Raw genomic sequence first — 57,671 nt, forward strand, 5'->3', positions numbered from 1 at the left:
TAATGAATGAAGAGCTTCCATGGCTTGATCAATTCAATGTACCGATCATCGCAAATGTAGCAGGCTCTCAAGAAGAAGATTATATTGCAGTAGCGAAAGAAATATCCAAAGCTCCGAATGTTCATGCACTAGAATTAAATATTTCCTGCCCGAATGTTAAAACAGGGGGAATTACCTTTGGAACGATTCCAGAAGTGGCAAAGGACTTAACGAAAAAAGTTAAGGAAGTGTCTAGTGTCCCTGTTTACGTCAAACTTTCACCTAATGTGACAAATATAGTTGAAATGGCAAAAGCAGTGGAAGATGGCGGAGCCGATGGTTTAACAATGATCAACACGCTCGTTGGAATGAGAATCGATTTGAAAACGGGGAATCCAATTTTAGCGAATAAAACAGGCGGACTTTCGGGGCCAGCAATTAAACCTGTTGCGATTCGCATGATTCATGAGGTGAGTCAGCATGTGTCCTTACCGATTATCGGGATGGGCGGTGTTCAATCAGCGGAGGATGTCATTGAATATTATTATGCTGGGGCAAGTGCAGTTGCTGTTGGAACAGCAAACTTTGTTGACCCATTCGTCTGTCCGACGATTATTGAGGAACTGCCTGAACTAGTGAAAAGCCTAGGCTTTGATCATATTTCTGAATGTACGGGAAGGAGCTGGAACAAGCATGGAAAAATCGCTCATCATCGCGCTTGATTTTGCAGGAAAACAGGAAGTGTTTCAGTTTTTAAAGCAATTTAATGATGAAAAGCTTTTTATAAAAGTTGGTATGGAGCTTTTCTATCAGGAAGGTCCTAGTATCATTTATGACCTAAAAGAAAAAGGGCATGATATTTTCCTAGATTTAAAGCTTCATGACATCCCGAATACGGTAAAAGGAGCTATGAAGGGGCTCGCACGTCTTGGCTGTGATCTTGTAAATGTACATGCGGCAGGCGGAAAAGAAATGATGGAAGCTGCGCTGGAAGGATTAGAGGCTGGAACAGTAGCAGGACAGGGGCGACCTTTCTGCATTGCAGTTACACAGTTAACGAGTACCTCTGAAGAGCAAATGCAAGAGGAACAGCTGATTCATGTCCCGTTAGAGGAGTCAGTCCTACATTATGCCGCCTTGGCGAAGACTGCTGGTCTTGATGGGGTCGTTTGCTCCCCGTTTGAATCAAAGCAAATTCACCATTTAATGGGCGAATCCTTTTTAACGGTTACACCTGGAATTCGTTTAAAAACAGATCATGTTCAGGATCAGAAACGAGTGGCTACACCTGAATTTGCAAAATCGGAAGGTGTTTCTGCCATTGTGGTCGGCCGCCCGATTACAAAATCAGAAAACCCACTGGAAAAATACATTGAAATTAAAAGATCTTGGGAGGGTGTTCACCAATGAAACAACAAATCGCCGAACGTCTATTAGAAATCAAAGCAGTTGCCTTACAGCCGAACAATCCATTTACATGGTCGTCTGGCATGAAATCGCCAATTTACTGCGATAATCGGTTAACACTTTCTTACCCAGCCGTTCGTAAGGAAATTGCTAACGGTTTAAAGGAAACGATTCTGTCACAGTTTCCTGATGCGGAATTAATCGCAGGGACAGCAACAGCTGGAATCCCTCATGCCGCATGGGTTAGTGATCTAATGGACCTGCCGATGTGTTATGTACGTTCAAAGCCAAAGGGACACGGTCAAGGCAATCAGATTGAAGGAAAAACAGAAACTGGTCAAAAAGTAGTAGTTGTTGAAGATTTAATCTCAACAGGAGGAAGTGTCATAACTGCAGTTGAAGCACTGCGTCAAGCAGGATGCGAAGTCCTAGGCGTTGTTGCAATCTTTACATACCAATTAGAAAAAGGAAAACAATTGCTAGAAGATGCGAATATTTTAGCTTACACATTAACAGATTTTGAAACCCTTTCAGAAACTGCAAAGGAAAAAGGATATGTACAAGAAGAGGATATGAAGAAACTAGCGGAATGGCGGAAGAATCCGGTAGAGTGGGACAGAGGGACAGGTACGGTGTCCCGGGCCAAATAAGCTTATGCATAAGTTCGTGGTCAAAGGTTCTGCACCCTTGTACCACGAATTTATACTTAGTAGATTTTTACCAGCAGTATTATTTACGAAAATAAAATGTCATTTATAAATAGTTGTGCTTAAGATATAATATGATTGATAGGGAGGTGAGGGATGAATGAACAGTGAAAAAACAGAAAATATGCTTGCTCAATTAATTAAAATGGTAGGAACAATTCACTCTGACTTACAAGAAATGAAACAGGAGTTACAAGGGGTAAAACAAGAACAACAAGGAATGAAGCAAGAACAACAAGAAATGAAACAGGAGCTACAAGGGGTGAAACAAGAGCTACAAGGGGTGAAACAAGAACAACAAGGAATGAAGCAAGAACAACAAGAAATGAAACAAGAGCTACAAGGAATGAAGCAAGAACAGCAAGAAATGAAACAAGACCAGCAAGGATTGAGACAAGAAGTGCAAAATATGAATCAACGCCTGCAAACAATAGAGATAAAAAGTGAAGAACGCCATCAAGAAATAATGAAGCGCTTTAAAGCACTAGAAAATGACCAGGACTTTATTTGGGAGAAAACGGCAAGAAATGAAAGAGAAATTGGTAATATCAAAAAACAATTGAGTTAAATAGCAATCAAATACTCCGATGAACCTTCATTATTGCCTCATAGTTAATTCTTCAAAGGCTTTTATATTGATATTTTTACAGTTCCAAAATCATTTACCCTCGTCAAAATTTGTATATTTTGAAGAGGGTAATAATCTATATTAGTATTACTGAGACGTTAGTTATATTAAAAAGACAAGCGGAAAGCTTGCCTTTTTAATTGAAAACTGAAATTTAGCTCTGCCTAAGAGCAAGAACGGTCTCCTCATCAGGCGTCACGTACACAGTCTGCTGATTTTCATAAATGACAAAACCAGGCTTTGCACCGCTTGGTTTTTTTACGTGTCTCACAAGCGTGTAGTCAACAGGTACAGAGCTCGAGTTGCGTGCTTTACTGAAATATGCTGCTAGATTTGCTGCTTCTAATATCGTGGCTTCCGCAGGTTCCTTGCTGCGAATGACAACATGTGAGCCGGGAATATCCTTTGTATGAAGCCAGATCTCGTCTCTTGCGGCAAACTTATTTGTTAAGTAGTCATTTTGTTTATTGTTTTTCCCAACAAAGATTTCTGTCCCGTCTGATGCGATGTAGCGGTCAAGCACAGGCTTTGTGTTTTGGGCTTTTTTGTTTTTTCTTTTTTGTCTGTCTCTTAAGTAGCCGCCTTCAATCAGTTCCTCGCGTATTTCTTCAATATCCTTTGGTGAAGCCGTTTCAACCTGCTGGTGCAAGGATTCGAAGTAAGCAAGTTCTGCCTTCGCTAAGTCGATTTGTTCTCTTACGATGTTGACCGCATTTTTTGCTTTTTGATATTTCGTAAAATATTTCTGAGCATTGTCAGATGGATTTTTCTGCGGGTCTAACGGGATGGTAACAGTTGCACCATTTTCATCGTAATAATTGATGACCTCAATGGTTTTCATCCCTCTGCTAATCGCATAAATATTGGCCGTAATGAGTTCGCCGAACAACTGATGCTTGTCGGCTTTTTCAGCATCCAGTAATGTGACTTGGAGCTTTTCTATTTTCTTCTTGTTCTTTTCTTTTTCATTCATAATAAATCGTTCTAAATCATTCGAATGCTGCTTCACGCGATCCCGTTCAGCTTTGCCAAAATAATAGCGATCAAGCATTTCGCTAAGTGATTCGAACTTTTTGGACTCATCTTGCAAATGCTCCAATGGTAAAAGATAAAAGCTTTCCTTTTGCCCGCTATTTGTAATTGCAGGCTGTATTTGATGATCCTTTAATAACTGCATATACTGCAAGAACGTTTTCGGAACGGATGTCCGATTAGCCAATCCGGAATGGAAAAGGATTTCTTTTGCAAATAATGGTGAAATACCAGCAAATGCAGCAACAAGCTGCTTATCCAGCTTTCCGCTGTTAAAATCAATTTGCCTCAAAACATCCTCTTCACTTGCTTCAAACGGGTTCATTTTATCCTGCTGTGGAGGCAACACATATTCCTGTCCAGGTAAAATTGCTCGATGGCTATTAACAGCGAAGGAAACATGCTTAATACTATCCAAAATCATATTCCTTGTTTTATCAACTAATGTAATATTGCTGTGTCGGCCCATTATTTCAACAATTAGCTGCTTGTACGAAGTGTCGCCAATTTCGTTCCTGCCTTTTACTTCGAAAATAATGATTCGATCCAAGCCAACTTGGCGAATTTCCTCAAGAAAATATCCTTCAAGATGCTTTCGTAATAACATACAAAACATTGGCGGCTCTGATGGGTTATCATGTACTTCATTTGTAAGCTGTACTCTTGCATAGCTAGGGTGAGCTGACAGGAGCAGCTTATGATTTTTTCCGTTTGCTCTAATGACTATAATCATTTCATTTTTATAAGGCTGTTGAATTTTGCTGATTCTTCCACCCTTTAGTTGCTCGGTGAGTTCTTCCGTTATAGCTCTTGTAAATAATCCGTCAAACGACATTTAGAACATCCTCTTCTATATAAGCTATTGTTTATCTATACATAATAGCATTTTTTCGGACAAGGCTGAATATGCTTTCTTTAGATGATAAGTATGGCTTGGAGGAGGAAGTGATTCTGAATGAAATTCCATGAAATGAATGAAACCGAGGTTGAGCAGGCACTAAATACAAATGCAAAAACGGGCTTAACTGAAGCCGACGTAAAAAAACGGAGAAATCAATATGGCAAGAATGAATTAGAAGAAGGGGAGAAGCAGTCAGCCTTACTATTATTTTTCAGTCAATTTAAGGATTTTATGGTCCTTGTTTTATTAGCAGCAACACTAATTTCAGGATTGCTTGGTGAATATATTGATGCAGTTGCGATTATTGCAATTGTTCTAATCAATGGATTGCTAGGTTTTTTTCAGGAAAGAAAGGCTGAGAGATCACTGCAAGCATTGAAAGAGCTTTCTGCTCCACAAGTAAATGTATATAGAGATGGAGAATGGATGAAAATTGCATCTAAAGATGTAGTTGTCGGTGACATACTCAAATTTGCAAGTGGGGATCGAGTTGGAGCAGATGTTAGAATTATCCAATCATACAGTCTTGAATTGGAGGAATCAGCCTTAACTGGAGAATCATTGCCTGTCTCAAAAATTACTGGTGCAATCAAAAAGGCAAATATAGGCATTGGCGATATGGAAAATATGGCTTTTATGAGCACATTAGTTACTCGTGGAAGTGGCATGGGCATTGTTGTTGCTACAGGGATGAAAACGGCGATGGGACAAATTGCCGATTTATTGCAAAATGCGGAAACGATGATTACGCCGTTGCAGCGGAGACTGGAACAGCTTGGAAAAATCCTTATTACTGTTGCATTAATCCTTACTGCCCTTGTAGTTTTTGCTGGAGTTGTCCAAGGACATGATCTGTATACGATGTTCTTAGCAGGTGTTTCCTTAGCGGTAGCCGCCATTCCTGAAGGCTTGCCAGCAATCGTCACAGTTGCCTTATCATTAGGTGTCCAGCGGATGATTAAGAACAAAGCGATTGTCCGTAAACTGCCTGCTGTGGAAACATTAGGCTGTGCATCTGTTATTTGTTCAGATAAAACGGGTACGATGACACAAAACAAAATGACGGTTACCCATCTATGGAGCGGAGGGAAACAGTGGAATGTAGATGGTGTTGGATATGAACCTCAAGGGTGTTTTTATCGAAATGACAATCAAGTAGAACCGAAGGAAGATAAAGCACTTCAACAGATGCTTATGTTCGGAATGCTGTGTAATCATGCAGAAATTAAACAAAAAGAAAATGAATTTGTGATTGACGGGGATCCTACAGAGGGAGCTTTACTAGTAGCTGGAATGAAAGCAGGTTTTAGCAGGGATGCATTATTAAGTCAGTTCAAAATTATTAAAGAATTTCCATTTGATTCTGCTAGAAAAATGATGAGTATCATTGTGAAAGATCAAAATGGGAAACAGTTTATTATTACAAAAGGTGCACCAGATGTACTTGCAGGTATATGTGAAACAGCACTCTGGGATGGAAAACGAAAATTTTTCAATCGAGAAGTGGCAGGTCAAATCCAAAAAGCAATTGAAGACCTAGCTTCCCAAGCATTAAGAACAATTGCTATTGGTCTTAAGGAAATCCCCTCAAATACGATTATCATGGATGAAAAAGAGGCAGAAAAGGGGCTAACCTTTATCGGGCTTCAAGGCATGATTGATCCACCTCGTCCAGAAGTAAAGGATGCGGTCAAAGAGTGTAAAGAAGCAGGAATTAAAACGGTAATGATTACTGGCGATCACGTGATCACGGCAAAGGCCATTGCTAAACAACTTGGCATTTTGACAAATCATTCGAAGGTGCTTGATGGAAAGGCACTCTCTAATATGGATGTAGATGAGCTTGAAGAGGTTGTTGATGAAGTAGCTGTGTTTGCCCGTGTTTCACCCGAGCATAAATTGAAAATTGTAAAAGCTTTACAAAATAAAGGGCATATTGTTGCAATGACAGGTGATGGCGTTAATGATGCGCCAGCAATAAAAGCAGCAGATATCGGTGTGGCAATGGGAATTACAGGCACGGATGTAGCGAAAGAAGCTTCTGCACTCGTATTGCTAGATGATAATTTTGCAACAATCAAAGCCGCAATTAAAGAAGGCAGAAATATTTATGAAAATATTCGTAAATTCATCAGGTATTTATTAGCCTCAAATGTTGGGGAAATTCTTGTCATGTTATTTGCGATGTTACTAGCTCTCCCACTGCCCTTAGTTCCCATTCAAATTCTGTGGGTAAATCTTGTGACAGACGGACTTCCAGCAATGGCATTAGGCTTAGATAAGCCAGAGGGTGATGTGATGAAACGGAAGCCAAGGAACCCCAGAGAAGGTGTATTTGCTAGAGGGCTTGGCTGGAAAGTTGTTTCAAGAGGCTTTTTAATTGGAATTGTCACCTTAATCGCATTTATCTTTGCTTACAATGCACACCCAGATAATTTGCCTTACGCTCAAACAATCGCTTTTGCAACACTTGTTGTTGCTCAGCTAATCCATGTATTTGATTGCCGAAGTGAAAAGTCGATCTTGGCAAGAAATCCTTTTGGGAATAAATATTTAGTATGGGCAGTCATTTCATCGTTGCTGTTATTGTTTGTCGTGATATATTATCCGCCATTACAGCCGATCTTCCACACTCTTCCAATTGAATTGAATGACTGGTTCATGATTGCTGGTCTTTCAGCTGTTCCAACTTTTTTACTTGCAGGATCATTTTTACTAACAAAAAGAAAGTAGTTTATGTTATAATCATTATTGTAAGTAGTAGAGTGCGCTCTGCTACTTTTTCTGTGTTTAGGATGGGACCTATCTTTTATTTGGTTTCTTTTCTAATAGATTGTTGTTTTTAAATCAATTGTTAGAATGAATGGTTTACCAACTAGGTCAGTTGATTGGAGCGGAAGGTGCGAGATCCTCGAAAATGCATTCGCATTTCCTTCGTGCGGTGTGAAATCTAAGAAGCCAATTCAATGTCCTGCGGGATGCGTGGGACAGCTGAGACCCCGCAAGAGCGTAAGCGATGAGGAGGCTCAAGCGGACTACCCCGCGGAAAGGGAGCGACCTGGAGCGGAAATCAACCTTTACCAACTATGTGTTAAATAGCAACAATATTTGCGAAAACAGCCTTTATTTTTCTTGCTAGTTCAGATTTTGCATACAATTTTCTTCTTTTATGATAAAATACGAACTAATTATTCATAGCAATTACATAATTTATAACATTCCTTTAATGATAGGATGTGTTACATATGATAGTTAGCATGACTGGTTTTGGTAGAAGTAAAAAGAGTATCGATCAACTTACTGTTTCGGTTGAAATGAAAGCAGTCAATCATCGATTTTCTGAGTATCAAATAAAAATGCCGAGGCAGCTGCTCTATTTAGAAGATAGAATGAAGAAGAAGCTTGGTGAGTATATTTATAGAGGTCGAGTAGAGGTTTTTGTGACGGTAGAAGGAGACAGGGCATTCAATCGTGAAGTTCATGTAGATTGGTCCTTATTAGATGATTACTATCAAAATATCACAAAAATAAAAGCAAAATATAAGATCGATCAGAGTATGACTATCCAAGATGTGCTGCGAGATGAATTCATTTCAATTGAAGAGAAAGAGACGGAGAATGAGGAAATTGAAATGGTCCTTCTTTCTGCCATTGAAGAGGCATGTCTAAAGTTACAGCAAATGCGGAAATTGGAAGGTGCTGAACTTGAAAAGGATTTAATCGATCATCTTAATCATCTATCAGTTAGGGTAGGCAAATTAAAGGAATTTGCCCCTCAAGTTGTTCAACAATACAAAGAACGATTAAAGAAACGGATGAACTTGTATTTAGATGGTCAGCTAGATGAAACAAGAATATTGACTGAAGTGGCTATCTTTGCAGATAAGGCAGATATTAACGAGGAGCTAACAAGACTCTTAAGTCATATCAATCAATTTGCAAACACTCTACAGGAAAATGAACGTGTAGGCAGAAAATTAGATTTCCTAATCCAAGAGATGAATAGAGAAGTGAATACGATTGGTGCAAAGGCAAATGACAGCTCCATTGCCGCAGAGGTAGTAGAAATGAAGAGCAGCCTTGAGAAAATGAAGGAACAAGTGCAAAATATAGAGTAGTACTTGTTTAGAATAAGTCACACGGGGTCAAAATATATAACTGATGCTTGGAGGACATTTATGTCGATAAAATTAATAAACATCGGTTTTGGCAATATTGTTTCAGCCAACCGCATTATCTCAATCGTTAGTCCGGAATCAGCACCAATTAAGAGAATTATCCAGGATGCCCGTGATCGTGGGTCATTAATTGACGCAACATATGGCAGAAGAACAAGAGCGGTTATTGTGATGGATAGTGATCATGTCATTCTTTCTGCAGTTCAGCCGGAAACGGTCGGTCACCGTATAAATGATCGTGATGAAATTATCGATGAAGGGTAGGAATATTTTAATGCAAGAAAAAGGCTTATTAATTGTTTTATCTGGCCCTTCTGGTGTTGGAAAAGGTACAGTTAGAAAAGAGATTTTTTCACAGCAGGACACGTCATTTGAATATTCGATTTCGATGACGACGAGATCCCCAAGAGAAGGGGAAGTGGATGGGGTCGACTATTTTTTTAAGACACATGATGAATTTGAGAAGTTAATCGAGCAAGATAAACTGCTTGAATATGCTAAATTTGTTGGCAATTATTATGGCACTCCAGTTGATTATGTGAAAGAAACGCTTGATCAAGGGAAAGATGTATTTCTTGAGATTGAAGTTCAAGGGGCACGTCAAGTTCGAGAAAAATTCCCTGATGGATTATTTATATTCCTCGTTCCACCAAGTTTGTCCGAGTTGAAAAATCGGATTGTAACAAGAGGAACTGAAACAGAGGATGTCATCAATAACCGGATGTCTGTTGCAAAAGATGAAATAGAAATGATGAATTTATATGATTATGTAGTTGAAAATGATCAAATTCAACGTGCTTGTGAAAGAATTAAAGCGATTGTTGTTGCAGAACATTGTCGCAGAGAACGTGTAGAACCACGCTATATTAAAATGTTGGAGGTTGAATAAAATATGTTATATCCTTCTATTGACTCATTAATGACAAAAATTGATTCAAAATATTCCCTTGTATCCGTTGCAGCTAAACGTGCAAGAATGATGCAGGAAAATGCAAAGCCGCAGCTTGATAAATACGTTTCCCATAAAAATGTAGGAAAAGCACTTGAAGAAATCCATGCCGATCAATTGCATTATCAATTGGGTGTTCAGCAAAAGAAAGAAGCTTACGAATAATTGACTGAATAACAACCGATTAGGTTGTTATTTTTGTTTGTTCTTGATAGGAAAAGGATGAAAAAATATCATTCTTCTTGCATAATAAAGGATAGGAAAAGGTAAAGATGATGGGGGTTATATCATGCTATACGGTAAAAAAATTCTATTATGTGTAACAGGTGGGATTGCAGTATATAAAGCAGCGGCCCTAACAAGTAAGCTTACTCAGGCAGGAGCCAATGTGAAGGTCATCCTAAGTGAGTCTGCTTGTGAGTTTGTTACCCCTTTAACATTCCAAGCATTGTCAAGAAATGATGTATACACAGATACGTTTGATGAAAAGGATTCAAAGGTGATCGCACATATAGATTTAGCAGATTGGGCTGATTTAATTATCGTTGCACCAGCAACTGCAAATGTGATTGGAAAGTTAGCAAATGGAATTGCTGATAATATGATTACAACGACCCTATTAGCAGCCACGGCACCTGTATGGATTGCACCTGCAATGAATGTACATATGTATAGTCATCCTGCTGTTCAGAAAAATATTGATACATTGCATCAATTTGGCTATCAATTTATTGAACCAGGGGAAGGGTATCTTGCTTGTGGATACGTCGGTAAAGGAAGATTAGAGGAACCAGAGAAAATAATTGATCATATTCGTCATTTTTTTAAGTCTGGGCATCCTCAGTTTACGGGTAAAAAAATTGTGATTACAGCTGGGCCAACTAGAGAAAAAATAGACCCTGTCAGATATATTACCAATCATTCGTCAGGAAAAATGGGTTATGCGATCGCTGAGGAAGCAGTCAATACAGGTGCAGAGGTTATTCTTATATCTGGACCTGTTTCAATAGATGTTCCTTCCGGCGTTACACTCATTCAAGTAGAAAGCGCTGAAGAAATGTATCAAGCAGTCATGGATGAATATGAAAGTGCTGATATTGTCATTAAAACTGCTGCTGTTGCAGATTATCGCCCGAAAATAAGCTTTGATCATAAAGTGAAAAAACAGCCAGGCGAACAAAGTCTAGAGCTTGAGCGAACAAAGGATATTCTTCTTGAACTAGGTAAATTAAAGAATAGACAAATTCTTATCGGATTTGCTGCTGAAACGGATCATCTAGTGGAATATGCACAGAAAAAGCTTGAGAAGAAAAATGCAGATATGATTGTAGCGAATAATGTGAAAGCAGACGGCGCCGGCTTCGGGACAGATACAAATATCGTAACCCTCTTTAAAAAGGATGGAGCGTTCATTGAACTGCCACTCATGTCGAAGAAGGCAGTAGCAGTTAAAATTTTAGAAGAAGCTTCAAATTTATTAAGGAATGAAAATAGATGACTGTTGCAAGTGTAATTGTTGATGTACCTGCGAAACAAACAGATCGGCCATTTGATTACTCGATACCTGAACATTTAAATGGGGTTATTGTTCCAGGGATGCGCGTAATTGTTCCATTTGGCCCGAGAAAAATTCAAGGTTTTGTTATTGAAATAAAATCTAATTCTGATTTTGGTAAATTAAAAGAAATCATCGAACCGATGGACTTAACACCAATTATTAATGATGAGCTACTTGCCTTAGGTGATTGGCTAACTGAAGAATCGCTATGCTATAAAATTTCTGCCTATCAAGTGATGCTCCCAGCTGCTTTAAAAGCAAAATACGAAAAAAAAATCAGAATAACTGGTGATATTCAAGCACTTTCTGAAGAACTTATACATGTGTTTGGAAAAAAAGACATCATTACTTGGGAAGAAGCAGTAGAACAAGGGGTATTATCCCTTTTGCAAAAAGAGGCAGCTAAAAATACAGTTGAAATTATTTATGAGGTTAAAGAACGTGTGAAAAAGAAAAAGCTTAAGCATGTTTTTTCTTCCTTAACGAAAGAGGAACTTATAGTAGCAAAAGAACAGCTTCCAGTGCAGGCTGCAAAACAAAGAGATGTGATTGACTTTATCCTTCACACCGATTCCCCAATTGAATTACGGAAGCTATTAAGCGAGCTTCATATTTCCTCTTCTACAGTGAAGGGACTGATTCAAAAAGGGCTTTTGGCAGAAAAAGAATTGGAAGTTTATCGTGATCCATTTGAGGATCGACAGTTTGCCCGGACAGAGCCCCTTCCACTTACAGAAAATCAGCTACAAGCAATCACACCTATCCTTGCTTCTGTTGAAGAGAACAGGCATCAAACGTTTCTGTTATATGGTGTGACAGGGAGTGGCAAGACAGAAGTCTATCTTCAATCGATTCAGAGAGTGCTTCAATCGAAGAAGGAGGCAATCGTTCTTGTTCCAGAAATATCATTGACACCACAAATGGTCAAACGTTTTAAAGGGAGATTTGGTAATCAAGTAGCCGTTCTCCATAGCGGACTCTCAGCAGGAGAAAAATATGATGAATGGCGCAAGATTCAAAGAAAAGAAGTGAAGGTCGTTGTCGGTGCACGCTCAGCGATCTTTGCTCCATTTGAAAATCTAGGAATTATTATTATTGATGAAGAGCATGAGACAAGCTATAAGCAAGAAGAGAATCCCCGCTATCATGCACGGGATGTTGCAATTGAACGAGCGATGAACCATCAATGTCCGGTTATACTCGGTAGTGCCACTCCTTCACTTGAATCATTTGCTCGTGCACAAAAGGGTGTATATGCGCTCCTTTCGTTGCCGTCTCGAATGAATAATCAAGCCCTTCCTAGTGTTGATATTATTGATATGAGGGAAGAATTGCGTGATGGCAATCGATCGATGTTTTCTCGTTTACTATTGGAAAAAGTGAAGGATCGACTAGAGAAAAGGGAACAAATCGTCTTGTTTTTAAATAAAAGGGGGCATTCTTCCTTTGTGATGTGTAGAGACTGTGGATATGTCGTCAATTGTCCAAATTGCGATATTTCCTTAACCTATCATCGAGCCAATCAGCAAATGAAATGCCATTATTGTGGCCATGAAGAGCAAGTGCCAAGGCAATGTCCTGAATGTTCGAGTGAGCATATCCGTTATTTTGGTACGGGGACTCAAAAAGTAGAAGAAGAGCTTGTGAAAGTTTTACCTGAAGCTAGAATCATTCGAATGGATGTGGATACGACAAGTAGAAAAGGTTCACATGAAAAGCTGCTTGATCAATTTCAAGAGGGACATGCAGATATTCTTCTCGGAACACAAATGATTGCGAAAGGACTTGATTTTCCAAATATCACATTAGTTGGAGTGTTATCGGCAGATACGATGCTTCATCTTCCAGATTTTCGTTCATCAGAGAAAACATTTCAGCTCTTAACACAGGTGAGTGGACGAGCTGGGAGGCATGAAAAGGAAGGTGAAGTTGTTATTCAAACATATACTCCTGAGCATTATAGTATCGAACTCGCTGCTGAACAGGATTATGATCGTTTCTATGAACAAGAAATGATGCTGCGGAAAATTCACAAGTACCCTCCATTTTATTACATCGCTCTCGTAACAGTTAGTCATGAGGAGTTAATGAAAGTGGTATCAGTTACAGAGAAAGTAACAACTTATATTCGATCCAAATTATCAAATGAAGCGATTTGCTTAGGGCCAGTTGCTTCGCCAATTCCTCGGATCAATAATAGATATCGCTACCAATGTTTGATAAAATACAAACGGGAGCCTGGGCTTAATCAAGCACTGAAGAAAATGCTTGATCAATACCAGCAGGAAATACATACTAATGGACTGCAAATTTCAGTCGATGTCAATCCATTTATATTAATGTAATGGAGAAACTGCTCTAATAATTTTCCACGTATGTTATGAAGATAAAGTAAATGGTTGAAAATAGTGAAACAACAGGAGGAAATAGCTTGACAGTTAGAAAAATAGTCACATATCCAGCAGAAATATTAGAAAAACAATGTAAGCCTGTTACACAATTTGATAAAAAACTAGTAAAAATATTGAATGATATGTATGATACGATGCTTGAATTTGATGGTGTTGGTCTTGCTGCCCCCCAAATTGGCTTAGATATGCAGGCGGCGATTGTTGATATTGATGATGAAAATGGAACAATTGAAATGATTAATCCAGAAATCGTCGAAACAAATGGGGAACAATTAGGTCCAGAAGGCTGTCTAAGCTTTCCAGATCTATATGGAGAAGTAGAGAGGCCCTATTATGTGAAAATAAAAGCACAGGATCGAAAAGGCAAGTTTTTTACTTTTGAAGCGAAGGATTTCTTAGCACGAGCGATATTACATGAAATCGATCATTTACATGGCGTTTTATTTACTTCAAAAGTGAAAAGATATTTAGAAGCAGAAGAGTTAGAAGGGTTGGAAGAAGAATGACGAAGATAATCTTTATGGGAACACCAGATTTTTCTGTTCCTGTACTGCAGCAAATTTTAAATGATGGATATGACGTAGTTGGAGTCGTCACTCAACCAGATCGCCCAGTAGGAAGGAAAAGGAAATTAACGCCTCCTCCAGTGAAAGTAGAAGCTGAAAAACATGGAATTCCCGTTTATCAGCCAGAGAAAATTCGTCAACCAGAGGAATTGGAGCAAATTTTAGCTATAAAGCCAGATTTAATTATTACCGCAGCATTTGGTCAAATATTGCCAAAAGAATTGCTTGATGCACCAAAATATGGTTGTATCAATGTCCATGCTTCACTTCTCCCAGAGCTTCGAGGTGGGGCACCGATCCATTATTCGATTATTCAGGGGAAAGAAAAAACGGGTATAACAATCATGTATATGGCTGAGAAGCTTGATGCGGGTGACATATTAACCCAAGTAGAAGTACCAATTACTGAAATAGATACGGTTGGTTCCTTGCATGATAAACTGAGTGCCGCAGGATCAAAGCTGTTATCTGAAACATTGCCGAAATTATTAAATGGAGAATTGAAGCCCATTCCTCAAAAGGATGAAGAAGCAACATTTGCTTCTAATATTAAACGTGAGCAAGAAAAGATTGATTGGTCAAAAGCAGGAGAAGACATCTATAACCATATTCGTGGGCTAAACCCATGGCCAGTTGCTTACACAACACTAGAAGGATCAGTTGTTAAAGTTTGGTGGGCAGAGAAAACGGCGAGAGAAACAAATCTGCTTCCAGGGACAATTATTGGGCTGGATGACAATGCGCTAATTGTTGCTACTGGAAATAAGACAGCAATTAAAATTCTTGAGCTTCAGCCATCTGGCAAGAAAAAAATGTCTTCTGAGCAATTTTTACGTGGAGCTGGCTCCCATATTTCGGTTGGTCATCGTCTAGGAGAAACAGAATGAAAAAAGATGGGAAGAAAAATGTTCGTGAGACTGCCCTCGATTTATTAGAAGCAGTCGAAAAAAATCAGTCTTATAGCAATCTTTTACTGAATCATGCCATTCAAAAAAATGCGATTCCTCCGAAAGATATTGGTTTATTGACAGAATTAACTTATGGAACATTACAAAGAAGAATGAGTCTAGACTTCTATTTACAGCCTTTCTTACAAGGCAATAAAAAAATAGAAGGCTGGGTAAAACAATTATTGCGTGTCACACTATATCAAATGGTCTATTTAGATAAAATACCTGATCGTGCGGCGATTTTTGAAGCAGTAGAAATTGCGAAGAAAAGGGGCCATAAAGGCATTTCTGGAATGGTGAACGGAGTGCTAAGAAATATTCAAAGACAAGGACTCCCATCCTTAGAGACGCTAGCTGATTCAATTGAAAGATTGGCTATTGAAACAAGTCATCCAATTTGGCTTGTGAAAAGATGGGTGGAGCAGCTTGGGTTTGAGCAAACAAAGCAAATGTGTGAACTTAATTTAACGGCGCCATTACAAACAGCGAGGGTTAATCTTACGAAAATAACTAAAGATGCATGTTTGGCAAAGCTTATAGAGGAAGGTTATCAAGTGGAAGCGAGTGAGGTCATTCCAGAAGCAATTAAATGCTACCGTGGGAATCTCGCGAATTCGACTGCATTTAAAGAAGGCTTCTTAACCATTCAGGATGAAAGTTCCATGTTAGCTGCTATTGCATTAAATGTAGGAAAAAATGAACGCATTTTAGATGCATGTGCGGCTCCTGGGGGAAAATCCACACATATTGGTGAGAAGCTGCAAAATACAGGACAAGTCATCTCTCTAGATCTGCATGAGCATAAAGTGAAATTAATTAATGAAAATGCCAATCGACTGGAGCTAACGAATATTAAAGCAAATGTACTTGATAGCAGAAATGTCCAAGCCCATTTTGAAAAGGAATCGTTTGATCGAATTTTATTAGATGCGCCTTGTTCCGGACTTGGAGTAATGAGACGTAAGCCAGATATGAAATATGTCAAAAAGGAAGAAGACGTACTTCGACTTTCAGAAATCCAGAAAAACTTATTAAAAGCAGTTTCCCCTTTGTTGAAAAAAGGTGGTATTCTAGTTTATAGTACTTGTACGGTTGATAGAGAAGAGAATCATGAGGTAGTAGAAACATTTTTAAAGGATCAAGTGGATTTTGAAGGGGATCCCACACTAAAGGATCGAATGCCTGAATTGATCCGTCCATTAGTAAATGGATTTCAACTTCAAATTTTGCCACAAGATATTGGTTCAGACGGCTTTTATATAGCCTGTTTAAGAAAGAAGGTGTAAAAATGGAAAAAACAACAGAGAAAAAGACAACAATAGATCAAAAACCTTCCATTTATTCTTTACAACTACATGAGCTAAAGGATTGGCTCAAAGAGAATAATGAAAAGGCATTTCGTGCGGAACAAATTTTTGATTGGCTATACACGAAAAGAGTCACCTCATTTGAGGATATGACGAATTTATCAAAAAGTTTAAGAGATATGCTGGAAGCAGCATTTGCCATGACGACATTAAATACGATTATCCAGCAGCAATCATCTGACGGAACAATCAAATTTCTGTTTGAACTTCATGATGGCTACTCCATTGAAACCGTATTAATGAGACATGATTATGGGAATTCCGTATGTGTCACAACACAGGTTGGATGCAGAATTGGCTGTACATTCTGTGCCTCTACTTTAGGTGGATTAAAGCGTAATTTAGAAGCAGGAGAGATTGTTGCGCAGGTTGTAAAGGTACAACAAGCCCTTGATGAAACAAACGAGCGAGTAAGCTCAGTGGTTATAATGGGGATTGGTGAACCGTTTGATAATTTTGATCATATGCTTTCGTTCTTGAAAATAATCAATCATGATCAAGGATTAAATATTGGTGCACGTCATATTACGGTCTCAACTAGTGGAATCATACCGAAAATCTATAAATTTGCTGATGAGAATATGCAAATTAACTTTGCTCTTTCACTGCACGCACCTAACACAGAATTACGAAGCCGACTGATGCCGATCAATCGGGCATACAAATTGCCAGATTTGATGGAAGCGATCCGCTACTATATAAATAAAACAGGTAGACGAGTAAGCTTTGAGTACGGATTATTCGGTGGAGTGAATGATCAGGTTGAACATGCAGAAGAATTGGCAAGACTTATAAAAGGAATCAAATGTCATGTTAATTTAATCCCAGTAAACTATGTTCCAGAAAGAGATTATGTAAGAACACCAAAAGAGCAAATATATACATTTGAAAAGACTTTAAAAAATCACGGTATTAATGTAACAATTCGCAGAGAGCACGGTCATGATATTGATGCAGCATGTGGACAACTTCGTGCAAAGGAGCGAAAAGAGGAGACGAGGTGACAGGATGAAAGCTGTTTATATGACAGACCGAGGCAGAATTCGTCAACATAATGAAGATAATGGTGGTGTTTTCAAAAACACTAGCGGCCAACGACTTGCCATCGTTGCTGATGGCATGGGCGGCCACCGCGCAGGGGATGTAGCAAGTGAAATGGCTTTAGCCAATTTGAAAAAGCGGTGGGAAGAAGCAACCTTAATTCAAACAGCTGATGAAGCAGAAGAATGGTTGAAAACTGCGATTGAAAATGGCAATACTCTTCTATATGAGCATTCGAAAAATGTGTCTGAATGTAAAGGCATGGGGACAACGGTTGTAGCGGCTATATGTACAGATCGTTTTGTTAGTGTAGCAAATATTGGCGATAGTCGATGTTATATTTTCAATGAGAATGGTTTTCAGCAATTAACAGACGATCATTCCCTTGTAAATGAACTAGTTCGTACGGGACAAATTTCTAAGGAGGATGCTGAGCATCATCCAATGAAAAATGTTGTACTTCGCTCATTAGGAACAGAAGAAACAGTAAATATAGATATAAAAACGATTATTTTTGAAGAAGAAGATTTACTGCTTTTATGCTCTGATGGATTATCAAATAAAGTAACAGAGGCGGAAATGATTGAAGTTCTTCAAAGTGAGCAAAGCATGAATGAAAAAGCAGCGACATTAATTGATTTAGCCAATAATCATGGCGGAGAAGATAATATTACGTTAATTATCGTTGAATTCTTAGATAGTGGCGAATCTGGTGATGGCTTATGATGATTGGAAAAAGAATCAGCGGCAGATATAAAATTCTTGAAACCATTGGCGGGGGTGGAATGGCCAATGTTTATTTAGCGCATGATATGATTCTCGATCGTGATGTAGCCTTAAAAATGCTTCGGCTTGATTTTGCTAATGATGAAGAATTTATCCGCCGTTTTCATCGTGAGGCACAGTCGGCTACAAGTCTTGCACACCCTAATATTGTTAGTATTTACGATGTAGGTGAAGAGGATTCCATCTATTATATTGTAATGGAATATGTAGATGGTCAAACATTAAAGCAATACATACAGCAAAATAATCCCATTCGAATAGATGAAATCCTTGAAATTATGAAGCAGTTAACATCTGCCATTTCTCATGCGCATCAAAATCATATTATCCATCGGGATATTAAGCCTCATAATATATTAATTGATCGGCTTGGCAATGTGAAGATTACTGATTTTGGCATTGCGATGGCACTAAGTGCAACAAGTATTACACAAACAAATTCAGTATTAGGATCTGTTCATTATTTATCACCAGAGCAAGCAAGAGGTGGAATGGCAAACCGGAAGTCGGATATTTACTCGTTAGGGATTGTAATGTTTGAATTGTTAACAGGTAGACTCCCTTTTTCTGGAGATTCCGCAGTGACGATTGCATTAAAACATTTGCAATCAGAAACCCCTTCTTTAAGAAGATGGAATCCTGCTATCCCACAAAGTGTAGAAAATATTGTTTTAAAAGCAACCGCAAAGGATCCATTTCATCGCTATGATAGCGTAGAGGAAATGGAGGATGATATTCGAACCGCATTGGATCCAGAAAGACTTCATGAGCAAAAATTTAGCATTCCTATTGATGATGATGCGACCATTGCCATTCCAATTATTACGAATGAGCATTCTTATTCAAATATGGATGAAACAGTTATTCATAAAGAGGTAAAAAGTGGGCAATCAAAAAAAGAGCCAAAGCCTAAGAAAAAAGAAAAAAAGAAAAAATGGCCGATTGTATTAGTCTCTATCTTTTTTAGCTTAATTATTCTCGGTTTATTTGTTGTTTTTATTCTTCCTGGCTTATTATCTCCAGATGATATTACTGTACCTGATGTAAGTGGAGAAAGCATTGAAGATGCAATAAAGGAGCTTGAAGATGCTGGATTTAAAATTAGAGAAACCATTCAAGTGAATGATGAAGAAATACAAGAAGGTCTCGTGATTAAAACAGATCCAAAGGTTGGAAAGATTGTTAAAGAAGGACATGAAATTGATCTTTATGAAAGCTTGGGAAAAGAGAAGTTTGAGCTTGAAAATTACATCGGTCAATCCTTTGATGAAGTAGAAAGATTATTAGGAAAGCATCATTTTACAATCAAGAAAAATGAAGTGAATAATGATAGTGAGGCTGAAGGAACAATTCTTGAGCAAAACTTTAAACAAGGGGATCAAGTTATCCCTGAAGAAACAGAATTGATCTTTACTGTTAGTATTGGACCCAAGCCAATTACGTTAAAAGATTTAAGTGGGTATAATACGAAAGGGCTGCAAGAATATGAGGATTCTACAGGGATAGTTATTGAGGTTGCGAAGGAGGATCATTCCGAAACTGTGGCCGAAGGACTTGTCATCTCGCAAGAGCCAGCAGCTGGAAAACAGCTTACCAAAGGAAGTAAAGTGAAAGTCGTTATTTCAAAAGGGAAAAAGGAAATCCCGCCAAAGGTTGTTTTCATTGAAGTATCAGTTCCATATGAGCCTGAGATTGAAGGGCAGCCACAGGAGGTTCAAATCTATATTAATGATATGAATCGCTCAATAACAGAACCTTATATTACTGAATATATTACAGAAAATAGAAAGTTCAGGATTGAACTCGAGATTCCTTTTGGTCAGAATGCGGTATACCAAGTACGAAGAGATAGTACGGTCATCGAACAACAGGAAGTGCCATATCCACAGTAATAAGCATTATTTAGGCTGGGGATTTATGTAACATGATTTCAACTATTCAGTAAGGAGTGTTGCTATGCCTGAGGGCAAAATCATTAAGGCGTTAAGTGGATTTTATTATGTATATAGCGATGATGAAATCATTCAATGCCGTGGTCGAGGGGTATTTAGGAAAAATAAAGTGACCCCGCTAGTTGGTGATGAAGTTGTTTTTCAAGCGGAAAATGACAAAGAAGGATATATTTTAGAAGTGAAAGATCGTAAAAATGAACTTGTTCGTCCGCCTATTGCCAATGTAGATCAGGCCATCCTTGTTTTTTCAGCGGTGGAACCTGATTTCAGTACAGCTCTCCTTGATCGATTCCTTGTTTTAGTGGAATATAATCGGATTAAGCCGATCATCTGTATTACGAAAATGGATTTAACGAGTGAAGATCAGCATAAGCAAATTCAAATGTATGCGGAAGATTATAAAAGATCTGGGTATACTGTGCTGTTAACATCGTCTGAGACAGAAGAAGGAATAAAGGAATTATATCCATATTTAGATGGGGAAATTTCTGTCTTTGCTGGTCAGTCTGGTGTTGGAAAATCCTCTCTTCTTAATGCTCTTAATCCAGATTTAGATTTAAGAACAGATGATATTTCATCCCATCTTGGCAGAGGAAAGCATACGACAAGGCATGTTGAATTAATAAGAATGGGGAATGGTTTAGTCGCAGATACCCCTGGATTTAGTTCACTTGAGTTTATGGAAATTGAAATGTCAGATTTGAATTTCTGCTTTCCAGATATTCAATTGAAAAGTGAGGAATGTAAATTTAGAGGTTGTCTACATATTGCTGAACCTAAATGTGCAGTAAAGGCTGCTATTGAAACAGGAGAACTACCTGCTTATCGTTATGAGCATTACAAACAATTTTTGCAAGAAATTAAAGACAGAAAGCCGAGGTACTAAGCTATGGTTAAGATTGCCCCATCCATATTATCTGCTGACTTTTCAAAATTAGGGGAAGAAATTCTTGATGTTGAAAAAGGTGGAGCCGATTATATTCATGTCGATGTAATGGACGGACATTTTGTACCGAATATTACAATTGGGCCTTTAATTGTTGAAGCGATTCGTCCAGTAACAAAGCTTCCACTTGATGTCCATTTAATGATTGAAAATCCAGATCTTTATATCGAAGCTTTTGCTAAAGCAGGAGCGGATTATATTACCGTACATGTTGAAGCATGCCGTCATCTCCATCGAACGATTCATTTTATTAAATCACTTGGAGTGAAAGCAGGAGTGGTGTTAAATCCAGCTACGCCTGTGCAAACGATTGAAGAGATCATTGAGGATGTAGACATGGTTCTGCTTATGACTGTTAATCCTGGCTTCGGTGGTCAGAAATTCATCCCATCCGTCCTTCAAAAAATTACTGCTGTAAAGCGATTGGCAGATAGCAAAGGCTTGAATATTGAAATCGAAGTAGACGGCGGTGTAAATGAAGAGACGGCAAAGCTATGTATCGATGCTGGTGCAGATGTGTTAGTAGCTGGATCTGCTGTTTATAATCAAAAGGACCGTGCCAAGGCGATTGCAGCCATTAAAGGCAATGCCATACACAATTAATGGGGAAGTCAGCTGTTAAGGCTGACTTCTTTTTTCACATGACCTTTCATTATCAAGGTTCAGGGTTGAACAACTAGGTTGGTTGGAGTGGAAAGTGTATGCACCTTGACATGCATTCAAAGGTGTCAAATTAAGGATCTTATTAAACGTTCTACATAAGGATCGAAGTGCTAAATAGAATCAATCTTGACTGAATAGTATAATAATTGTTCGTGAAAGGCACTTTTCTAAAAAGATTGATGTTTTTAAATCAAATGTTTTACCAAATATGTGTAAAATAGTAACAATGTTGCGAAAACAGCTTACTCAAAACTTGTAATAAGGTGGATATAATGAATATAAATATTTTAGCTGGAGGGCCATCAGAATTTATTCCAAGCCTTGAGGCGTATCAAAATGATAAGGATGTTTGGATCGGAGTTGATAAAGGTGTATATACACTGCTTTCTAACAACATCCAACCAACAATGGCTTTTGGAGATTTTGACTCCGTAACAAAAAAAGAAATGCAGCTGATTGAAGAGAAGGTTGAGGAATTAAAACGGTTTCATCCAGAAAAAGATGAGACAGATTTGGAGCTTGCACTAGATTGGGCATTGAAGCAACTACCTGAAACCATTCGGATCTTTGGTGCAACGGGTGGCAGAATTGATCATTTTCTTGCTAATATTCAACTTCTAATTAAACCAATGCAAAATGATCAATTTGTCCATGTGGAAATTATTGATCAAAAAAATCTCGTATATTTGCGTAGTCCAGGTTCATATACGGTTCAAAAAAAATCACATTATAAATATATTTCTTTTTTACCGATTTCAATGGAAGTTAGCGGCATTACATTGGAAGGTTTTAAATATCCCTTAACAAACCGAAACCTTCCTATTGGATCGACACTTTGTATTAGTAATGAACTTATTATCGATAATGGTCATTTTTCATTTTTAAAAGGCATATTATTGGTTGTAAGAAGTAATGATTAGATAGAAAATTGATTAGTACTTATCTATTTTTATTGAATATGATGGTAGTGGTTTGATGGATGTGTAAGAGATCGTGAGGAGGGACACGGGATATGAGATTTTATACGATAAAATTGCCAAAGTTCTTAGGCGGAATTGTCCGTGCGATGTTAGGAACCTTCAAAAAAAATTGAGACAATAGAGAAAGCAGGGCACCTACACTAGGTGCTCTATTTTTTTTGATCAGTCAATATGAACTGGATAAACGGCATCGGGTGAAAAGAGAAATTAAGGCTTAATTTGTTCTAAATTGGTATAAAAAGTATGTTTCAGTTATTTGAGCAATAGAAAAGGACATCCAAAAGGATGTCCTATCTAAATTAAACGCGTTCTACTTTACCAGATTTAAGCGCTCTTGCAGAAACCCAAACACGTTTAGGCTTACCGTCTACAAGGATACGTACTTTTTGAAGGTTAGCACCCCATGTACGTTTGTTAGCATTCATCGCATGAGAACGAGCGTTACCTGTAGTTGTTTTTTTACCAGTTACAACACATTTACGTGGCATATTCATTTCCCTCCTTAACACATAAGCTGAAGCTATTTTTCAACATTCATTTGCTTGTATGATGAATATTTGAATTTAATGTTTAAAACAGAAATACTGTTTTCAAGACATTAAAAGATACTTTAATAATTTATCATACAACGATTTTTATTGCAATAGTTCTGTTGAAAGCTTTCAAGAAAAATTCCTTGACATACTCTTCTATACGATAAGCTATAATAATGATAAAAAGTGCGACTTTCAAAATGAAACAATTTATAGTAAAATGTGAAAAGGTATGCGATAAAGTTTAAGAGCAATTTCCAAAGGGGGAAAGAAAAAATGTCAATCGAACTTAAAACGAAATTCGGCCAAATTGATATCTCAAATGACGTGATTGCAACACTGGCAGGTGGAGCAGCTATAGATTGCTATGGTATAGTAGGTATGGCTTCAAAGCATCAAATTAAAGATGGCTTGACCGAAATTTTGCGTAAAGAAAATTTTACCCGTGGTGTAATTGTTCGCCAGGAAAACGATGAAGTACATATTGATATGTATATAATTGTTAGCTATGGGACGAAAATCTCCGAAATTGCTCATAATGTGCAATCTAAAGTAAAATACACGCTTAATCAAACAGTAGGGCTTGCCGTTGAGTCGGTGAATATTTACGTCCAAGGAGTTCGTGTAACGAATCCGTAGTGAGGAGGAAAGATTTGTGTCTATAAAAGTTTTAGACGGAAAACGTTTTTCAGAAATGATTATTAAAGGTGCGAATCATCTATCTGTTAATGCAAAGTTAGTAGATGCACTGAACGTTTTCCCTGTTCCAGATGGTGACACAGGAACAAATATGAATTTATCAATGACTTCTGGTGCAAAAGAAGTGAAAAATAATGTTCAGTTACATATTGGAAAAGTGGGTACCGCACTTTCGAAGGGTCTATTAATGGGGGCACGCGGAAACTCAGGGGTTATTTTATCCCAGTTATTCCGTGGATTTTCAAAGGCAATTGAGCAAAAGGCCGAAATCAATAGTGTTGAATTCGCTGCTGCGCTTCAAAGTGGGGTAGAAACCGCATATAAAGCAGTAATGAAGCCTGTTGAGGGTACGATTTTGACTGTTGCTAAAGATGCAGCAAAAAAAGGTGTAGCTGTAGCGAAAAATGAATCGGACATCATCGTAGTTATGGAAGAAGTAGTTAAAGAAGCGAAGGCCTCTTTAGATCGTACACCTGATTTACTGCCAGTTCTTAAAGAAGTTGGCGTTGTTGATAGTGGCGGCCAAGGACTTGTATTTGTGTATGAAGGTTTCCTTGCAGAACTAAAAGGGGAACAATTATCCGAAGAACCTGTAACATTGCCAAAAATGGATGAACTAGTTAGTGCAGAGCATCATAAGAATGTGCATAACTTTATGAATACAGAAGATATAGTCTATGGTTATTGCACAGAGTTTATGGTGAAATTTGAAGATGAAAAGCTTTCTAATGATCCTTTTACTGAAGAAAAATTCAGACAGGATTTAAGTAAATATGGGGATTCTTTATTAGTGATTGCAGATGAAGAATTAGTGAAAGTACATATTCACTCTGAGCAGCCAGGCGATTGCTTATCATATGGACAGCGCTACGGCAGTCTGATTAATATGAAGATTGAAAACATGCGTCAGCAGCATTCAAATTTAGTTGACGATGTTCAAACTCCATTTGTACTGGTGAATGATAAGAAATCTAAAGAGAAGAAAGAATATGGAATTGTAACTGTTTCAATGGGAAGCGGCATTGCTGATTTATTCCGCAGCATCGGTGCGCATGCGGTGATTGAAGGCGGTCAGACAATGAACCCTAGTACAGAGGATATTGTGAAGGCTGTGCAAGAGGTAAATGCGAAGAAGGTCATCATCCTTCCTAATAATAAAAATATTATTATGGCTGCACAACAGGCAGCAGAAGTTTCTGACCAAGAAGTAATAGTTATTCCTTCAAAGACAGTTCCACAAGGGATGTCTGCTTTGCTTGCATTTAATCCAAGTGTAAGTATGGAACAAAATGAAGTAGGAATGAAAACCGCACTTCAGCATGTAAAAACAGGACAAGTAACATTTGCAGTCAGAGATACTAGTATCGATGGCCTTGAAATTGAAAAAGATGATTTCATGGGGATCAGTGAAGGCAAGATTGTTCTGAAAAATAAAGATAAAGTACAGCTAGCTAAAGATTTATTAGCTTCGATGATCGATTCTGATTCAGAAATCCTTACGATATTAAAAGGTGAGGATTCAACAGATGCTGATATTCAATCATTAGTTAGCTTTGTAGAGGAAGCATACGAAGATGTAGAGATTGAAGTACATGATGGCAAACAGCCTCTTTACGCTTTCATCTTTGCGATTGAATAAGTGGTATTTTAAGAAGGGGGCTCCCCTTCTTTTTTGTACGATAAGAGAGATTTGCTTACTAGAAATGGCTTGTATTCTAAATAATGTTATCCAACTTTATCTTAATTAGCATCAATGTTTGCGAAAACAGCCAAAGAATTAAATCGTTATGCAGGGAGGGAGAGCGGGTCGCTTACCGTGCACCGCTTAAATATTGTGAAAGAAACGCTTAGACAGTCCATAACTGCTATTAAAGGGATTGGCGGAGAAACGGCAGAAGCGCTTGCCGAATTGAATATCCAAACAGTCAAAGATTTACTAGAGTATTTCCCTTATCGATATGAAGATTACCGGGTGCGTGATTTAGAAGAAATCAAGCATGAGGAGCGCGTGACAGTTGAAGGGAAGGTTCATAGTGAGCCTTCTCTTATTTATTATGGCAGGAAACGATCTAGATTAACGTTAAGGCTGTTAGTTGAAAAATACCTTGTGCAAGTTGTTTTGTTTAATCAGCCCTATTTGAAAAATAAACTGTCCATTAATGAAGTTGTAACAGTGACAGGAAAATGGGATCAGCACAGGCAAACAATTACTGCTAGTGAAGTGCATACGGGAGCCATTACAAAAACGAAGGATTTTGAACCTGTATATGCAATAAAGGGAAAATTGACAGTTAAAGGCTTGCGTCGCTTCATTCAGTTAGCCTTTAATCAGTTTGGGGAAGAAATAGAAGAATCACTTCCGGAGCAGTATTTAATCAATTATAAGCTTTTAAATAAAAAGACGGCCCTTCGAATTATGCATTTCCCAATGAATGCACAGGAACTCAAACAAGCGAGACGGCGATTTGTGTATGAAGAATTTTTCCTTTTTCAATTAAAGATGCAAGCCCTCCGAAAAATTGAGAGAGAGCATTCGAAAGGGATAGCACAAAATTATCAACTCGGAGAAGTTAAGGAGTTCCTCAGCTCACTTCCATATGCACTAACAAATGCGCAAAAACGTGTGGTGAATGAAATTCTATCAGACATGAAATCTCCATTCCGAATGAATCGGCTTTTGCAAGGGGATGTTGGTTCAGGGAAAACCGCTGTCGCAGCGATCGCTCTTTATGCAAGCACGACAGCTGGATATCAAGGTGCATTAATGGTTCCTACAGAGATTTTAGCAGAGCAGCATATGGATTCATTAAAAAATATGCTCGTTCCTTTTGACATTCGCTGTGAATTGTTAACAAGTTCAGTGAAGGGCAAACGAAGGAAAGAAATTCTCCAATTATTAAAGTCCGGGGAAATTCATCTATTAATTGGAACCCATGCATTAATCCAAGAGGAAGTGGAATTCCAAAATTTAGGTCTTGTGATCACAGATGAACAACATCGTTTCGGAGTGGAGCAACGCAGAGTCCTGAGAGAAAAGGGTGAAAATCCTGATGTGCTCTTCATGACAGCTACTCCGATTCCAAGAACATTATCCATCACGGTTTTTGGAGAAATGGATGTATCAATTATTGATGAAATGCCAGCGGGAAGAAAAGCAATTGAAACGTATTGGGCAAAACCAGATATGCTTGATCGAGTTCTTGGTTTTGTTGAAAAGGAATTAAGGGCTGGCCACCAAGCATATGTCATTTGTCCATTAATCGAGGAATCAGAGAAATTGGATGTGCAAAATGTGATTGATGTGCATAGCACACTCACCCATTATTTTAATGGCCGTTATGAAGTTGGTCTTATGCATGGACAATTAACGCCTACTGAAAAAGAGGAAGTCATGAAAACCTTTAGTTTAAATAAAAAGCAAGTGCTTGTTTCAACGACAGTTGTTGAAGTAGGTGTCAATGTGCCAAATGCGACAATAATGGTCATTTATGATGCGGAAAGATTTGGACTTGCTCAGCTGCATCAGCTTAGAGGAAGAGTAGGAAGAGGTAGTGAGCAATCCTACTGCATTCTGCTTGCAGAGCCTAAGTCTGAAGTTGGAAAAGAACGAATGAAAATTATGACCGAAACAAATGATGGCTTTGTTTTAAGTGAAAAGGATCTTGAATTAAGAGGACCTGGGGATTTCTTCGGAAAGAAACAAAGTGGACTGCCAGAATTTAAAGTGGCAGATATGGTTCATGATTATCGGGCATTAGAAACAGCAAGGGATGATGCGGCAAAATTAATACAGACAGAAGAATTTTGGCATGTACCTGAGTATGGGTATTTACGAAATTATTTAAAAGAATCAGGTGTTTTAGAAGGAGAAAAGCTTGATTAAAGCTTTTCTTAACTATATACTACTATTAGTACCTAGTCTTAATATCTCGGACGGTGTGATAAATGAAAAGAACGAAAAAGGAACGACAAGCATTACTAAGCACTACCATTCAGGAAAACCCATTTGTAACAGATGAAGAGCTGGCTGATCGGTTTTCTGTCAGTGTGCAAACGATCCGATTAGATCGTCTGGAATTATCGATTCCAGAATTACGTGAACGGATTAAGAACGTTGCGGAAAAGAACTTTGATGATGAAGTGAGAGCATTGCCGATTGAAGAAATTATCGGTGAAATTATTGATATTGAACTAGACAAATCAGCTATTTCGATTTTAGATATTAAAGCTGATCATGTCTTTCGCAGAAATCAAATTGCACGTGGCCATCATTTATTTGCTCAAGCGAACTCACTTGCAGTTGCATTAATGAACGATGAGCTTGCTTTAACAGCTAAGGCGAATATTCAATTTACACGATCAGTTAAGCAAAATGAACGAGTAATTGCAAAAGCTAGAGTGACAACGATGGATACGACAAAAGGCCGAACAAATGTTGAAGTATCTAGCTTTGTAAATAATGAGCTTGTATTCAAAGGTGAATTTGAAATGTTCCGTTCTAAAAATGAACGTAGATCCTAAAAGATTATGCATAATTTATAATAAAGGAAGTCTTATTTATGAAAATAGCAATCGATGCAATGGGTGGAGACAATGCCCCAAAGGAAATTGTTCTTGGTGCGATAAAGGCAATTGAACAATATAAGGATATCCAAATTACCCTAGTTGGGGATGAAAAGCAAATAAATGCGCATTTAACAACAAATGAACGAATTGATGTTCTACATACAGAAGAAATGATATTGCCAACAGATGAGCCAGTAAGAGCGGTACGGAGAAAAAAGAGTGCTTCAATGGTTCTTGCTGCACAGGCAGTTGTAGATGGCAAGGCGGATGCATGTATTTCAGCGGGGAATACAGGTGCATTAATGGCTGCTGGACTATTTGTTGTTGGGCGAATTGACGGCATTGAACGCCCTGCTTTAGCTCCAACATTGCCAACCATTGATGGAGAAGGATTCCTGCTTCTAGATGTTGGTGCAAATGTAGATGCCAAACCAGAACATTTACTTCAATATGCAATAATGGGCTCTATATACGCTGAAAAGGTTCGTGGTGTTTCCAAGCCAAGAGTAGGGCTTTTAAATATTGGTACGGAAGAGAAAAAGGGAAATGAGCTTGCGAAAAATGCCTTCGAATTATTGCAGAAAGCAAATATTAACTTTGTTGGCAATGTTGAAGCACGTGACCTTCTAAGTGGGGTTGCAGATGTCGTTGTAACAGATGGATTTACAGGGAATATGGTATTAAAAACGATTGAAGGAACTGCCCTCTCTGTTTTTAAAATGTTAAAGACATCCTTGTATAGCAGTTTTAAAAGCAAAATGGCTGCTGCAGTATTGAAACCTGATTTAGTTCAATTAAAAGCAAAAATGGACTACTCAGAATATGGGGGTGCAGGTTTATTTGGTTTAAAGGCACCTGTTATTAAAGCACATGGTTCATCTGATGCGAATGCACTATTCAGCGCTGTGAAGCAGACTCGAAATATGATTGAGAATCATGTGTCTCAAACGATTAAGGAAGCAGTAGAAATAGAATCATCTAAATAGGGGGAAAACAAATGGGCAAAATTGCATTTATCTTTCCTGGTCAAGGATCTCAAGTTGTTGGAATGGGAAAATCATTAGCAGACTCAGATAAAACAGTTCATTCATTCTTTGAAAAGGCTGACGAAAGACTAGGTTTTCCACTTTCGAACATCATATTTGAAGGACCGCAAGAAGAGTTAACTTTGACTACAAATGCACAACCTGCACTTCTAACGACAAGTATCGCCATTTTAGAATTCTTTAAACAGTCAGGAGTTAAGCCAGACTTCGTTGCAGGTCATAGTCTTGGGGAGTATTCAGCTTTAGTTGCGGCAGGAGTATTATCCTTTAGTGACGGTGTATATGCTGTTAGAAAAAGAGGAGAATTCATGGAAGAAGCTGTTCCTAGTGGCGAGGGGACAATGGCGGCTGTGTTAGGAATGGACAGGGAAAAGCTAAGAGCGGTGACAGATGAAATTACAGAACAAGGGAATTCTGTGCAATTAGCCAATTTAAATTGCCCCGGCCAAATTGTCATTTCTGGTTCGAAAAAAGGAGTGGAGCTTGCAGCAAGTAAAGCAAAAGAAGAAGGGGCAAAGCGAGTCTTGCCTTTAGTTGTAAGTGGCCCATTTCATTCGGAGCTAATGAAGCCAGCAGCTGAACAATTTAAAGAGATTCTAAATCAACTAACAGTAAATAATGCAGAAGTTCCTGTTATTGCAAATGTAACTGCAAAGGAAATGACTTCAGCTGATGAAATGAAGACAAGACTAATTGAACAGCTATACTCACCTGTATTATGGGAGGATTCTGTCGAAAGAATGATTTCCTTAGGTGTTGATACATTTATCGAAATTGGCCCAGGCAAAGTATTATCGGGCTTAGTGAAGAAAATTGATAAAAACGTTCAAATATATGCTGTATCTGATCGTGAAAGCTGTCTGCAAGTAATGGAGACATTAAAGGAGGGAAATCGATGAAACTAGAAGGGAAAATTGCTCTTGTAACAGGTGCTTCTCGTGGGATTGGTAAAGAGATTGCCTTAGGTCTTGCTAGGCAGGGGGCAGATGTGGTCGTTAATTATTCAGGTAGTAAAGAACGAGCAAATGAAGTGGTTGCAGAAATTAAAGAGCTTGGCAGAAATGCCATTGCTATTCAATGTAATGTAGCTAATAGTGATTCAGTTACTAATATGGTAAAGGAAACGGTTGATACCTTTGGAAGACTTGACATTTTAGTTAATAACGCGGGCATCACGAGAGACAATCTGATCATGAGAATGAAAGAGGATGAATGGGATGATGTTATTAATACGAATTTAAAAGGAGTCTTCCTTTGTACGAAAGCAGTAACAAGACCAATGATGAAACAAAGAAGTGGACGTATTATTAATATTTCCTCTATTGTTGGTGTAAGTGGAAACCCTGGACAGGCAAATTATGTAGCTGCTAAATCTGGTGTGATCGGTCTTACAAAAACGACCGCAAAGGAACTTTCTACGCGAGGAATTACTGTAAATGCGATTGCGCCGGGTTTTATTTCAACTGAAATGACGGATAAGTTAAATGATGAATTGAAAGAGCAAATGTTAGCACAGATTCCATTGGCACGATTTGGTGAACCATCTGACATTGCAAATGTTGTCGTATTTCTTGCCTCAGATGATAGCAAATATATGACTGGGCAGACATTGCATGTTGATGGTGGAATGGTAATGTAAGTCTAGTTAAGGCTCAACTGTACATTTTAAATTCTTATGAGATAAAAATTTATTCGAGGCATATTTATTAATTGTCGCAAATACTCTATAATGTCTTGAGGGGAGGTGAATAAGGATGGCAGAAGTATTAGAACGTGTTACGAAGATTATCGTTGACCGTCTTGGTGTTGAAGAATCTGAGGTGAAGCTTGAAGCTTCATTTAAAGATGATCTTGGCGCGGATTCCCTTGATGTAGTAGAATTAGTTATGGAATTAGAAGATGAGTTTGACATGGAAATCTCTGATGATGACGCTGAAAAGATCTCAACAGTTGGTGACGCAGTTAACTACATAAAAGCGAAACAGTAATCAGCGAGTGATCTTACCTTTTTCAGTGAGGGTTTTTTGCCCTCACTGCATTTGAAAACTTCGTATTTCCTGTCCGTTATTATCTGGAACATCAATTCAGATAGTTACGGACAGTAAATACGGTATTTTAAAGCTCCGTTCTCAAACGGGGCTTTATTCTGTGAAAAACGGGAATAGCTATTTATAATGACAATTTATAACTAACAAGGGTGGAACAAAATGCACAATAACGGGAAAGACAAAGGAAAGCGAACTGTCCGTTTAATTGAAAAGCAATATAAGGATTTTCAGGAAAAGCTCGGGATCGAATTTGAAAATGAAAAGTTGTTAAAACAAGCTTTTACTCATTCATCCTATGTGAATGAACATCGCAGGAAGCCAAATGAGGATAATGAAAGACTTGAATTTCTTGGAGATGCAGTTCTTGAATTAACCGTTTCTCATTTTTTATTTCTAAAATATCCAATGATGAGTGAAGGAGAATTAACAAAATTAAGAGCTGCAATCGTTTGTGAGCCCTCTTTAGTTGCTTTTGCTAATGAACTTTCCTTTGGGAAACTGGTCTTACTAGGGAAGGGAGAAGAAATGACTGGTGGCAGAGAGAGACCTGCCCTTCTAGCAGACGTATTTGAAGCGTTCATCGGAGCTCTTTATTTAGATAAGGGTTTTGATACGGTTGTCAAATTTTTAGAAAAAGTCGTTTTCCCTAAAATTAATTCAGGTGTTTTTTCACATGTGATGGATTTTAAAAGCCAGCTTCAAGAATTAGTTCAACGGGATGGAACGGGTCTAATTGAGTATAAAATTTTACAAGAGAAGGGCCCTGCACATAATCGTGAATTTGTTTCAAGAGTATTAATGAATGGAATCGAATTGGGGACAGGGACTGGCCGCTCCAAAAAGGAAGCGGAACAGCATGCTGCAGAAATGGCTCTAAAAGTGTTAAGAAAATAACCATAGATCATACACATAAATAGGGAAATAATGCCCTTAGAAGAGGGGGAGCAGCTATGTTTTTGAAACGGTTAGATGTAGTTGGATTCAAGTCGTTTGCAGAGAGAATCATGGTTGACTTCGTTCCGGGTGTTACCGCTGTTGTAGGCCCGAATGGAAGTGGAAAAAGCAATATTACTGATGCCATCCGTTGGGTGCTTGGTGAACAATCGGCGAAGTCTTTACGTGGCGCAAAAATGGAAGATATTATCTTTTCTGGGAGCGATTCACGCAAAGCGGTGAACTTTGCAGAAGTTACACTTACGCTGGATAATGAGGACCAGCGTTTACCGATTGACTATAATGAGGTCAGTGTCACGAGACGAGTATATCGATCTGGAGAAAGTGAATTTCTCATTAACAAACAATCTTGTAGGTTAAAGGATATTGTTGATTTATTTATGGATTCTGGACTAGGTAGAGAAGCCTTTTCAATTATTAGTCAAGGAAGAGTAGAAGAGATTCTAAATAGCAAGGCAGAGGATCGTCGAACCATCTTTGAAGAAGCAGCAGGTGTGCTAAAGTATAAAAATCGTAAAAAGAAAGCAGAAGGCAAGCTTGCTGAGACACAAGAGAATTTAAATCGGGTTAATGACATCGTATATGAACTAGAAAGTCAAGTCGAACCACTGAAAATACAGGCTTCCATTGCAAAGGATTATTTAGAGCATAAGGAAGAATTAGAACAAATCGAAGTGGCATTAACTGTTTATGAAATTGAAGACTTACATTCGAAATGGAAAAAGCTTTCAGAGGAGCTTGAATTACATAAACAACAGGAAATTAAGCATTTATCCATATTGCAAGGTAAAGAAGCTAAAATGGAAGAGATTAGAGACAACGCAACAGCTATTGATGAATCCATTCATGATTTGCAAAATGTGCTGCTTCATGCGAGCGAGGAGCTTGAGAAGCTTGAGGGAAGAAAAGAAGTCTTAAAGGAAAGAAAGAAAAATGTGTCTCTAAATAAGGAGCAGCTGAGTAAAAGTCTTGAGGAGTATCTTGAAAAAGACCTGGTCCTAGAGGCTGATAAACAGAATCAATCAAAAATTGTCCAACAATTAGAGGCAGTAGCAGCAGAGCTGCAAAAGGAATTAAAGGAAAAACAAGAGCAGCTTAAGCTGTTTAGTGAAAATACAGAACAAAAGCTAGAATCATTTAAAAGTGACTATATTGAATTATTAAGTAAACAAGCTGCTGCCAAAAATGAGCTGCAAAATATTGAAATGCAAGAGAATCAACTAGGTACGAGAACAAACAGGCTTGAAGAGGATAATGAAAGCTTTATTCAAAACCGGAAAATGATCGTTGAAAAGAAAGCATTGATTCAAGCACAGTTAGCATCAGTACAAAATGAGTTAGATGAACAAGTAATACTTTTTCGTGATGAGCAAAAAAAATTCGAATCAATGAAGGATACTTATCAGAAGCAAGAAACGATGCTGTATCAGGCATATCAATATTTGCAAAAAGCAAAATCTAGACAAGAAATGCTTGCTGAAATGGAAGAAGACTTTTCAGGTTTTTTTCAAGGGGTAAAGGAAGTATTGAAGGCTAGAGGGACAGTACTACAAGGGATTGAAGGAGCAATCGCAGAATTAATTCAAGTGCCTAAAGAGTTCGAGACAGCTATTGAAATTGCTCTAGGCGGAGCGATGCAGCATATTATCGTGGAAACCCAACAACATGGTCGTCATGCGATACAGTATTTAAAGAAAAATTCATATGGCAGAGCTACTTTTCTCCCTCTTACTGTTATGAAGGGAAAAAGTTTAACCCAAATGCAGCTGCAATCGATTCAAGATCACTCATCATTTATTGGGATAGCTGCTCATTTAATCCAATTTGATTCGAAGTATAGCCATACAATTAATAGTTTACTTGGAAATGTTGTAATTGCTAGGGATTTACAAGGTGCAAATGAATTAGCCAAATTGCTGCAATATCGGGCAAGAATTGTTACTCTAGATGGGGATATCGTGAATCCAGGAGGAGCAATGACTGGTGGAGCATTAAAGCAAAAAAGCTCCTCTATTTTAAGCAGAAAAGGCGAGCTTGAAGAATTAAAGGCAAGCATCTCTGAAATGGAAGCTAAAACAATCAGTATGGAAAAGCAAGTGAAAATAACAAAAAGAACCATTCAAGATTTGGAACAACGACTTGAAACGCTTCGAAAAACAGGTGAAGAATTAAGATTGAAGGAGCAAGCCGTAAAAGGTGATCTTCGTGAGGTGGAGTTTGAAGAGAAAAGTTTAAATGAAAGACTATCTCTTTATGATTTTGATAAAGCGCAGTTCTCAGAGGATAAAGAAAGACTCGTTTCAAAAAAGGCAGATCTTCAGGCGCTCCTTGCTGATTTAGAAATGCAGATTACTGCACTTGATAACGAAATCAATGCCCTTACAGATCGGAAAAATATCCAGCAATCATCGAAAGAAGCGTTAAATTCGGCTATAAATGAACTGAAAATTAGCTTTGCAGCAAAAAATGAACAATACACACATGCAAAGGATAAATTTGAAGCTTTAACTTCTGATTATCGGTCAAATAAAGAAAAACTTGAAATTATCAAAGAAGACCTTGCACTTTTATCTTCGGAAATGACGAATAGCTTCTCAGGTGAACAACAGCTTGAGGAATCAGCAAATGATAAACGTCATGCTAAAAATGAGACAATTGCGCTCATTTCCTCAAGAAGAGAAGAACGGATGAAGCTGCAAACAACTTTAGAAGATTTAGAGCTTGAAACAAAAGAGTTAAAACGCCTACACAAAGGAATGACTGAAGCATTAAAGGATGAAGAAGTAAAGCTGAATCGGCTTGATGTTGAACTTGAAAATCGCTTAAATCATTTAAGAGAAGAATATTTGCTGTCCTTTGATGCAGCAAAGGAAGACTATCCTTTAATAATTTCTGCGGATGAAGCTAGAACGAAAGTAAAGCTGATTAAGCTTGCAATTGAAGAACTAGGAAATGTGAATATTGGTGCAATTGAAGAATATGAACGTGTTTCCGAACGCTATGAATTCCTGCATGAGCAGAAAAATGACTTGCAAGAGGCAAAGGATACGTTATTCCAAGTAATCGATGAGATGGATACCGAAATGAAAAAGCGATTTAAGGAAACATTTGAAGGTGTTCGCTATCACTTTGAATCTGTCTTTCAATCCTTGTTTGGCGGTGGAAGAGCGGATCTAAAATTAACGAATCAAGCAGATCTATTAACAACAGGTGTGGAAATTGTTGCGCAGCCTCCAGGGAAAAAACTGCAAAATCTTGGTCTGCTATCTGGTGGGGAAAGAGCACTGACAGCAATTGCTCTTCTTTTTTCGATCTTAAAGGTTCGTCCTGTTCCATTTTGTATTTTAGATGAAGTGGAAGCGGCACTTGATGAAGCGAATGTTTACCGGTTTAGTCAATATTTAAAAAGATTTAGTTCGGAAACGCAATTTATTGTCATTACCCATAGAAAAGGAACGATGGAAGATGCAGATGTGCTGTATGGGGTAACGATGCAGGAGTCTGGTGTGTCTAAATTAGTTTCCGTTCGTTTAGAGGATACGAAGGAATTAGTTACTCAATAAGCAATAGAAAGTGAAGTGATAAAATGAGTTTCTTCAAAAAGCTAAAGGAAAAAATAACAAAACAAACAGATACAGTTACTGAGAAATTTAAAGATGGTTTAGCAAAGACACGTGATAGTTTTTCAGGCAAGGTGAATGATCTTGTTGCTAGATATCGAAAGGTGGACGAGGATTTCTTCGAAGAATTAGAGGAAATTTTAATCCAGGCAGATGTTGGATTTGATACGGTGATGAACCTTATTGAAGAATTGAAAATGGAAGTGAAGCGCCAAAATATACAAGATCCAAACGAAGTGCAAAGTGTCATTTCTGAAAAATTAGTTGAAATTTATGAAGCTGGCGGCGAGATATCTTCTGAATTGAATATACAAACAGATGCATTAACCGTTATTTTATTCGTAGGTGTGAATGGTGTTGGGAAAACAACAACCATTGGGAAACTGGCCCATAAATTTAAATCAGAAGGAAAAAATGTCGTTTTGGCTGCAGGTGACACATTCCGAGCAGGGGCAATTGAACAGCTTGAGGTGTGGGGAGAAAGAGTTGGTGTTGAAGTAATCAAACAAGGTGCTGGATCGGATCCGGCTGCTGTCATGTTTGATGCAGTTCAAGCGGCGAAATCCCGTAAAGCGGATATCCTCATATGTGATACAGCAGGCCGTTTGCAAAATAAAGTAAATTTAATGAAAGAGCTTGAAAAAGTAAAACGAGTAATTGAGAGAGAAGTACCTGGAGCTCCCCATGAGGTTCTCTTAGTACTGGATGCAACAACCGGGCAAAATGCAATGATACAAGCAAAAACATTCAAGGAAGCAACAAATGTAAGCGGAATTGTTTTAACAAAACTTGATGGAACAGCTAAGGGTGGAATTGTTCTAGCAATCAGAAATGAATTAAATATTCCAGTGAAATTTGTTGGACTTGGTGAAAAAATGGACGATTTGCAAGAGTTCAATGCAGAACAATACGTGTATGGGCTTTTTGCTGATTTAATGGAGAATGAAGAGGAATAATGATTAGTAGCTGGAAGTAAGCCTAGGCAGTTTGGTTGTGAAGAATAATAATCGAATTCATCGGCATGATCAGGCTTAATCATATATAGAATAAAATTGCATAGAAAAAGCAGAGGCTTGAGCATCCTCTGCTTTTTTGTGTAATTTAATGACCATATTTATCAACAAAGCTTCAATTATTGATGAGACAAAGGGATTTTGCTAAAGAATTCCCTAGTTATAACCGCGCTTACTCTTGGCATGCCTCAACCAATACGAGGTTCTCTTGGAATCCTTCATTTAAATTAAGCTTTTTATACTTAATGGAGTAACGAGTAGAAGTATAATAAGCGGAAATTTTCCGGTTAAATGCTGAATGAAGCTCTTTTTTAGGGAAATAAGCGGAATTTTTCCGCTTATGCAATGCAAAAGTAATGATTTTTGAATATTTCGAGTCAATAGGCGGAAAATCTCCGCTTATTTGAGCTTTTTTTATTAATAATTCCGAAATAAGCGGAATAATTCCGTCTATTTATTAGCTCGGGCGCTCAAGTTAACGCTTACAAGCTTGGACCTTCTTGACCTTAAATAAGGGGATTAATAACTTCCATCTCTTTCCTAGAAAATGACACAATTTGCACTGTTTTTGATTATACTCTTTAACATGTATAATATAGTGTGGCGTCAGCTATTGCCCACCAATTAATAATACTGATGCTAAATTTTTAGTTTAAAAAATAAAATGCTTATCAAAAATAGCAAGCAAATTTATACGCTCATTCACTTGCTAAAACACTTATACATGTTACATCTAAACCGATTGACTTAAAGTGAGTTCCAGCTGCTTCTTTTGTGCAACGAATGCTCTGGTGTTAACGAAATTAAAAATCAAGAAACCTGCTTTTTAATAGCTGAGCTATTTGTGTACATTTGTAAAGATAATTTCTTGACATGCAGAGTAGTTCTAGGTAAACTAACTATTGTAAAGGCTTTTCACTTAACAAGGGGGAGTTGGGATGTTAGAAAAGACAACGAGAATGAATTATCTTTATGATTTTTATCAATCGTTGTTAACTCCTAAGCAGCGAAGCTATATGTCCCTTTATTACCTGGATGATTTCTCGCTTGGAGAGATAGCAGAAGAATACAATATTAGCAGGCAAGCAGTGTATGATAATATTAAACGGACTGAAGCAATGCTTGAAGAGTATGAAGAAAAGCTGTTATTATTTCATAAATTTCAAGAGCGAGGCAAGCTTATCGTAAGAATCAAGGATCTACTTAAAGCTGATTCTACTGATACAACAACAATTATTCAGAAGATAGCTGAACTTGAGAAATTAGATTAGGAGGCGGCAAGATGGCATTTGAAGGATTAGCCGACCGACTGCAGAATACAATCCAGAAAATCCGCGGCAAAGGGAAAATTAATGAAGCGGATGTCAAAGAAATGATGCGAGAAGTACGTCTTGCTTTACTTGAAGCGGATGTTAACTTTAAGGTCGTCAAAGAGTTTGTTAAAAAGGTAAGTGAACGTGCTGTAGGTCAAGAAGTGATGAAAAGCTTAACACCTGGGCAACAAGTCATCAAGGTTGTTAAAGAAGAGCTAACAGAATTAATGGGTGGCGAGCAGAGCAAAATAGCTGTATCAAACCGGCCGCCAACGGTAATTATGATGGTTGGTTTACAAGGTGCTGGTAAAACAACGACCACTGGTAAGCTCGCAAACTTGCTTCGCAAGAAATACAACCGTAATCCTATGCTTGTAGCAGCTGATATTTACCGTCCTGCAGCTATTCAGCAGCTTGAAACACTTGGCAAACAATTGAATATGCCTGTATTTTCACTTGGAGATCAAGTAAGCCCTGTAGAAATTGCCAAACAAGCAATTGCAAAGGCGAAAGAGGATCATAATGATTATGTCCTTATTGATACAGCAGGTCGATTGCATGTGGATGAAGCATTAATGGATGAATTGAAGCAAATTAAAGAGCTTTCTAATCCAGATGAAATTTTCTTAGTTGTGGATGCGATGACTGGGCAGGATGCTGTAAATGTGTCAAAAAGCTTTAATGAGCTTCTTGGACTGACGGGTGTCGTTCTAACGAAACTTGATGGTGATACACGTGGAGGAGCAGCTTTATCTATTCGCTCTGTAACAGATACACCTATTAAGTTTGTTGGGCTTGGAGAAAAACTAGATGCTTTAGAATCCTTCCATCCAGAGAGAATGGCCTCTCGGATTTTAGGGATGGGTGATGTCCTCACTTTAATTGAAAAAGCGCAAGCGAATGTGGATGAAGAAAAAGCAAAAGAAATGCAGCAAAAGATGCGAACAGCTTCCCTCACATTTGATGATTTCTTAGAGCAATTGACCCAGGTTCGTAGCATGGGACCACTTGATGAATTGCTGAAAATGATGCCAGGAGCAAATAAAATCAAAGGCTTGAATAATCTTCAAGTCGATGAAAAGCAAATCTCTCATATTGAGGCAATTATTAAGTCAATGACAAAGGACGAAAAAATTCATCCTGAGACGATTAATGCAAGCAGACGTAAACGAATTGCAAAAGGAAGCGGTACAACAGTTCCTGAAGTCAATCGTTTACTGAAGCAATTTGAAGACATGAAAAAAATGATGAAACAAATGACAGCTTCATCACCTAAAGGAAAGAAAAAGGGTGGTTTTAAGCTTCCTTTTAATCCTTTTTAAGCAGTTGTAATCTTTTTTGAGTGATGTAAAGAAAAAACACTTTACAAACCATAAATCAATCTGATAATATATTATCTTGTGTGAAACTATTCGGAGGTGCTTTAATAATGGCAGTAAAAATTCGTTTAAAACGTATGGGAGCAAACAAATCTCCTTTCTATCGTATCGTAGTAGCTGATTCTCGTTCACCACGTGATGGACGCTTTATTGAAACAGTAGGAACTTACAATCCAGTAGCTCAACCAGCTATCGTTGAAATCAATGAAGAGTTAGCTCTTAAATGGCTTCAAACTGGTGCGAAGCCATCAGATACAGTACGTAATCTTTTCTCTAAACAAGGCATTATGGAAAAATTCCATAACGCAAAAAACGGTAAGTAATTTAACATTAAGATGAAAGAACTTATCGTGTCGATTGTGAAGCCCCTTGTTGATTTTCCAGAAGAGGTTCAAGTAACAACTTTTGAAGAAGAAAATCGCGTGACCTACCAGCTTTCCGTCAACAAGAATGACATGGGGAAAGTAATTGGAAAGCAAGGGCGCGTTGCGAAAGCAATACGAACTGTTGTCTATGCAGCAGGATCATCACAACAAAAAAAGATCTATCTAGAGATCAGTGAATAAGAATAGCGGAAGCAACTGCCTATTCCCGATAAGCATAAGACAGAATGGCTTATGATCTCGAGGGACTAGGAGCCGAAGCTAGACGATAAAAAAGGAGGGTTTATTTACCCTCCTTTTTTTCCAATTATAAATGTTTATCACGATTGTACCCTTAGGGAGGCGTGAATAATGAAAATCCTTCAAACGGTCGCAGTGCTGCAGGTTCTAACAGAAAAAAGTAAACAAGAGCTATTAGAAAGTTATTTAGTCAAGAAAAGGCAATTGGAGAAAGAATGTGATCAGCTTCAATTTGAACGTAAAAAAATTGAACGTACAAAAAAGTTTCAGCCAGAAACTTTGAAAAAACATTTTGAGAAAGAAATTCAAATGCGTCAGGAAAAGGTAAAACTACTTGATTTTCAAATAGAACAATTACATATACTACCGTTAGGAAGCGAATTGAAGGAAAAAGAAGTACAAGCTTGGATTGAGATAAAAGTAGGGGATTGCTGGGATAAAATACAAAGTGAAAAAGCAATCATTATTAAAGATGGAATGATTGCTGAAATACGCTAGAGGTGAAAAGGATGGAAAAATGGTTTAATGTTGGGAAAATCGTAAATACCCATGGCATAAAAGGAGAAGCGAGAGTTATTTCAAAGACGGATTTTGCTGAAGAGCGGTATAAGCCTGGCAATACGCTCACGTTATTTATGCCTGATTCAAATGACAGAATTGATCTTGTGATTAAATCACATCGAATACATAAGTCCTTTGATTTACTTACTTTCGAAGGGTATGAAAATATGAATGAGATTGAAAAAATGAAGGGCGGCATTTTAAAAGTATCAGAGAATCAGCTCGGACAATTGGAAGAGAATGAATTTTATTATCATGAAATTATTGGCTGTTCTGTAAATACACTAGATGGTGAAGAGGTCGGTAAGATACGAGAAATTCTTTCACCAGGTGCAAATGATGTATGGGTAATTAAAGGAAAAGGCGGGAAAGACATTTTAATCCCTTATATTGATGATGTCGTGAAAGAGGTTAATGTGAAGGAAAAGAAAATCATCATTGATCCAATTGAAGGACTGCTGTCATGATGAAAATGGATGTTCTTACCCTTTTTCCAGAAATGTTTGATGGTGTTTTAGGCCATTCTATTTTAAAAAGGGCGGCAGAGCATAATGCTGTTGAATATAATATCGTAAATTTTCGCACGTACGCGGACAATAAACATCAAACAGTTGATGACTACCCATATGGTGGTGGTGCCGGTATGGTATTGAAGCCACAGCCTATTTTTGATGCCGTTGCAGATTTACAGAAGAAGAGTACATCCTCACCGAGAGTAATTCTTCTTTGTCCACAAGGGGAAAAATATACGCAAAGAAAAGCAGAAGAACTTTCTCAGGAAGAGCATCTGATATTCGTTTGTGGTCATTATGAGGGATATGATGAAAGAATTCGTGAGCATGTAGTAACGGATGAAATCTCGATAGGAGATTTTGTTCTAACCGGTGGAGAGCTTGGAGCAATGGTTGTCATTGATAGTATTGTGCGCCTGCTGCCGGGTGTCCTAGGGAAAGAGGAATCGCATCAAAGTGATTCCTATAGTACAGGGCTACTGGAACATCCTCATTATACTAGACCAGCAGATTTCAGAGGAATGAAGGTGCCGGATGTTCTTACATCTGGCAATCATCGCTTAATTGATGAATGGCGAATGAAAGAATCGTTAAGGAGAACTGAGCTTCGACGACCAGACTTATTCGACCATATGGAGTTATCTGCTGAACAGAAAAAGTGGCTAGAGGAAATAAAAAAAGAACATGAAGAGCATTGAAGTTGTACGGTATATATGATACAATACTTTTTGTGACTTAGGCTGACATATTCAGTTTATTGTCTTATAAAGATGTTCCGCTGCAATGGATTGAGACATGTGCAAGAGCATCTGTTGGAAGGAGTTGAAAACGATGCATAAATTAATCGAAGAAATCACTAAAGAACAACTTCGTACGGACCTTCCGGCTTTCCGTCCTGGTGATACTGTACGTGTACACGTTAGTATTGTTGAGGGAACTCGTGAGCGTGTTCAGGTGTATGAAGGAGTAGTGATTAAGCGTCGTGGTGGTGGAATTAGTGAAACTTTCACAGTTCGTAAGATTTCTTACGGTGTAGGCGTAGAGCGTACATTCCCTGTACACACACCAAAAATTGCGAAGCTTGAAGTGATCCGTCGCGGTAAAGTACGCCGTGCGAAACTTTACTACCTACGTAATCTACGTGGTAAAAAAGCTCGTATTAAAGAAATTCGTTAATCCGAAAAGTGAAAACGCCTTGTTCAGCCCCGACAAGCATAAGATAGTCCGGTGGGAAGGTTGTTCTTTAACCTTCTTACCGGAATGGCTTGTGACCTCGAGGGGCTAGGCGTTGTAACTGGACAATAAGAAAAGCGAAAGGGAGCTTGTATATCAAGCTCCTTTTTCTTAGCAAATAAAGTATAAACACCAATCTGTCTGAGGACGATTCCCCATAAATATTGAAGAATGAGTCGGATGATAAATGGGCGTATTCTAGCAATTATTCTGCAATAAATAAATTTTTTTAACGAATAATAAGATTATAAGCCTCCCATCATGTTTTTTATGTGGGATTTTTGTAATATAGAGAAGTGGATTACAATCCAAATAAAAGCTTGGTGCTTTATAGATGGATTTATTTTTACTAGAGATTGGTGGGGAAAACATGGCAAAAAAGAAAAATGAAATTTGGGAATGGACAAAGGCACTTGTAATCGCAATTTTGTTAGCAGCAGTTATCCGATACTTTTTATTTGCTCCAATTGTTGTAGATGGGTTGTCTATGATGCCAACTTTACATGATCAAGACCGTATGATTGTTAATAAATTCAGTTATAAAATTGGAAACCCAGACCGTTTTGATATTATTGTTTTTCATGCGCCAGAAAATAAAGATTACATCAAGCGAGTGATTGGCCTGCCTGGTGATCGGGTTGAATATAAGGATGATACCCTGTTTATCAATGGGAAGGCATATGAAGAACCGTATCTTGATGATTATAAAAGCCAAGTAATCGATGGTCCTTTAACTGAACCTTTTACTCTAGAGGAAAAGATCGGCTCAGAAACGGTTCCTGAAGGCCATCTCTTTGTTATGGGAGATAACCGTAGATATAGTAAAGATAGCCGTCATATTGGAACGGTTCCAATGGAAAAAGTGCTAGGTAATACAGGGATTATCTATTGGCCAATCGAAGATATTCGACTTGTAAAATAAAGCGAAGGAATGGAGGTGGAAGTCTTGACTATTCAATGGTTTCCAGGGCATATGGCGAAAGCCCGCAGACAAGTAACAGAAAAACTTAAGCTTGTAGATATCATCTTTGAACTTGTCGATGCAAGAATTCCATATTCTTCTCGTAATCCAATGATTGATGAAATCATTCAGCATAAGCCAAGATTAGTGCTTTTGAATAAAGCAGATATGGCTGATCGGGACGCAACAAAGCAGTGGATTAACTACTTTCAAGACAAAGGGATTAAGGCCATAGCAATTAATTCACAAGCAGGGCAAGGAATGAAGGAGATTGTTCGTGCATCACAAGAAATTTTGCAGGAAAAATTTGATCGAATGAAAGCAAAGGGTGTAAAGCCTAGGGCCATTCGTGCAATGATTGTAGGTATTCCTAATGCAGGGAAATCGACGTTAATTAACCGGCTTGCGAATAAGAATATTGCGAAGACTGGAAATACACCTGGGGTTACGAAGGCGCAGCAATGGATAAAAGTTGGGAAAGAATTAGAACTTCTTGATACACCTGGTATTCTTTGGCCGAAATTCGAGGATCAAGAGGTCGGCTTAAAACTTGCGCTTACAGGGGCGATCAAGGATACGATATTAAACTTGCAAGATATTGCAGTTTACGCACTTCGATTTCTTCAAAATAAATATCCGGATCGATTGACAGAACGGTATAAGCTTGAAGTCATTCCAGAAGATATTGTCGAGCTATTTGACGAAATTGGTAAATTGAGAGGATGTCTAATCAGTGGTGGGGGAATTGATTATGATAAGGTCACAGATCTGATCATTCGTGATTTTCGCTCAGAAAAATTTGGCTCCATTACTTTAGAATATCCAAATGAACGGTTAGATCCAACCGTTCAGTAATCAAAGAAATAATGAATAAAAGTTCAATCTCTTAAAGGCCCTTCTTCTGCTAGAAGGCCTTTATTTTTTTCTCAAATTGCCGATACATATAGTATGTAATTTAAAGGGGATTAAGCATGGAGAAATTAACAATACGTGAAATAGAAGAAAAGCTAATAAGTGTAAACGGCCCAGATAGTATTTTTATGCAAACTTTACTGAATGACGAACGAAAAGGTGTTCAGCAGCTATTGAATAAATGGCTGAAATGGAAAGAGCAAGAAAGAAAAATATTTGAAAAGTATCTACTAATGACCAAATATGAAAAGAAGTATCTGAAGCAAGGCTATCAATTTATTGCTGGAGTTGATGAAGTTGGAAGAGGTCCTCTCGCTGGCCCTGTTGTTGCTTCTGCGGTTATTCTACCTGCTGATTTTTATTTACCTGGCATTGATGATTCAAAAAAGCTATCCGAACAAAAACGAAATGAATACTTCGCTAAGATTCACGAAAAAGCAATTGCAGTGAGTATTGGCATTGTTGATGTGAATGAAATTGACCAAATCAATATTTATGAAGCATCTAAAAAGGCGATGCTAGCAGCTATTTCAGGATTACATGTTCAGCCTGATTTTGTTCTTGTTGATGCCGTTAAGCTTGATACTCCATATCCGCTTGAAGCAATTATTAAGGGCGATGGGAAAAGCGTGTCCATTGCAGCAGCATCGATTATTGCAAAGGTAACGCGAGATCGGATGATGACGGATTTAGGAAAAGAATATGAGGCGTATGGTTTTGCAAAGCATATGGGGTATGGTACGAAAGCCCATCTTGAAGCCATACGAAAATATGGCATAACGCGCCATCATCGGAAAAGCTTTGCGCCCATCAAAAACTATGTAAAAAAAGAATAAGGTGAAATGATGAGCTCATTAAATATGGTAGATAGTTTATTAAGGCAAGAAAAGTCAATCCATTCAAAAGCAACATCCTTTAGACCTGGTCAAATTTTTAGCGGGAAAGTATTGAAATTGTTTCCAAACCAAATTGCAGAGGTGCAGGTTGGTTCGGGAAAGGTTATTGCACAGTTAGAAGTAGGTTTATCGGTGAATGACCGTCACTTTTTCCAAGTGCAATCAAATGATGGACAAATCCATTTAAAGGTTTTAGATGTAGTGAGTGGCAATGGTAAGCAGCCTTCAGTTGAGAACTTACTTAGACAAATGAACCTTCCAGTAACGAAAGAACATATTTCTCTACTCCAATTTTTTATGAAAGAACAACTCCCTATAACAAAAGATACGCTGCAATTAGCTGCTGACTGGCTAAAGAGCAGTACGTCACTTCAGGATAGCTTAGAAAGTATAAAGTTAATACTTAATAAGCAGCTTCCATTTACAAAAGATGTTTTTTTATCTCTCACTTCCGTTTTGAAGAATGAATCTTTTACTACTTTGATGGATGGTTTGAAGGCGCAATTAAGTCAAGTTCATTCAAATGGCCCTACATCGATCAAGTTAACAGCTTTATTAAATGAAATGACTCAAACCGATAAAGAAAAGATGAATAGCTTTGCTTTAATGAAATTGACGAAAGAATGGATTGGATCAAATGATGAATCTCAATCAAAAGCAGCCTTTCATTTATTACAAAAAGCAGGTTTTCTATCAACAGCTGCAAATGAGGCCGGGCTAATGAATCAATTGGCTGAAAAGTGGATGGATGCTGATGGAAAGTCGAGTTCCGCTTCTACTGTTGCCCATTCATTAGTTGAATTAATCGAAGGAAGCCGTACAGGAAACCGACAACAGCTTATTTTTTCACTAATAAAACTACAGGAGCAAATACGAAACAGTTCAAATCCTGTAGATGCTAAATTGCTTGAAACGCTCAATCAATTGCTGACAAATGTAAAAGTCGGAAAGGTAACACCGCCATTAAGTGATAATGATTTGCTCTCGGTGACGAAGGGGGTTCTTCGTTTGCAGCTCACTCCTGCTAATAGTATGCAAAATCAGTCTGTATTCATGAATCAGGCACTTTCAATCCTAAATGGGACAGAACAAGCTTTTACAAAGATCTCTAGCTTGTTAACGAATGATCTAGCGAAGCACTCTTCTACCTTTTCGAGCGAAGAGGATGCCTTGCTTTCGAGTATAAAAAGGGAAACACAGGTAATGGGAGTCCAATGGGAGAATTCAAATGCAGTTAATCATCAACTGAAGCAAATCATACGATCATTAGGTCTTTCGTATGAACATGGTGTCATCGACATGTTGAAAAATCCAGAAATAGATCGAACGAGCCAATTAGAGTCGCTTAAACCACTATTAATGCAGCTGCTAGCGGATGAAACAAGCGTCCCTGTGAAAGATGCGGCAGAGAAGCTTCTGTACAAAATTACAGGGCTTCAAGTGCTGTCACAGGAAATAGGCCCGATCCAACAATATGTTACACAAATCCCACTATCTTTTTCAGAAATGAAAACAGATTTAACGATTCAATGGAGTGGGAAAAAAACAGACCAAGGGAAAATTGATCCTAATTATTGTCGTGTATTATTCTATCTTCATCTTAGCGAATTGAAAGAAACCATTGTTGATTTGCAGGTACAAAATAGGGTGATGAACATTGCTATAATTAATGAACGAGAAGATCTAAAGCGATTAGCTGATCCTTTTCTAGTTAATTTAAAAACAAATTTAATGAAAATAAATTATCATCTATCATCAGTTACATTTGATAAACCGCTAGAAAATAAGGAAAACATTGAAATAAAAGGGAAGAATTCAACTTATATTCGTCCAAATAACTTTAATGGAGTGGACTTTAGAGTATGAACAAACAAGGAAGGATCATTAGAAAAGAAGCCGTTGCTTTAACATACGATAAATATGGAACAAATGCTCCTCGTCTTGTTGCTAAAGGGAAAGGAATGATTGCTGATAATATCGTTGAACAAGCAAAAGAAAATAAAATTCCCATACAAGAGGACCCATCACTAGTTGAGCTGCTTGGCAAGCTTAATATAAATGAACAAATTCCTGAAGAATTATATCAGGCAGTTGCGGAAATCTTTGCTTTTATTTATCGGACAGACCAAGAGGCAAAAGACAAACGAAAGAACTAGAAAATTCTATATTCAAAAAACAATTTTACTAGTCTATACTACCTACTTTCCTTAGAATATACTGTATTAGAATTTAGAAATTTTAAAAGAAATATAATATTTCACCTAATAAAGGTAGACAAGAATTGTGGAGTTTTATAAAATGAAAGCGCAGTTTAATTTTTGATGAGCTTATAGTAGGAGGATGGGAAATGAATATCCATGAGTACCAAGGTAAAGAAATCCTCAGAAAATACGGGGTAGCAGTACCAAATGGAAAGGTTGCTTTCACAGTTGAAGAAGCAGTTGAAGCAGCAAAAGAATTAGGCACACAGGTTTGTGTTGTTAAAGCACAAATTCATGCGGGTGGCCGTGGGAAGGCTGGCGGCGTTAAGGTTGCGAAGAATTTAGATGAAGTACGTACATATGCAAATGAAATTCTCGGCAAAACGCTTGTTACGCATCAAACAGGACCAGAAGGAAAAGAAGTAAAACGCTTACTTATTGAAGAAGGCTGTGACATTAAAAAAGAATATTATATTGGTTTAGTTCTAGACCGTGCTACTTCACGTGTTGTCTTAATGGCATCAGAAGAAGGCGGAACAGAGATCGAAGAAGTAGCGGAAAAGACACCTGAGAAAATTTTCAAAGAAGAAATCGATCCAGTTGTTGGTTTAAGTGCATACCAAGCACGTCGTATTGCATTTAATATCAATATTCCAAAAGAACTAGTCGGACAAGCAGTGAAATTCATGATGAGTCTATACACGGCTTACATTGAAAAGGATTGTTCAATCGCTGAAATTAATCCGCTAGTTGTGACAGGCGACGGAAAGGTCATGGCATTAGATGCGAAATTAAACTTCGACTCCAATGCATTATACCGTCAGAAGGATATTCTTGAGTACCGTGATCTTGAAGAAGAGGATGCAAAAGAAATTGAAGCATCTAAATATGACCTAAGCTATATTGCATTAGACGGAAATATTGGCTGTATGGTAAATGGTGCTGGCCTTGCGATGTCTACAATGGATATCATTAAGCATTATGGTGGGGACCCTGCTAACTTCCTTGATGTTGGGGGCGGTGCGACTGCTGAGAAGGTAACTGAAGCATTCAAAATTATTCTTTCTGATCCAAAGGTTAAAGGTATTTTCGTAAATATCTTTGGTGGAATCATGAAGTGTGACGTTATTGCTACAGGTGTTGTTGAAGCTGCGAAGCAAGTAGGCTTACAAGTACCATTAGTTGTACGCTTAGAAGGTACAAATGTTGACTTAGGTAAGAAGATCCTTGCTGAATCAGACATTGATATTGTTGCGGCTGAGTCTATGGCTGACGGTGCACAAAAGATTGTTTCCTTAGTTGGCTAAGCAATTGGAGATAAGAAAGGGGAATTGATGTGAGCGTTTTTATTAATAAGGATACAAAAGTTATTGTACAAGGAATTACGGGTTCAACAGCCCTTTTTCATACAAAACAAATGCTTGAATACGGAACACAAATTGTCGGCGGTACATCACCAGGTAAAGGCGGGTCTGAAGTAGAAGGTGTACCTGTATTTAATACGGTACAGGAAGCAGTTCATGCCACTGGGGCAACTGCTTCAGTTATCTACGTACCCGCACCATTTGCTGCCGATGCGATTTTAGAAGCTGTAGATGCAGACTTGGATTTAGCTATCTGTATTACTGAACATATTCCAGTATTAGATATGGTTAAAGTAAAACGCTATATGGAAGGCAAGAAGACTCGATTAGTAGGTCCAAACTGTCCAGGAGTTATTACTGCTGATGAATGTAAGATTGGGATTATGCCTGGATATATTCATAAGAAGGGCCATGTAGGCGTTGTTTCTCGTTCTGGAACGTTAACATATGAAGCGGTGCATCAATTATCAGAAGCCGGAATTGGCCAAACAACAGCAGTTGGTATTGGTGGAGACCCAGTGAACGGAACAAACTTCATCGATGTATTAAAAGCATTCAATGAAGACCCAGAAACATATGCAGTAATTATGATTGGTGAAATTGGCGGAACTGCTGAGGAAGAAGCTGCTGAGTGGGTAAAAGCAAATATGACAAAGCCAGTAGTTGGCTTTATCGGTGGACGTACAGCACCTCCAGGAAAACGTATGGGACATGCTGGAGCAATCATTTCAGGTGGAAAAGGAACAGCTGATGAGAAAATCCGCGTAATGAATGAATGCGGAATTGAAGTAGCTGATACACCATCTGTTATGGGAGAAACGTTAATTAAGGTACTGAAAGAAAAAGGCCTTTACGATCAATGTAAAACACATTAATTTAAAAAACAATAAAGTAGTCCCCTGAAAATGTGGGGGACTATTTATTGTATCCTTTGATTCTAAAATAGCATTTTAAATAGAGGAGGCTTCAAATGAACGACTTTACAATGAGACTTGTACATTTGCATCATTGTCGAGGCATCGGATGGAATACGATTTTTCAACTATTAAAGGCTGACCCTGAGCTTACATCACTTTATTACCTCAAAATGAATGACCTCAATCTTCCAAAAACCTCTGCAATCGAAGCATATAATGACCTCCATTCAAAACAGATCTATGATCAAATCCAGCAATATTTGATAAATGGTATTCAAATGATTACTATTTTTGATGATCGCTATCCGCAATTATTAAAAGAGACGTATCAGCCTCCCTGGGTGTTATATGCTAAGGGAGACTTGGCAATATTAAATGAAAAGATTCATTTAGCTGTTGTAGGGACAAGGCAATACACAGAATATGGGGAAAACGCAATAAAATACTTGTTTCCTAAACTAATAGAAAACAACATTGTTATTGTTAGTGGTTTGGCAACTGGAATTGATACAATTGCACATGAAGTGGCGATGATGAATAAAGGAAAGACAATCGGTGTTATCGCAGGAGGCTTTCATTATATTTATCCCCAAGCAAACAAAAGGCTTGCTGAAGAAATGATGAACAACCATCTACTCCTTTCAGAGTACCCACCAAATACGAAACCACAAAAATGGCAATTTCCAATGAGGAATCGAATAATAAGCGGAATTAGTAAGGGAACCTTGGTCATTCAGGCAAAAAGAAAAAGTGGTTCATTAATAACGGCTAATTTTGCAGTACAGGAAGGAAGAGAAGTGTTTGCACTGCCTGGAACCATTTTTAGCGAACATTCAAAAGGGACAAATGAGCTAATTCAGCAAGGAGCAAAGCTTGTAAATAGTCCTGAAGATATAATGGAAGAATTAATCTATTTTACTTAATATCAATTAATAGCTATGTTTAAACTAGAATAAGCATTTGTGCGAAATAAAATAATAAAGTACTAAATTAATAAAAATTTTCTGTATTGTTTCATAAAAAAATAAATTTAGATTTTATGATAGATCTATGATAAAGTAAGAAGCGTTTGAAACAAGTTGAGTTGGATGGATAATAATGTTTGACAAATATGCAAATTATGTTCAATAATAGTGGATATTTCATTCTTGAATGAAAAGATCATATATTTTGCATGGATAATAGGCTATAATCATTTCTCAGTGGCATTTGTATGTCACACAAATGATAAAAATACATTTCATTTATTTAGATAAATGGCTGTCTTTTTAAATAGTGCTAACTAACAAATTAATGAAAAAGGTTGATTGTTACCCGTTTTCATTTACACATTAATTACCTTACAACAATCAAATAAAAGTTCTTAAAAAATAAAGTGTGTCTGTTTTTTCTAAAAATCCCTCTTAAGGAGGACTATTGATGTCAGAGTTTCTTGTAATCGTTGAGTCTCCCGCGAAGGCGAAGACGATTGAGCGTTATCTCGGTAAAAAATACAAAGTAAAAGCATCTATGGGGCATATTCGAGATTTGCCAAAAAGTCAAATGGGTATAGATGAAAAAAATAACTTTGAGCCGAAATATATTACAATTCGCGGAAAAGGCCCTGTCTTAAAAGAACTAAAGACGGCAGCAAAAAAGGCAAAGAAAATATATTTAGCAGCTGACCCTGATCGCGAAGGGGAAGCAATTGCTTGGCATTTAGCCCATAGTTTAAATATGGATGTATCATCTGATTGCCGTGTTGTTTTTAATGAAATTACAAAAGATGCAATTAAAGAATCATTTAAGCATCCTCGGCCAATTAATATGGACCTTGTTGATGCACAGCAAACTAGACGACTTCTTGATCGGCTTGTTGGCTATAATATAAGCCCATTATTATGGAAGAAAATAAAAAAAGGCTTGAGTGCAGGGAGAGTTCAATCTGTTGCAGTTCGCCTTATTATTGATAGGGAGAACGAAATTAAAGCTTTCATTCCTGAAGAATATTGGTCAATTGATGGCGAATTTTTGAAAGGAAAAGAAGCTTTTGATGCAGCATTTTATGGCATGGGCAATGAAAAGCTAGGATTGAAATCGAAAGAAGAGGTTGAAAATGTCTTAAGTAAATTGAAGGGGAATGAGTTTCAGGTTACATCCGTTACTAAAAAGGAACGGAAACGGAATCCTGCCTCTCCTTTTACGACATCTTCTTTACAACAAGAAGCAGCACGAAAATTAAATTTTCGTGCGAAAAAGACAATGATGCTTGCACAGCAACTCTATGAGGGGATTGACCTTGGAAAAGAAGGAACAGTAGGTCTAATCACTTATATGAGAACGGATTCTACACGTGTATCAGAAGTTGCTCAAACAGAAGCATCGCAATATATTGAGCAAGCATATGGGAAAGAGTTCTTGCTGACGAGCAAAAAGAAAGAGAAGAAAAAGTCAAATACGCAAGATGCGCATGAGGCTATTCGACCTACAAGCATTCTGAAGGAGCCATCTGCTCTTAAAGAGTATTTGTCTAGGGATCAGCTTCGACTTTATCGATTAATATGGGAACGTTTTGTTGCAAGCCAAATGGCATCTGCTATTATGGATACGATGAGTGTTGATTTAATCAATGAGGATGTAACTTTTAGAGCGACTGGCTCAAAAGTGAAATTTGCTGGATTCATGAAAGTATATGTAGAGGGAACGGATGATACGGCTGAAGAAAAGGATAAAATGCTGCCAGATCTAAAAGAAGGCGATATCGTACTAAAAAAAGAGATTGAGCCAAAGCAGCATTTTACACAGCCACCACCAAGGTACACAGAAGCTAGACTTGTGAAAACACTTGAAGAACTTGGTATTGGTCGCCCTTCCACGTTTGCTCCAACGTTAGATACGATTCAAAAGCGTGGATATGTTGCTTTAGATAATAAAAGGTTTATTCCAACAGAGCTAGGGGAGATTGTGACAGAATCGATTTTAGAATTCTTCCCAGATATTGTAGATGTTGAGTTTACTGCTAAAATGGAAAAGGATCTGGACTATATTGAAGAAGGAAAAGTCAATTGGGTTCAGATTATTGATGAATTTTACGGAGAGTTTGAAAAAGATCTTAGTAAAGCAGAGAAAGAAATGGCTGAAGTAGAAATTAAGGATGAACCTGCAGGAGAAGATTGTGATCAGTGCGGGAATCCGATGGTATTTAAGATGGGGCGCTATGGAAAATTCATGGCGTGCAGCAATTTCCCTGATTGCCGGAACACAAAAGCAATTGTGAAAGAAATAGGTGTGAAGTGTCCGAACTGTAAAGAGGGAAATATAATTGAAAGAAAAAGCAAGAAACGCCGAATTTTTTATGGGTGTGACCGATTCCCTGAATGTGACTTTATTTCTTGGGACAAACCACTGCCTCGTAGCTGTCCGAAATGCGAGCAGCTTCTTGTAGAAAAGAAGCTGAAAAAAGGTGTCCAGGTTCAATGTGTAGCATGTGACTACAAGGAAGAAAAGCAAAATTAAGGGTGGGCTTGATGCCCACTCTTTTGCGTGCAAAAAGGATAGAGCAAAAAGCAGAATGGGAATATAAATACATTTATCCATAGTAGGAGGTTTATTGTAAATGAATGAAGGGATTGTTAATGTTATTGGTGCTGGACTAGCCGGTAGTGAAGCGGCCTGGCAAATTGCGGAGCGAGGAATACAAGTACGACTTTATGAGATGAGACCAGTAAAGCAAACACCAGCCCATCATACAGATAAATTTGCAGAGCTCGTATGCAGCAATTCATTAAGAGCAAATACATTAACAAATGCAGTAGGCGTTCTTAAAGAAGAAATGAGGAAATTAAATTCAGTTATTATTCATTCAGCTGATTCTTCTGCTGTTCCAGCTGGTGGTGCACTAGCGGTTGATCGCCATGAGTTTGCAGGATTAGTGACCGATAAAGTGAAGAATCATCCGAATGTGACTGTGATTTCTGAAGAAGTGACAGAGATTCCAAATGGTCCGACAATTATTGCGACGGGGCCGCTGACAAGTGAAGCTTTATCAGCTAAATTAAAGGATCTATCTGGGGAAGACTACTTGTACTTTTATGATGCAGCTGCACCAATTATTGAAAAAGAATCAATAAATATGGACAAAGTGTATTTGAAATCGCGCTATGATAAGGGAGAAGCGGCCTATCTTAATTGTCCAATGACTGAAGATGAATTTGAAAAATTTTATGAAGCATTAATTACTGCAGAAACAGTTCCTTTAAAGGAATTTGAGAAGGAAATCTTTTTTGAAGGTTGTATGCCAATAGAAGTTATGGCGAGTAGAGGCAAGAAAACAATGTTATTCGGCCCAATGAAGCCAGTTGGTTTAGAGGATCCGAAAACAGGGAAAAGACCATATGCGGTTGTACAGCTTCGACAGGATGATGCAGCTGGTACTTTATTCAATATTGTCGGGTTTCAAACGCATTTGAAATGGGGACCACAAAAGGAAGTTATTCAGTTAATCCCTGGCTTAGAAAATGCAGAAATTGTGCGTTATGGAGTGATGCACCGTAATACCTTTATTAATTCTCCTAAAGTATTACGACCTACATATCAATTTATGAACCGTGATGATTTATTTTTTGCAGGACAGATGACTGGTGTAGAAGGATATGTGGAATCAGCAGCAAGTGGACTAGTTGCCGGCATCAATGCTGCTCGTCTCGTCAAGGGAGAAGACATGCTTGAATTCCCACACGAAACGACAATTGGAAGCATGGCAAGATATATTACTTCAGCAAATGAGAAAAACTTTCAGCCGATGAATGCTAATTTTGGGCTTTTACCTGATTTACCTGTTAGAATAAAAGGGAAAAAAGAACGAAATGAGCAACATGCTGAAAGAGCGTTAGAAACAATTCAGAACTTTGTGAAAAGTAAGGGGATTTAATTGCAAGAGCTTCTAAAATATGATACGATTTAGAAGCTCTTGCGAGGTGGTTTAATGGATCAAAATGTGAACAATTCGTTACATTTGTTTATTGAATATTTACAAATTGAGAAAAATTATACACAATATACAATTGAGCATTATCACCATGACATTAGAGAATTCTTTATGTTCATGTCTGAACAAGCTATAATGAATCTTGAAGATGTTAAATATTTTGATGTTCGACTCTTTTTGACAAAGTTGTATAATGAAAAGTTTGCCAGAAGATCGGTTGCCAGAAAGATTTCATGTCTACGTAGTTTTTTTAAGTTTTTGGTGAGGGAGCGACTAGTATCAGATAATCCATTTGCACTTGCTTCCATCCCTAAAGGAGAAAAGAAACTTCCTGAGTTTTTTTATGAGAAAGAAATGAGCGCCTTGTTTCATGCTTGTGAGACAGAAACGATCTTAGGGAAACGGAATAAAGCGATTTTAGAGCTTCTCTATGCAACTGGGATGCGGGTAAGTGAATGCAGCCATATTCGGATGAAAGACCTTGATATGTATTTATCAACCGTACTTGTACATGGCAAGGGGAATAAGCAGCGTTATATTCCATTTGGTAGCTATGCACATGATGCCCTTGAGGACTACATACAAAATGCCCGAAAGAATCTCCTTTCAGGAAATTCAGCAAATGACTATTTGTTTTTGAACTTTCGAGGGGGACAGCTAACAGCTAGAGGAATAAGATTAATTCTTAATAAATTAATTGAACATTCATCCTTAACTGGAAAAATACATCCACATATGCTAAGACACACATTCGCAACCCATTTGCTTGCGAATGGTGCTGATATGAGAACCGTACAAGAGTTATTAGGCCATGCCTTTTTATCATCAACTCAAGTATACACACATGTTACCAATGAATATTTAAGAAAAACTTATATGACCCATCATCCAAGGGCATAAGGTAGTATTTCTCTTATTTAAGTGAGTGTTCAAAAAGGAGGCAAAAAGAGCCGAGAAGTTCAAGGAAGTGAAGCTTAGAGCACCGGAGCGTACGTTTTTGGCATTTGAGGAGCGGATAAGCAAACTGACGCAGAAATAAAGGCGGCTATTTTTCCCGGGCTTTTTGAACATCCACTTTAAGAAAAGGTAATAAGCAAAAGGAGGATATTTATGTCTCAATTCCATGCTACGACAATTTTTGCTGTTCAACATAATGGGAAGTGTGCAATGGCTGGAGATGGCCAAGTAACTTTTGGAAATGCAGTTGTGATGAAGCACACTGCAAGAAAAGTGCGAAAGCTGTTTAATGGAAAGGTAATTGCTGGATTTGCTGGCTCAGTTGCAGATGCATTCACATTATTCGAAATGTTTGAAGGAAAGCTAGAAGAGTATAATGGCAATTTACAACGAGCAGCTGTTGAACTCGCAAAACAATGGAGAAGTGATAAAGTGCTGCGTAAGTTAGAAGCGATGCTTATCGTGATGAATGAGGAAAGCTTATTGCTCATATCAGGCACTGGTGAAGTGATTGAACCCGATGATGGTGTATTAGCTATTGGTTCGGGAGGGAATTATGCATTGGCAGCAGGCAGATCTTTAAAGCGTTACGCTGGTGAGCATTTATCTGCTAATGAAATTGCCAAAGCATCTCTTGAAATGGCTGCAGAAATATGCGTATACACGAATACGAATATCATTGTGGAAGAACTTTAAGGGAAGGTGTAATCAATGAGTAATGGAACAAACTTAACTCCCCGCCAAATTGTTGAGAAGCTTGATCAATTTATTATTGGTCAAAAGGATGCGAAGAAAGCAGTTGCTGTTGCATTAAGGAACCGTTATCGTCGTGGTTTGCTAGATGAAAAACTACGTGATGAAATTAGCCCTAAAAATATTCTGATGATCGGACCTACAGGTGTTGGTAAAACTGAAATTGCTCGGAGAATTGCGAAATTAGTTGGTGCTCCCTTTGTGAAGGTAGAGGCGACGAAATTCACAGAAGTTGGATATGTAGGTAGAGATGTAGAATCAATGGTACGCGATCTAATTGAAACGTCTGTCCGACTTGTGAAGGAAGAGAAAATGGTTAGTGTAAAAGAACGAGCAGAAGAAAGTGCAAACAGAAAGCTTGTTGAATTACTAGTTCCTTCAAATAAAAAATCAGCAAATTTTAAAAACCCGCTTGAAATGTTTTTTGGTGGAAGCAACGATCAGTCAGAACAAGAAAATCAATCAAATGATGATTGGGATCTTCAAAGCAGACGCAAGGTAGTGAAAGAAAAATTAGCCCTTGGTGAGCTTGAGAAAGAAATTATTACGGTTGAGTTAGAGGAACAGCAGCCTTCGATGTTCGATATGCTTCAAGGTTCAGGAATGGAACAAATGGGCATGAATATGCAGGATGCATTAAGCA

At 37.9% G+C, this 57,671-nt stretch carries 55 protein-coding genes (2 of these 55 running past the window's edge); 53 read left to right on the forward strand and 2 right to left on the reverse strand.

What is annotated here, in order from left to right; genetic code table 11:
* From J2Z40_RS03035 to J2Z40_RS03050, 4 genes are all read left to right on the forward strand, one after another.
* Positions 1 to 701, forward strand: the 3' portion of a protein-coding gene (locus tag J2Z40_RS03035; protein ID WP_066393459.1) for a dihydroorotate dehydrogenase. Its footprint begins 241 nt before the window's first position; 701 of the gene's 942 nt are visible here — the last part of the coding sequence; its start codon lies beyond the left edge, outside the window; it ends in the stop codon at positions 699 to 701.
* Complete coding sequence (gene pyrF / locus J2Z40_RS03040; protein WP_066393462.1) at positions 673 to 1,389, forward strand: orotidine-5'-phosphate decarboxylase; 717 nt, start codon at positions 673 to 675, stop codon at positions 1,387 to 1,389. Before J2Z40_RS03035 ends, pyrF begins: the two co-directional genes overlap by 29 nt.
* A complete protein-coding gene (gene pyrE, locus J2Z40_RS03045; RefSeq protein ID WP_066393465.1) occupies positions 1,386 to 2,036 on the forward strand; it encodes an orotate phosphoribosyltransferase in 651 nt (216 codons plus the stop codon). Before pyrF ends, pyrE begins: the two co-directional genes overlap by 4 nt.
* A gap of 157 nt (positions 2,037 to 2,193) precedes the next feature.
* On the forward strand, positions 2,194 to 2,661 hold the full coding sequence (locus J2Z40_RS03050; protein WP_066393468.1) for a hypothetical protein: 468 nt from the start codon (positions 2,194 to 2,196) through the stop codon (positions 2,659 to 2,661).
* A gap of 214 nt (positions 2,662 to 2,875) precedes the next feature.
* Here J2Z40_RS03050 and J2Z40_RS03055 read toward each other — a convergent pair whose 3' ends face one another.
* Positions 2,876 to 4,588 carry an Rqc2 family fibronectin-binding protein gene (locus J2Z40_RS03055; RefSeq protein WP_066393470.1) on the reverse strand — a complete coding sequence of 571 codons (1,713 nt, stop codon included), beginning with the start codon at positions 4,586 to 4,588 and terminating at the stop codon, positions 2,876 to 2,878.
* A 120-nt stretch (positions 4,589 to 4,708) separates the two neighbouring features.
* Between J2Z40_RS03055 and J2Z40_RS03060 the strand changes: the two genes are divergently transcribed.
* From J2Z40_RS03060 to spoVM, 17 genes are all read left to right on the forward strand, one after another.
* Positions 4,709 to 7,387, forward strand: a complete 2,679-nt coding sequence (locus tag J2Z40_RS03060; protein WP_066393472.1) for a cation-translocating P-type ATPase — start codon at positions 4,709 to 4,711, stop codon at positions 7,385 to 7,387.
* A gap of 512 nt (positions 7,388 to 7,899) precedes the next feature.
* Positions 7,900 to 8,772, forward strand: coding sequence for a YicC/YloC family endoribonuclease (locus tag J2Z40_RS03065; protein WP_066393474.1), 873 nt, complete (start codon positions 7,900 to 7,902; stop codon positions 8,770 to 8,772).
* Positions 8,773 to 8,832: 60 nt separating this feature from the next.
* The gene (gene remA, locus J2Z40_RS03070) at positions 8,833 to 9,096 is read left to right on the forward strand and encodes an extracellular matrix/biofilm regulator RemA (RefSeq protein WP_066393477.1); all 264 of its coding nucleotides are present in this window, start codon (positions 8,833 to 8,835) and stop codon (positions 9,094 to 9,096) included.
* Between the two features lie 10 nt (positions 9,097 to 9,106).
* Positions 9,107 to 9,721: a guanylate kinase gene (gene gmk, locus J2Z40_RS03075; RefSeq protein WP_066393479.1), complete on the forward strand. Its 615-nt coding sequence runs from the start codon at positions 9,107 to 9,109 to the stop codon at positions 9,719 to 9,721.
* A gap of 3 nt (positions 9,722 to 9,724) precedes the next feature.
* The gene (rpoZ, locus tag J2Z40_RS03080) at positions 9,725 to 9,946 is read left to right on the forward strand and encodes a DNA-directed RNA polymerase subunit omega (RefSeq protein ID WP_066393482.1); all 222 of its coding nucleotides are present in this window, start codon (positions 9,725 to 9,727) and stop codon (positions 9,944 to 9,946) included.
* 124 nt (positions 9,947 to 10,070) lie between these two features.
* The gene (gene coaBC / locus J2Z40_RS03085; protein WP_066393484.1) at positions 10,071 to 11,279 is read left to right on the forward strand and encodes a bifunctional phosphopantothenoylcysteine decarboxylase/phosphopantothenate--cysteine ligase CoaBC; all 1,209 of its coding nucleotides are present in this window, start codon (positions 10,071 to 10,073) and stop codon (positions 11,277 to 11,279) included.
* Positions 11,276 to 13,684 carry a primosomal protein N' gene (gene priA, locus J2Z40_RS03090; protein ID WP_066393487.1) on the forward strand — a complete coding sequence of 803 codons (2,409 nt, stop codon included), beginning with the start codon at positions 11,276 to 11,278 and terminating at the stop codon, positions 13,682 to 13,684. The genes coaBC and priA overlap by 4 nt, the downstream gene beginning before the upstream one ends.
* 86 nt (positions 13,685 to 13,770) lie before the next feature.
* Positions 13,771 to 14,256, forward strand: coding sequence for a peptide deformylase (def, locus tag J2Z40_RS03095; protein WP_066393488.1), 486 nt, complete (start codon positions 13,771 to 13,773; stop codon positions 14,254 to 14,256).
* The gene (fmt, locus tag J2Z40_RS03100) at positions 14,253 to 15,203 is read left to right on the forward strand and encodes a methionyl-tRNA formyltransferase (RefSeq protein WP_066393491.1); all 951 of its coding nucleotides are present in this window, start codon (positions 14,253 to 14,255) and stop codon (positions 15,201 to 15,203) included. Before def ends, fmt begins: the two co-directional genes overlap by 4 nt.
* Positions 15,200 to 16,552 (forward strand): 16S rRNA (cytosine(967)-C(5))-methyltransferase RsmB, encoded by a 1,353-nt coding sequence (gene rsmB / locus J2Z40_RS03105; RefSeq protein WP_066393493.1) that lies wholly within the window; start codon positions 15,200 to 15,202, stop codon positions 16,550 to 16,552. Before fmt ends, rsmB begins: the two co-directional genes overlap by 4 nt.
* A gap of 2 nt (positions 16,553 to 16,554) precedes the next feature.
* Positions 16,555 to 17,637 (forward strand): dual-specificity RNA methyltransferase RlmN, encoded by a 1,083-nt coding sequence (gene rlmN, locus J2Z40_RS03110; RefSeq protein ID WP_066393495.1) that lies wholly within the window; start codon positions 16,555 to 16,557, stop codon positions 17,635 to 17,637.
* A 4-nt stretch (positions 17,638 to 17,641) separates the two neighbouring features.
* Positions 17,642 to 18,400 carry a Stp1/IreP family PP2C-type Ser/Thr phosphatase gene (locus J2Z40_RS03115; RefSeq protein ID WP_066393497.1) on the forward strand — a complete coding sequence of 253 codons (759 nt, stop codon included), beginning with the start codon at positions 17,642 to 17,644 and terminating at the stop codon, positions 18,398 to 18,400.
* On the forward strand, positions 18,397 to 20,352 hold the full coding sequence (pknB, locus tag J2Z40_RS03120; RefSeq protein ID WP_066393498.1) for a Stk1 family PASTA domain-containing Ser/Thr kinase: 1,956 nt from the start codon (positions 18,397 to 18,399) through the stop codon (positions 20,350 to 20,352). Before J2Z40_RS03115 ends, pknB begins: the two co-directional genes overlap by 4 nt.
* 64 nt (positions 20,353 to 20,416) lie before the next feature.
* A complete protein-coding gene (rsgA, locus tag J2Z40_RS03125) occupies positions 20,417 to 21,298 on the forward strand; it encodes a ribosome small subunit-dependent GTPase A (RefSeq protein ID WP_066393501.1) in 882 nt (293 codons plus the stop codon).
* Between the two features lie 3 nt (positions 21,299 to 21,301).
* Positions 21,302 to 21,961, forward strand: a complete 660-nt coding sequence (gene rpe / locus J2Z40_RS03130) for a ribulose-phosphate 3-epimerase (RefSeq protein ID WP_066393505.1) — start codon at positions 21,302 to 21,304, stop codon at positions 21,959 to 21,961.
* 332 nt (positions 21,962 to 22,293) lie between these two features.
* Positions 22,294 to 22,941 (forward strand): thiamine diphosphokinase, encoded by a 648-nt coding sequence (locus J2Z40_RS03135; protein ID WP_066393507.1) that lies wholly within the window; start codon positions 22,294 to 22,296, stop codon positions 22,939 to 22,941.
* Between the two features lie 92 nt (positions 22,942 to 23,033).
* A complete protein-coding gene (spoVM, locus tag J2Z40_RS03140) occupies positions 23,034 to 23,114 on the forward strand; it encodes a stage V sporulation protein SpoVM (RefSeq protein ID WP_053475624.1) in 81 nt (26 codons plus the stop codon).
* Between the two features lie 186 nt (positions 23,115 to 23,300).
* On the opposite strand, the gene rpmB is transcribed toward spoVM, so the two are convergent.
* Positions 23,301 to 23,489, reverse strand: a complete 189-nt coding sequence (gene rpmB / locus J2Z40_RS03145) for a 50S ribosomal protein L28 (RefSeq protein ID WP_066393509.1) — start codon at positions 23,487 to 23,489, stop codon at positions 23,301 to 23,303.
* Positions 23,490 to 23,810: 321 nt separating this feature from the next.
* Between rpmB and J2Z40_RS03150 the strand changes: the two genes are divergently transcribed.
* The 32 genes from J2Z40_RS03150 to hslU form a co-directional block, all read left to right on the forward strand.
* Positions 23,811 to 24,173, forward strand: a complete 363-nt coding sequence (locus tag J2Z40_RS03150; RefSeq protein ID WP_066393512.1) for an Asp23/Gls24 family envelope stress response protein — start codon at positions 23,811 to 23,813, stop codon at positions 24,171 to 24,173.
* A 16-nt stretch (positions 24,174 to 24,189) separates the two neighbouring features.
* Positions 24,190 to 25,872, forward strand: coding sequence for a DAK2 domain-containing protein (locus J2Z40_RS03155; RefSeq protein WP_066393515.1), 1,683 nt, complete (start codon positions 24,190 to 24,192; stop codon positions 25,870 to 25,872).
* A gap of 195 nt (positions 25,873 to 26,067) precedes the next feature.
* Positions 26,068 to 28,116 carry an ATP-dependent DNA helicase RecG gene (gene recG, locus J2Z40_RS03160; protein WP_066399218.1) on the forward strand — a complete coding sequence of 683 codons (2,049 nt, stop codon included), beginning with the start codon at positions 26,068 to 26,070 and terminating at the stop codon, positions 28,114 to 28,116.
* A gap of 62 nt (positions 28,117 to 28,178) precedes the next feature.
* A complete protein-coding gene (fapR, locus tag J2Z40_RS03165; RefSeq protein WP_066393517.1) occupies positions 28,179 to 28,754 on the forward strand; it encodes a transcription factor FapR in 576 nt (191 codons plus the stop codon).
* Between the two features lie 38 nt (positions 28,755 to 28,792).
* Complete coding sequence (gene plsX, locus J2Z40_RS03170; RefSeq protein ID WP_066393519.1) at positions 28,793 to 29,785, forward strand: phosphate acyltransferase PlsX; 993 nt, start codon at positions 28,793 to 28,795, stop codon at positions 29,783 to 29,785.
* Positions 29,786 to 29,796: 11 nt separating this feature from the next.
* A complete protein-coding gene (gene fabD, locus J2Z40_RS03175) occupies positions 29,797 to 30,744 on the forward strand; it encodes an ACP S-malonyltransferase (RefSeq protein ID WP_066393521.1) in 948 nt (315 codons plus the stop codon).
* A complete protein-coding gene (gene fabG / locus J2Z40_RS03180; protein WP_066393523.1) occupies positions 30,741 to 31,484 on the forward strand; it encodes a 3-oxoacyl-[acyl-carrier-protein] reductase in 744 nt (247 codons plus the stop codon). Before fabD ends, fabG begins: the two co-directional genes overlap by 4 nt.
* A gap of 115 nt (positions 31,485 to 31,599) precedes the next feature.
* Positions 31,600 to 31,833 carry an acyl carrier protein gene (locus tag J2Z40_RS03185; RefSeq protein ID WP_066393525.1) on the forward strand — a complete coding sequence of 78 codons (234 nt, stop codon included), beginning with the start codon at positions 31,600 to 31,602 and terminating at the stop codon, positions 31,831 to 31,833.
* 219 nt (positions 31,834 to 32,052) lie between these two features.
* Positions 32,053 to 32,787, forward strand: coding sequence for a ribonuclease III (gene rnc / locus J2Z40_RS03190; RefSeq protein WP_066393526.1), 735 nt, complete (start codon positions 32,053 to 32,055; stop codon positions 32,785 to 32,787).
* Between the two features lie 56 nt (positions 32,788 to 32,843).
* Positions 32,844 to 36,410, forward strand: a complete 3,567-nt coding sequence (gene smc / locus J2Z40_RS03195; protein ID WP_066393527.1) for a chromosome segregation protein SMC — start codon at positions 32,844 to 32,846, stop codon at positions 36,408 to 36,410.
* A 23-nt stretch (positions 36,411 to 36,433) separates the two neighbouring features.
* Complete coding sequence (gene ftsY, locus J2Z40_RS03200; RefSeq protein ID WP_066393529.1) at positions 36,434 to 37,423, forward strand: signal recognition particle-docking protein FtsY; 990 nt, start codon at positions 36,434 to 36,436, stop codon at positions 37,421 to 37,423.
* 995 nt (positions 37,424 to 38,418) lie between these two features.
* Positions 38,419 to 38,751 carry a putative DNA-binding protein gene (locus J2Z40_RS03205; protein WP_066393531.1) on the forward strand — a complete coding sequence of 111 codons (333 nt, stop codon included), beginning with the start codon at positions 38,419 to 38,421 and terminating at the stop codon, positions 38,749 to 38,751.
* A gap of 11 nt (positions 38,752 to 38,762) precedes the next feature.
* Complete coding sequence (ffh, locus tag J2Z40_RS03210) at positions 38,763 to 40,115, forward strand: signal recognition particle protein (protein WP_066393533.1); 1,353 nt, start codon at positions 38,763 to 38,765, stop codon at positions 40,113 to 40,115.
* 107 nt (positions 40,116 to 40,222) lie between these two features.
* Positions 40,223 to 40,495 (forward strand): 30S ribosomal protein S16, encoded by a 273-nt coding sequence (gene rpsP / locus J2Z40_RS03215; RefSeq protein WP_053475639.1) that lies wholly within the window; start codon positions 40,223 to 40,225, stop codon positions 40,493 to 40,495.
* A 12-nt stretch (positions 40,496 to 40,507) separates the two neighbouring features.
* The gene (locus tag J2Z40_RS03220) at positions 40,508 to 40,738 is read left to right on the forward strand and encodes a KH domain-containing protein (protein WP_066393534.1); all 231 of its coding nucleotides are present in this window, start codon (positions 40,508 to 40,510) and stop codon (positions 40,736 to 40,738) included.
* A gap of 168 nt (positions 40,739 to 40,906) precedes the next feature.
* Complete coding sequence (locus J2Z40_RS03225; protein ID WP_066393536.1) at positions 40,907 to 41,293, forward strand: YlqD family protein; 387 nt, start codon at positions 40,907 to 40,909, stop codon at positions 41,291 to 41,293.
* Positions 41,294 to 41,304: 11 nt separating this feature from the next.
* The gene (rimM, locus tag J2Z40_RS03230) at positions 41,305 to 41,823 is read left to right on the forward strand and encodes a ribosome maturation factor RimM (RefSeq protein WP_066393543.1); all 519 of its coding nucleotides are present in this window, start codon (positions 41,305 to 41,307) and stop codon (positions 41,821 to 41,823) included.
* A complete protein-coding gene (gene trmD, locus J2Z40_RS03235; protein WP_157087873.1) occupies positions 41,823 to 42,566 on the forward strand; it encodes a tRNA (guanosine(37)-N1)-methyltransferase TrmD in 744 nt (247 codons plus the stop codon). The genes rimM and trmD overlap by 1 nt, the downstream gene beginning before the upstream one ends.
* A 133-nt stretch (positions 42,567 to 42,699) precedes the next feature.
* Positions 42,700 to 43,044, forward strand: a complete 345-nt coding sequence (rplS, locus tag J2Z40_RS03240; protein WP_066393547.1) for a 50S ribosomal protein L19 — start codon at positions 42,700 to 42,702, stop codon at positions 43,042 to 43,044.
* A gap of 427 nt (positions 43,045 to 43,471) precedes the next feature.
* Positions 43,472 to 44,023 carry a signal peptidase I gene (lepB, locus tag J2Z40_RS03245; protein WP_066399221.1) on the forward strand — a complete coding sequence of 184 codons (552 nt, stop codon included), beginning with the start codon at positions 43,472 to 43,474 and terminating at the stop codon, positions 44,021 to 44,023.
* Positions 44,024 to 44,047: 24 nt separating this feature from the next.
* Positions 44,048 to 44,917: a ribosome biogenesis GTPase YlqF gene (ylqF, locus tag J2Z40_RS03250; protein ID WP_066393549.1), complete on the forward strand. Its 870-nt coding sequence runs from the start codon at positions 44,048 to 44,050 to the stop codon at positions 44,915 to 44,917.
* A gap of 116 nt (positions 44,918 to 45,033) precedes the next feature.
* Complete coding sequence (locus J2Z40_RS03255) at positions 45,034 to 45,810, forward strand: ribonuclease HII (RefSeq protein WP_066393551.1); 777 nt, start codon at positions 45,034 to 45,036, stop codon at positions 45,808 to 45,810.
* A gap of 6 nt (positions 45,811 to 45,816) precedes the next feature.
* Positions 45,817 to 47,736, forward strand: a complete 1,920-nt coding sequence (locus J2Z40_RS03260; RefSeq protein WP_157087814.1) for a hypothetical protein — start codon at positions 45,817 to 45,819, stop codon at positions 47,734 to 47,736.
* A complete protein-coding gene (locus tag J2Z40_RS03265) occupies positions 47,733 to 48,026 on the forward strand; it encodes an EscU/YscU/HrcU family type III secretion system export apparatus switch protein (protein WP_066393555.1) in 294 nt (97 codons plus the stop codon). The genes J2Z40_RS03260 and J2Z40_RS03265 overlap by 4 nt, the downstream gene beginning before the upstream one ends.
* Before the next feature lie 191 nt (positions 48,027 to 48,217).
* Entirely contained in the window at positions 48,218 to 49,378 is a 1,161-nt protein-coding gene (gene sucC, locus J2Z40_RS03270; RefSeq protein ID WP_066393556.1) for an ADP-forming succinate--CoA ligase subunit beta, read from the forward strand.
* A 29-nt stretch (positions 49,379 to 49,407) separates the two neighbouring features.
* Positions 49,408 to 50,310 (forward strand): succinate--CoA ligase subunit alpha, encoded by a 903-nt coding sequence (gene sucD / locus J2Z40_RS03275; RefSeq protein ID WP_066393557.1) that lies wholly within the window; start codon positions 49,408 to 49,410, stop codon positions 50,308 to 50,310.
* A gap of 95 nt (positions 50,311 to 50,405) precedes the next feature.
* Positions 50,406 to 51,275, forward strand: a complete 870-nt coding sequence (gene dprA / locus J2Z40_RS03280) for a DNA-processing protein DprA (RefSeq protein WP_066393559.1) — start codon at positions 50,406 to 50,408, stop codon at positions 51,273 to 51,275.
* A gap of 496 nt (positions 51,276 to 51,771) precedes the next feature.
* Positions 51,772 to 53,847 carry a type I DNA topoisomerase gene (gene topA / locus J2Z40_RS03285; protein WP_066393560.1) on the forward strand — a complete coding sequence of 692 codons (2,076 nt, stop codon included), beginning with the start codon at positions 51,772 to 51,774 and terminating at the stop codon, positions 53,845 to 53,847.
* Positions 53,848 to 53,947: 100 nt separating this feature from the next.
* Complete coding sequence (gene trmFO, locus J2Z40_RS03290) at positions 53,948 to 55,261, forward strand: FADH(2)-oxidizing methylenetetrahydrofolate--tRNA-(uracil(54)-C(5))-methyltransferase TrmFO (protein WP_066393563.1); 1,314 nt, start codon at positions 53,948 to 53,950, stop codon at positions 55,259 to 55,261.
* Positions 55,262 to 55,315: 54 nt separating this feature from the next.
* Entirely contained in the window at positions 55,316 to 56,218 is a 903-nt protein-coding gene (gene xerC / locus J2Z40_RS03295) for a tyrosine recombinase XerC (protein WP_066393566.1), read from the forward strand.
* A 210-nt stretch (positions 56,219 to 56,428) separates the two neighbouring features.
* The gene (hslV, locus tag J2Z40_RS03300) at positions 56,429 to 56,971 is read left to right on the forward strand and encodes an ATP-dependent protease subunit HslV (RefSeq protein WP_066393567.1); all 543 of its coding nucleotides are present in this window, start codon (positions 56,429 to 56,431) and stop codon (positions 56,969 to 56,971) included.
* A 15-nt stretch (positions 56,972 to 56,986) separates the two neighbouring features.
* Positions 56,987 to 57,671, forward strand: partial view of an ATP-dependent protease ATPase subunit HslU gene (gene hslU / locus J2Z40_RS03305; RefSeq protein ID WP_066393568.1) — the beginning only. Its footprint extends 722 nt past the window's final position; the window shows 685 of its 1,407 coding nt (coding positions 1-685); it begins with the start codon at positions 56,987 to 56,989; its stop codon lies beyond the right edge, outside the window.

It is taken from the genome of Cytobacillus eiseniae, assembly GCF_017874625.1.
Lineage (GTDB): Bacteria > Bacillota > Bacilli > Bacillales > Cytobacillaceae > Cytobacillus > Cytobacillus eiseniae.

Excerpts from the sequence above, each read along its gene's own strand:
- pyrF (WP_066393462.1), top strand. The coding sequence starts at position 673 with ATGGAAAAATCGCTCATCATCGCGCTTGATTTTGCAGGAAAACAGGAA.
- pyrE (WP_066393465.1), top strand. The coding sequence starts at position 1,386 with ATGAAACAACAAATCGCCGAACGTCTATTAGAAATCAAAGCAGTTGCC.
- J2Z40_RS03050 (WP_066393468.1), top strand. The coding sequence starts at position 2,194 with ATGAACAGTGAAAAAACAGAAAATATGCTTGCTCAATTAATTAAAATG.
- J2Z40_RS03055 (WP_066393470.1), bottom strand. The coding sequence starts at position 4,588 with ATGTCGTTTGACGGATTATTTACAAGAGCTATAACGGAAGAACTCACC.
- J2Z40_RS03060 (WP_066393472.1), top strand. The coding sequence starts at position 4,709 with ATGAAATTCCATGAAATGAATGAAACCGAGGTTGAGCAGGCACTAAAT.
- J2Z40_RS03065 (WP_066393474.1), top strand. The coding sequence starts at position 7,900 with ATGATAGTTAGCATGACTGGTTTTGGTAGAAGTAAAAAGAGTATCGAT.
- remA (WP_066393477.1), top strand. The coding sequence starts at position 8,833 with ATGTCGATAAAATTAATAAACATCGGTTTTGGCAATATTGTTTCAGCC.
- gmk (WP_066393479.1), top strand. The coding sequence starts at position 9,107 with ATGCAAGAAAAAGGCTTATTAATTGTTTTATCTGGCCCTTCTGGTGTT.
- rpoZ (WP_066393482.1), top strand. The coding sequence starts at position 9,725 with ATGTTATATCCTTCTATTGACTCATTAATGACAAAAATTGATTCAAAA.
- coaBC (WP_066393484.1), top strand. The coding sequence starts at position 10,071 with ATGCTATACGGTAAAAAAATTCTATTATGTGTAACAGGTGGGATTGCA.
- priA (WP_066393487.1), top strand. The coding sequence starts at position 11,276 with ATGACTGTTGCAAGTGTAATTGTTGATGTACCTGCGAAACAAACAGAT.
- fmt (WP_066393491.1), top strand. The coding sequence starts at position 14,253 with ATGACGAAGATAATCTTTATGGGAACACCAGATTTTTCTGTTCCTGTA.
- rsmB (WP_066393493.1), top strand. The coding sequence starts at position 15,200 with ATGAAAAAAGATGGGAAGAAAAATGTTCGTGAGACTGCCCTCGATTTA.
- rlmN (WP_066393495.1), top strand. The coding sequence starts at position 16,555 with ATGGAAAAAACAACAGAGAAAAAGACAACAATAGATCAAAAACCTTCC.
- J2Z40_RS03115 (WP_066393497.1), top strand. The coding sequence starts at position 17,642 with ATGAAAGCTGTTTATATGACAGACCGAGGCAGAATTCGTCAACATAAT.
- pknB (WP_066393498.1), top strand. The coding sequence starts at position 18,397 with ATGATGATTGGAAAAAGAATCAGCGGCAGATATAAAATTCTTGAAACC.
- rsgA (WP_066393501.1), top strand. The coding sequence starts at position 20,417 with ATGCCTGAGGGCAAAATCATTAAGGCGTTAAGTGGATTTTATTATGTA.
- rpe (WP_066393505.1), top strand. The coding sequence starts at position 21,302 with ATGGTTAAGATTGCCCCATCCATATTATCTGCTGACTTTTCAAAATTA.
- J2Z40_RS03135 (WP_066393507.1), top strand. The coding sequence starts at position 22,294 with ATGAATATAAATATTTTAGCTGGAGGGCCATCAGAATTTATTCCAAGC.
- spoVM (WP_053475624.1), top strand. The coding sequence starts at position 23,034 with ATGAGATTTTATACGATAAAATTGCCAAAGTTCTTAGGCGGAATTGTC.
- rpmB (WP_066393509.1), bottom strand. The coding sequence starts at position 23,489 with ATGCCACGTAAATGTGTTGTAACTGGTAAAAAAACAACTACAGGTAAC.
- J2Z40_RS03150 (WP_066393512.1), top strand. The coding sequence starts at position 23,811 with ATGTCAATCGAACTTAAAACGAAATTCGGCCAAATTGATATCTCAAAT.
- fapR (WP_066393517.1), top strand. The coding sequence starts at position 28,179 with ATGAAAAGAACGAAAAAGGAACGACAAGCATTACTAAGCACTACCATT.
- plsX (WP_066393519.1), top strand. The coding sequence starts at position 28,793 with ATGAAAATAGCAATCGATGCAATGGGTGGAGACAATGCCCCAAAGGAA.
- fabD (WP_066393521.1), top strand. The coding sequence starts at position 29,797 with ATGGGCAAAATTGCATTTATCTTTCCTGGTCAAGGATCTCAAGTTGTT.
- fabG (WP_066393523.1), top strand. The coding sequence starts at position 30,741 with ATGAAACTAGAAGGGAAAATTGCTCTTGTAACAGGTGCTTCTCGTGGG.
- J2Z40_RS03185 (WP_066393525.1), top strand. The coding sequence starts at position 31,600 with ATGGCAGAAGTATTAGAACGTGTTACGAAGATTATCGTTGACCGTCTT.
- rnc (WP_066393526.1), top strand. The coding sequence starts at position 32,053 with ATGCACAATAACGGGAAAGACAAAGGAAAGCGAACTGTCCGTTTAATT.
- smc (WP_066393527.1), top strand. The coding sequence starts at position 32,844 with ATGTTTTTGAAACGGTTAGATGTAGTTGGATTCAAGTCGTTTGCAGAG.
- ftsY (WP_066393529.1), top strand. The coding sequence starts at position 36,434 with ATGAGTTTCTTCAAAAAGCTAAAGGAAAAAATAACAAAACAAACAGAT.
- J2Z40_RS03205 (WP_066393531.1), top strand. The coding sequence starts at position 38,419 with ATGTTAGAAAAGACAACGAGAATGAATTATCTTTATGATTTTTATCAA.
- ffh (WP_066393533.1), top strand. The coding sequence starts at position 38,763 with ATGGCATTTGAAGGATTAGCCGACCGACTGCAGAATACAATCCAGAAA.
- rpsP (WP_053475639.1), top strand. The coding sequence starts at position 40,223 with ATGGCAGTAAAAATTCGTTTAAAACGTATGGGAGCAAACAAATCTCCT.
- J2Z40_RS03220 (WP_066393534.1), top strand. The coding sequence starts at position 40,508 with ATGAAAGAACTTATCGTGTCGATTGTGAAGCCCCTTGTTGATTTTCCA.
- J2Z40_RS03225 (WP_066393536.1), top strand. The coding sequence starts at position 40,907 with ATGAAAATCCTTCAAACGGTCGCAGTGCTGCAGGTTCTAACAGAAAAA.
- rimM (WP_066393543.1), top strand. The coding sequence starts at position 41,305 with ATGGAAAAATGGTTTAATGTTGGGAAAATCGTAAATACCCATGGCATA.
- trmD (WP_157087873.1), top strand. The coding sequence starts at position 41,823 with ATGAAAATGGATGTTCTTACCCTTTTTCCAGAAATGTTTGATGGTGTT.
- rplS (WP_066393547.1), top strand. The coding sequence starts at position 42,700 with ATGCATAAATTAATCGAAGAAATCACTAAAGAACAACTTCGTACGGAC.
- lepB (WP_066399221.1), top strand. The coding sequence starts at position 43,472 with ATGGCAAAAAAGAAAAATGAAATTTGGGAATGGACAAAGGCACTTGTA.
- J2Z40_RS03255 (WP_066393551.1), top strand. The coding sequence starts at position 45,034 with ATGGAGAAATTAACAATACGTGAAATAGAAGAAAAGCTAATAAGTGTA.
- J2Z40_RS03260 (WP_157087814.1), top strand. The coding sequence starts at position 45,817 with ATGATGAGCTCATTAAATATGGTAGATAGTTTATTAAGGCAAGAAAAG.
- J2Z40_RS03265 (WP_066393555.1), top strand. The coding sequence starts at position 47,733 with ATGAACAAACAAGGAAGGATCATTAGAAAAGAAGCCGTTGCTTTAACA.
- sucC (WP_066393556.1), top strand. The coding sequence starts at position 48,218 with ATGAATATCCATGAGTACCAAGGTAAAGAAATCCTCAGAAAATACGGG.
- dprA (WP_066393559.1), top strand. The coding sequence starts at position 50,406 with ATGAACGACTTTACAATGAGACTTGTACATTTGCATCATTGTCGAGGC.
- topA (WP_066393560.1), top strand. The coding sequence starts at position 51,772 with ATGTCAGAGTTTCTTGTAATCGTTGAGTCTCCCGCGAAGGCGAAGACG.
- trmFO (WP_066393563.1), top strand. The coding sequence starts at position 53,948 with ATGAATGAAGGGATTGTTAATGTTATTGGTGCTGGACTAGCCGGTAGT.
- xerC (WP_066393566.1), top strand. The coding sequence starts at position 55,316 with ATGGATCAAAATGTGAACAATTCGTTACATTTGTTTATTGAATATTTA.
- hslV (WP_066393567.1), top strand. The coding sequence starts at position 56,429 with ATGTCTCAATTCCATGCTACGACAATTTTTGCTGTTCAACATAATGGG.